Origin of the sequence: Actinomadura kijaniata NBRC 14229 (assembly GCF_001552175.1) — a bacterium.
GTDB lineage: Bacteria > Actinomycetota > Actinomycetes > Streptosporangiales > Streptosporangiaceae > Spirillospora > Spirillospora kijaniata.
This window is the reverse complement of sequence record NZ_BCQR01000075.1, coordinates 1-53593: the sequence shown is the minus strand read 5'-3', so window position 1 is coordinate 53593 and position 53593 is coordinate 1. Positions and strand designations below refer to the sequence as shown.

50 protein-coding genes are annotated in these 53593 nt (G+C 74.9%); 23 read left to right on the top strand and 27 right to left on the bottom strand.

Annotation, left to right across the window (positions count from 1 at the left end; genetic code table 11):
* Positions 1 to 1285 (top strand): serine/threonine-protein kinase (locus tag AKI01S_RS23570; RefSeq protein WP_305790806.1); only part of this gene is annotated, 1285 nt, incomplete at its 5' end.
* 178 nt (positions 1286 to 1463) lie between these two features.
* Here AKI01S_RS23570 and AKI01S_RS23565 read toward each other — a convergent pair.
* Positions 1464 to 4262, bottom strand: a complete 2799-nt coding sequence (locus tag AKI01S_RS23565) for an alpha-L-rhamnosidase (protein WP_067821965.1) — start codon at positions 4260 to 4262, stop codon at positions 1464 to 1466.
* A 127-nt stretch (positions 4263 to 4389) separates the two neighbouring features.
* On the opposite strand from AKI01S_RS23565, the gene AKI01S_RS23560 reads away from it, so the two are divergent.
* The gene (locus tag AKI01S_RS23560) at positions 4390 to 5310 is read left to right on the top strand and encodes an AraC family transcriptional regulator (protein WP_067821963.1); all 921 of its coding nucleotides are present in this window, start codon (positions 4390 to 4392) and stop codon (positions 5308 to 5310) included.
* A 102-nt stretch (positions 5311 to 5412) separates the two neighbouring features.
* On the opposite strand, the gene AKI01S_RS23555 is transcribed toward AKI01S_RS23560, so the two are convergent.
* Complete coding sequence (locus AKI01S_RS23555; RefSeq protein WP_084000136.1) at positions 5413 to 6729, bottom strand: M14 family zinc carboxypeptidase; 1317 nt, start codon at positions 6727 to 6729, stop codon at positions 5413 to 5415.
* 44 nt (positions 6730 to 6773) lie between these two features.
* Here AKI01S_RS23555 and AKI01S_RS23550 point away from each other — a divergent pair, with 44 nt between their 5' ends.
* Entirely contained in the window at positions 6774 to 7388 is a 615-nt protein-coding gene (locus AKI01S_RS23550) for a TetR/AcrR family transcriptional regulator (RefSeq protein ID WP_084000134.1), read from the top strand.
* Between the two features lie 16 nt (positions 7389 to 7404).
* Here the strand turns inward: AKI01S_RS23550 and AKI01S_RS23545 are convergent, their stop codons facing one another.
* The 3 genes from AKI01S_RS23545 to AKI01S_RS23535 all read right to left on the bottom strand — a co-directional run bounded on the left by AKI01S_RS23545 (position 7405) and on the right by AKI01S_RS23535 (position 10909).
* Positions 7405 to 9333 carry an FtsX-like permease family protein gene (locus AKI01S_RS23545; RefSeq protein WP_218009786.1) on the bottom strand — a complete coding sequence of 643 codons (1929 nt, stop codon included), beginning with the start codon at positions 9331 to 9333 and terminating at the stop codon, positions 7405 to 7407.
* 12 nt (positions 9334 to 9345) lie between these two features.
* A complete protein-coding gene (locus AKI01S_RS23540; protein WP_067821947.1) occupies positions 9346 to 10113 on the bottom strand; it encodes an ABC transporter ATP-binding protein in 768 nt (255 codons plus the stop codon).
* Between the two features lie 94 nt (positions 10114 to 10207).
* A complete protein-coding gene (locus AKI01S_RS23535) occupies positions 10208 to 10909 on the bottom strand; it encodes a MerR family transcriptional regulator (RefSeq protein WP_067821945.1) in 702 nt (233 codons plus the stop codon).
* 87 nt (positions 10910 to 10996) lie between these two features.
* On the opposite strand from AKI01S_RS23535, the gene AKI01S_RS23530 reads away from it, so the two are divergent.
* Entirely contained in the window at positions 10997 to 11485 is a 489-nt protein-coding gene (locus AKI01S_RS23530) for a DUF6194 family protein (protein WP_067821943.1), read from the top strand.
* Positions 11486 to 11498: 13 nt separating this feature from the next.
* Here the strand turns inward: AKI01S_RS23530 and AKI01S_RS23525 are convergent, their stop codons facing one another.
* Both AKI01S_RS23525 and AKI01S_RS23520 read right to left on the bottom strand, forming a co-directional pair.
* Positions 11499 to 12182, bottom strand: coding sequence for a GNAT family N-acetyltransferase (locus AKI01S_RS23525; RefSeq protein ID WP_067821940.1), 684 nt, complete (start codon positions 12180 to 12182; stop codon positions 11499 to 11501).
* Positions 12183 to 12232: 50 nt separating this feature from the next.
* Complete coding sequence (locus AKI01S_RS23520; protein WP_218009785.1) at positions 12233 to 13153, bottom strand: PaaX family transcriptional regulator C-terminal domain-containing protein; 921 nt, start codon at positions 13151 to 13153, stop codon at positions 12233 to 12235.
* Between the two features lie 65 nt (positions 13154 to 13218).
* On the opposite strand from AKI01S_RS23520, the gene AKI01S_RS23515 reads away from it, so the two are divergent.
* Both AKI01S_RS23515 and AKI01S_RS23510 read left to right on the top strand, forming a co-directional pair.
* The gene (locus AKI01S_RS23515; RefSeq protein WP_084000132.1) at positions 13219 to 14310 is read left to right on the top strand and encodes an alpha/beta hydrolase family protein; all 1092 of its coding nucleotides are present in this window, start codon (positions 13219 to 13221) and stop codon (positions 14308 to 14310) included.
* 97 nt (positions 14311 to 14407) lie between these two features.
* The gene (locus AKI01S_RS23510; RefSeq protein WP_067821937.1) at positions 14408 to 15667 is read left to right on the top strand and encodes a saccharopine dehydrogenase family protein; all 1260 of its coding nucleotides are present in this window, start codon (positions 14408 to 14410) and stop codon (positions 15665 to 15667) included.
* Here AKI01S_RS23510 and AKI01S_RS23505 read toward each other — a convergent pair.
* Complete coding sequence (locus AKI01S_RS23505; protein WP_218009784.1) at positions 15624 to 15986, bottom strand: hypothetical protein; 363 nt, start codon at positions 15984 to 15986, stop codon at positions 15624 to 15626. The two genes, AKI01S_RS23510 and AKI01S_RS23505, sit on opposite strands and share 44 nt — an antisense overlap.
* Before the next feature lie 233 nt (positions 15987 to 16219).
* Between AKI01S_RS23505 and AKI01S_RS23500 the strand changes: the two genes are divergently transcribed.
* The 4 genes from AKI01S_RS23500 (at position 16220) to AKI01S_RS23485 (ending at position 20134) form a co-directional block, all read left to right on the top strand.
* Positions 16220 to 16615, top strand: coding sequence for a hypothetical protein (locus tag AKI01S_RS23500; protein WP_067821929.1), 396 nt, complete (start codon positions 16220 to 16222; stop codon positions 16613 to 16615).
* A gap of 106 nt (positions 16616 to 16721) precedes the next feature.
* Entirely contained in the window at positions 16722 to 17267 is a 546-nt protein-coding gene (locus tag AKI01S_RS23495; protein ID WP_067821926.1) for a peroxidase-related enzyme, read from the top strand.
* A gap of 85 nt (positions 17268 to 17352) precedes the next feature.
* Positions 17353 to 18669: an amidohydrolase gene (locus AKI01S_RS23490; protein WP_067821922.1), complete on the top strand. Its 1317-nt coding sequence runs from the start codon at positions 17353 to 17355 to the stop codon at positions 18667 to 18669.
* A 283-nt stretch (positions 18670 to 18952) separates the two neighbouring features.
* On the top strand, positions 18953 to 20134 hold the full coding sequence (locus AKI01S_RS23485) for a VldE C-terminal domain-containing protein (RefSeq protein ID WP_067821910.1): 1182 nt from the start codon (positions 18953 to 18955) through the stop codon (positions 20132 to 20134).
* Positions 20135 to 20168: 34 nt separating this feature from the next.
* On the opposite strand, the gene AKI01S_RS23480 is transcribed toward AKI01S_RS23485, so the two are convergent.
* Complete coding sequence (locus AKI01S_RS23480; RefSeq protein ID WP_067821908.1) at positions 20169 to 22157, bottom strand: ATP-binding SpoIIE family protein phosphatase; 1989 nt, start codon at positions 22155 to 22157, stop codon at positions 20169 to 20171.
* Between the two features lie 135 nt (positions 22158 to 22292).
* Positions 22293 to 23162, bottom strand: coding sequence for a spermidine synthase (locus tag AKI01S_RS23475; protein WP_067821906.1), 870 nt, complete (start codon positions 23160 to 23162; stop codon positions 22293 to 22295).
* 118 nt (positions 23163 to 23280) lie between these two features.
* On the opposite strand from AKI01S_RS23475, the gene AKI01S_RS23470 reads away from it, so the two are divergent.
* Complete coding sequence (locus AKI01S_RS23470) at positions 23281 to 24708, top strand: WGR domain-containing protein (protein ID WP_067821900.1); 1428 nt, start codon at positions 23281 to 23283, stop codon at positions 24706 to 24708.
* 105 nt (positions 24709 to 24813) lie between these two features.
* Positions 24814 to 26190 (top strand): M20/M25/M40 family metallo-hydrolase, encoded by a 1377-nt coding sequence (locus AKI01S_RS23465; protein WP_084000130.1) that lies wholly within the window; start codon positions 24814 to 24816, stop codon positions 26188 to 26190.
* A 27-nt stretch (positions 26191 to 26217) separates the two neighbouring features.
* On the opposite strand, the gene AKI01S_RS23460 is transcribed toward AKI01S_RS23465, so the two are convergent.
* On the bottom strand, positions 26218 to 26424 hold the full coding sequence (locus AKI01S_RS23460; protein ID WP_067821897.1) for a DUF5988 family protein: 207 nt from the start codon (positions 26422 to 26424) through the stop codon (positions 26218 to 26220).
* 78 nt (positions 26425 to 26502) lie between these two features.
* The gene (locus AKI01S_RS23455; RefSeq protein ID WP_067821895.1) at positions 26503 to 27408 is read right to left on the bottom strand and encodes a TIGR03620 family F420-dependent LLM class oxidoreductase; all 906 of its coding nucleotides are present in this window, start codon (positions 27406 to 27408) and stop codon (positions 26503 to 26505) included.
* 87 nt (positions 27409 to 27495) lie between these two features.
* Between AKI01S_RS23455 and AKI01S_RS23450 the strand changes: the two genes are divergently transcribed.
* Entirely contained in the window at positions 27496 to 28062 is a 567-nt protein-coding gene (locus AKI01S_RS23450; RefSeq protein WP_067821892.1) for a TetR/AcrR family transcriptional regulator, read from the top strand.
* A 92-nt stretch (positions 28063 to 28154) separates the two neighbouring features.
* Positions 28155 to 29189 carry an MBL fold metallo-hydrolase gene (locus AKI01S_RS23445; protein WP_157420070.1) on the top strand — a complete coding sequence of 345 codons (1035 nt, stop codon included), beginning with the start codon at positions 28155 to 28157 and terminating at the stop codon, positions 29187 to 29189.
* 547 nt (positions 29190 to 29736) lie between these two features.
* On the opposite strand, the gene AKI01S_RS23440 is transcribed toward AKI01S_RS23445, so the two are convergent.
* A complete protein-coding gene (locus tag AKI01S_RS23440) occupies positions 29737 to 30354 on the bottom strand; it encodes a TetR family transcriptional regulator (protein ID WP_067821878.1) in 618 nt (205 codons plus the stop codon).
* An 85-nt stretch (positions 30355 to 30439) separates the two neighbouring features.
* On the opposite strand from AKI01S_RS23440, the gene AKI01S_RS23435 reads away from it, so the two are divergent.
* Entirely contained in the window at positions 30440 to 31207 is a 768-nt protein-coding gene (locus AKI01S_RS23435; RefSeq protein WP_067821875.1) for an SDR family NAD(P)-dependent oxidoreductase, read from the top strand.
* A 22-nt stretch (positions 31208 to 31229) separates the two neighbouring features.
* Here the strand turns inward: AKI01S_RS23435 and AKI01S_RS23430 are convergent, their stop codons facing one another.
* Both AKI01S_RS23430 and AKI01S_RS23425 read right to left on the bottom strand, forming a co-directional pair.
* Entirely contained in the window at positions 31230 to 31469 is a 240-nt protein-coding gene (locus tag AKI01S_RS23430) for a hypothetical protein (protein ID WP_067821872.1), read from the bottom strand.
* Positions 31427 to 31924, bottom strand: a complete 498-nt coding sequence (locus tag AKI01S_RS23425; RefSeq protein ID WP_067821870.1) for a hypothetical protein — start codon at positions 31922 to 31924, stop codon at positions 31427 to 31429. Before AKI01S_RS23425 ends, AKI01S_RS23430 begins: the two co-directional genes overlap by 43 nt.
* Positions 31925 to 32008: 84 nt before the next feature.
* Here AKI01S_RS23425 and AKI01S_RS23420 point away from each other — a divergent pair, with 84 nt between their 5' ends.
* The gene (locus AKI01S_RS23420) at positions 32009 to 32644 is read left to right on the top strand and encodes a pyridoxamine 5'-phosphate oxidase family protein (protein WP_067821869.1); all 636 of its coding nucleotides are present in this window, start codon (positions 32009 to 32011) and stop codon (positions 32642 to 32644) included.
* 67 nt (positions 32645 to 32711) lie between these two features.
* Here the strand turns inward: AKI01S_RS23420 and AKI01S_RS53635 are convergent, their stop codons facing one another.
* On the bottom strand, positions 32712 to 33047 hold the full coding sequence (locus tag AKI01S_RS53635; protein ID WP_245681743.1) for a DUF5302 domain-containing protein: 336 nt from the start codon (positions 33045 to 33047) through the stop codon (positions 32712 to 32714).
* Here AKI01S_RS53635 and AKI01S_RS23410 point away from each other — a divergent pair.
* Positions 33046 to 34434, top strand: coding sequence for a cytochrome P450 (locus AKI01S_RS23410; RefSeq protein ID WP_067821868.1), 1389 nt, complete (start codon positions 33046 to 33048; stop codon positions 34432 to 34434). The genes AKI01S_RS53635 and AKI01S_RS23410 overlap by 2 nt on opposite strands.
* 20 nt (positions 34435 to 34454) lie before the next feature.
* Here AKI01S_RS23410 and AKI01S_RS23405 read toward each other — a convergent pair whose 3' ends face one another.
* The gene (locus AKI01S_RS23405; protein ID WP_245681742.1) at positions 34455 to 35894 is read right to left on the bottom strand and encodes an aminotransferase class I/II-fold pyridoxal phosphate-dependent enzyme; all 1440 of its coding nucleotides are present in this window, start codon (positions 35892 to 35894) and stop codon (positions 34455 to 34457) included.
* A gap of 101 nt (positions 35895 to 35995) precedes the next feature.
* Here AKI01S_RS23405 and AKI01S_RS23400 point away from each other — a divergent pair, with 101 nt between their 5' ends.
* The gene (locus AKI01S_RS23400; RefSeq protein ID WP_067821867.1) at positions 35996 to 36421 is read left to right on the top strand and encodes a DUF2795 domain-containing protein; all 426 of its coding nucleotides are present in this window, start codon (positions 35996 to 35998) and stop codon (positions 36419 to 36421) included.
* Positions 36422 to 36621: 200 nt separating this feature from the next.
* Here the strand turns inward: AKI01S_RS23400 and AKI01S_RS23395 are convergent, their stop codons facing one another.
* From AKI01S_RS23395 to AKI01S_RS23380, 4 genes are all read right to left on the bottom strand, one after another.
* Complete coding sequence (locus tag AKI01S_RS23395) at positions 36622 to 38112, bottom strand: FAD-dependent monooxygenase (RefSeq protein WP_067821865.1); 1491 nt, start codon at positions 38110 to 38112, stop codon at positions 36622 to 36624.
* A 264-nt stretch (positions 38113 to 38376) separates the two neighbouring features.
* Complete coding sequence (locus AKI01S_RS23390; RefSeq protein ID WP_067821862.1) at positions 38377 to 39972, bottom strand: long-chain-fatty-acid--CoA ligase; 1596 nt, start codon at positions 39970 to 39972, stop codon at positions 38377 to 38379.
* 68 nt (positions 39973 to 40040) lie between these two features.
* On the bottom strand, positions 40041 to 40904 hold the full coding sequence (locus tag AKI01S_RS23385) for an SDR family oxidoreductase (RefSeq protein ID WP_067821858.1): 864 nt from the start codon (positions 40902 to 40904) through the stop codon (positions 40041 to 40043).
* Positions 40905 to 40991: 87 nt separating this feature from the next.
* Complete coding sequence (locus tag AKI01S_RS23380; RefSeq protein ID WP_067821855.1) at positions 40992 to 41633, bottom strand: TetR/AcrR family transcriptional regulator; 642 nt, start codon at positions 41631 to 41633, stop codon at positions 40992 to 40994.
* A 91-nt stretch (positions 41634 to 41724) separates the two neighbouring features.
* Here AKI01S_RS23380 and AKI01S_RS23375 point away from each other — a divergent pair, with 91 nt between their 5' ends.
* Positions 41725 to 42918, top strand: coding sequence for an FAD-dependent oxidoreductase (locus AKI01S_RS23375; protein ID WP_067821852.1), 1194 nt, complete (start codon positions 41725 to 41727; stop codon positions 42916 to 42918).
* Here AKI01S_RS23375 and AKI01S_RS23370 read toward each other — a convergent pair.
* The 3 genes from AKI01S_RS23370 to murA form a co-directional block, all read right to left on the bottom strand.
* A complete protein-coding gene (locus AKI01S_RS23370) occupies positions 42866 to 43726 on the bottom strand; it encodes a hypothetical protein (RefSeq protein WP_067821849.1) in 861 nt (286 codons plus the stop codon). The genes AKI01S_RS23375 and AKI01S_RS23370 overlap by 53 nt on opposite strands.
* Positions 43723 to 44265, bottom strand: a complete 543-nt coding sequence (locus AKI01S_RS23365) for an RNA polymerase sigma factor (RefSeq protein WP_245681741.1) — start codon at positions 44263 to 44265, stop codon at positions 43723 to 43725. Before AKI01S_RS23365 ends, AKI01S_RS23370 begins: the two co-directional genes overlap by 4 nt.
* Before the next feature lie 99 nt (positions 44266 to 44364).
* Positions 44365 to 45672: a UDP-N-acetylglucosamine 1-carboxyvinyltransferase gene (murA, locus tag AKI01S_RS23360; RefSeq protein ID WP_067821847.1), complete on the bottom strand. Its 1308-nt coding sequence runs from the start codon at positions 45670 to 45672 to the stop codon at positions 44365 to 44367.
* Between the two features lie 303 nt (positions 45673 to 45975).
* On the opposite strand from murA, the gene AKI01S_RS23355 reads away from it, so the two are divergent.
* Positions 45976 to 47121: a Cmx/CmrA family chloramphenicol efflux MFS transporter gene (locus AKI01S_RS23355; protein WP_067821837.1), complete on the top strand. Its 1146-nt coding sequence runs from the start codon at positions 45976 to 45978 to the stop codon at positions 47119 to 47121.
* 176 nt (positions 47122 to 47297) lie between these two features.
* Here the strand turns inward: AKI01S_RS23355 and AKI01S_RS23350 are convergent, their stop codons facing one another.
* Complete coding sequence (locus tag AKI01S_RS23350) at positions 47298 to 47705, bottom strand: PPOX class F420-dependent oxidoreductase (RefSeq protein ID WP_067821831.1); 408 nt, start codon at positions 47703 to 47705, stop codon at positions 47298 to 47300.
* Positions 47706 to 47776: 71 nt separating this feature from the next.
* Here AKI01S_RS23350 and AKI01S_RS23345 point away from each other — a divergent pair, with 71 nt between their 5' ends.
* Positions 47777 to 48568 carry an MOSC domain-containing protein gene (locus AKI01S_RS23345; protein WP_067821828.1) on the top strand — a complete coding sequence of 264 codons (792 nt, stop codon included), beginning with the start codon at positions 47777 to 47779 and terminating at the stop codon, positions 48566 to 48568.
* A gap of 3 nt (positions 48569 to 48571) precedes the next feature.
* On the opposite strand, the gene AKI01S_RS23340 is transcribed toward AKI01S_RS23345, so the two are convergent.
* Together AKI01S_RS23340 and AKI01S_RS23335 are read right to left on the bottom strand one after the other, a co-directional pair.
* Positions 48572 to 51178 carry a WD40 repeat domain-containing protein gene (locus AKI01S_RS23340; RefSeq protein ID WP_067821825.1) on the bottom strand — a complete coding sequence of 869 codons (2607 nt, stop codon included), beginning with the start codon at positions 51176 to 51178 and terminating at the stop codon, positions 48572 to 48574.
* An 11-nt stretch (positions 51179 to 51189) separates the two neighbouring features.
* The gene (locus AKI01S_RS23335; RefSeq protein WP_067821821.1) at positions 51190 to 51633 is read right to left on the bottom strand and encodes a MerR family transcriptional regulator; all 444 of its coding nucleotides are present in this window, start codon (positions 51631 to 51633) and stop codon (positions 51190 to 51192) included.
* 74 nt (positions 51634 to 51707) lie between these two features.
* On the opposite strand from AKI01S_RS23335, the gene AKI01S_RS23330 reads away from it, so the two are divergent.
* Complete coding sequence (locus tag AKI01S_RS23330; protein ID WP_067821818.1) at positions 51708 to 53246, top strand: FAD-dependent monooxygenase; 1539 nt, start codon at positions 51708 to 51710, stop codon at positions 53244 to 53246.
* Between the two features lie 79 nt (positions 53247 to 53325).
* Positions 53326 to 53593: hypothetical protein (locus AKI01S_RS23325; RefSeq protein WP_067821815.1), on the top strand; the 268-nt coding region annotated here is incomplete at its 3' end.

The window sequence follows — 53593 nt, the reverse complement described above, 5'->3', positions numbered from 1 at the left end:
CCGGGTCGGCGGGCCCCGCACCGCGCGGGTCCTGGACGCCGATCCGGCCGCCGACCCGCCGTGGCTGGCCACCGCCTACGTTCCCGGCCCCTCGCTGCGCGACGCCGTGCGGGAGCGCGGCCCGCTGCCGCCCGCCGAGGTCGCCGTTCTGGGCGCGGGCCTGGCCGAGGGGCTGGCCGCGATCCACGGCGCGGGGATCGCGCACGGCGGCCTCACCCCCGACGACGTGATCCTGGCCGAGGACGGTCCCCTGATCGTGGGCTTCGGCGCGCCCCGCGCGCGGGACGCGGTGGGGAGCCCGCCGTTCCTGTCCCCCGAGCAAGCCGGCGGTGGACCGGCCGGTCCGCCCGGCGACGTGTTCTCCCTGGCCTCGGTGCTGGTGTTCGCGGCCACCGGCCGCGCCCCGTTCGGTACCGGCCCGGACCGCGAGGTCCTCGGCCGCGTCGTCCACGGCGACCCGGACCTGACCGGCCTGCCCGCCCACCTCGCCGAACCGCTCGCCGACTGCCTGGCCAAGGAGCCCGCCGACCGGCCGGTCCCCTCCCGCCTGCTCGGCCGGTTCGCCGTCCGCGCCGGGGCCGGACGGCGGTCCGTCCTGTCGGCGCCCGACGTCGCCGGGCGGCCGCGGCACGTCCGGGCGCACATGGGAGGCCGCGTCGCGGGACAGGCTCAGGTGGTCCTGCCGTGGCTTTCAGGTGAGGCGTCCGGCGCGCGGAAGGTGACCGTCACCCGCTGGCGCGGGCGGGTGGGCGACACCGTCGCCGCGGGCGATCCGCTGCTGGAGGTCTCCACCGGCCGGGACGACGTCGTGATCACCTCGCCGGTCGGCGGCACCCTGTCCCTCGTCCGCTCCCGCGCGGGCGAATCCGTGCGCACCGGTCATGTGATCGCGCTGGTCGGCGCGCCGGGGACCGTTCCACGACGGCCCTCCCCGCTGGAGCGGATCAGCGGGGTGTCCGTCGTGGCCCTCCTCTTCGCGATCGTCGCCCTGACGGCGGCGACCGGGACCTCGCTGTTCGCCGAGGACGCGCGCGGCGCCCGCCCCGGTGACTGCGTCGCCCGCGAGTACCTCGTGAACGGCGACGTGGCCGACGCGCGATGGCTCAAGATGCCGTGCGCGCTCATGGAGGTACGCGCGGCCCTCGGTTCCGGGAGCGGATACAGCGGCTACTACCGGGTGGTCAGCGGCCCCTCCGCCGGGTGCCGTCAGTGGATCGAGGGCTGGTCGTCCCCGGACGTCGCCGACGGCGCCTCACACGCGGTCCTGTGCCTGAGGAAGATCTGAGGCCGGCCGACGCGCGGATCCGCACCGGGGGAACGCATCGGCTTCCGTTCAATGGACGGCTTCGACGCCGTCCACTCCCGACGCGACGGGCATCGTGGTGCCAGGGCGGCCGGGTGGTCGCCGCCCTGGGCCTGGTGGTCCCCGACGGCACGGCCTGGCCCTCCACCGCCCCTCCGTCTCACCGGTCTCGCGCTCGGCCGGGCACTGGGCGGAGCCCCGGCGGGGTCGCGTCGCCGGGAGGGGCGGCGGTGAGGCGGTGGCGTCCGGACACGAGCCGGACGGTCAGGGAGCGGTCGGTGCGGCCGACGACCTCGACGCCGTCGCGGTCGGCGACCGGGACGCCGTCCGCGCGGACGGCGCCGGGTTCGGCGGTCGGGACGACGAGGGTGGCGCGGACGCCGGGCGGGACCGCCGCCTCCACGGCGAGCTCGCCGTCCTCCAGCGACCAGCCGCAGGCGACCTCGCCGCGCGGCGTCCGCTGGGTGGCCCTCGCCCAGGTCAGCAGGCCGCCGACGGCGGGGCGCAGCAGCAGGTCGCCGTAGGCGGTCGAGCCGGGCCGCTGGCCGATGCCCGCGACGCCGCCGTACAGCCATTCGCCGACCGAGCCGAGGCTGTAGTGGTTGAAGGAGTTCATGGCGGGCGACTGGAAGCCGTGCTCCTCGGTCCAGCCGTCCCAGCGCTCCCAGATCGTGGTGGCGCCGTGCCGGATCGAGTAGCCCCAGGACGGATAGGTGTCCTGGTGCAGCAGCGCGTAGGCGAGGTCCGCGCGGCCGTGGTCGGCCAGGACCGGGCACAGCAGGGACACGCCGACGAACCCCGTGGTCAGGTGGTGGCCGCGGGCCTCGATGTCGGCGGCCAGGCGGCCGACGGCGGCGGGCACCGCCTCCGGCGGCAGCAGCCCGAACGCCAGCGCGAGCAGGTAGCCGGTCTGGGTGTCGCCCGCGACGCGGCCCTTCCCGACGTCCACGAACGCCTCGACGAACGCCTCGCGGACCGCCGCGTGCAGCGCCCCGTAGCGTTCGGCGTCCCGGTCGGCGCCCAGCACGCGGGCGGCCGCGGCCACCAGTTCGGCGCTGCGGGCGAAGTAGGCGGTGGCCAGCAGGTCGCGCGGGGTCTCGGCACCGACCTGGAGCCAGTCCCCGTAGTGGTTGCCGACATGGGCGCGCCAGACCAGGCCGGGATTGTGGCGGTGGACGTGGTCCACCCACCGCTTCATGGCGGGGAAGGAACGTTCCAGCACCCGCCGGTCCCCGTACTCCCGGTACAGGTGCCACGGAATGATCACTCCGCCGTCGCCCCAGGCGGGCGCGCCCTCGCGGGTCAGGCACACCTCGGGCACGACGTCGCCGAACGCCCCGTCCGGATGCTGGGCGTCGACCACGTCGCGCATCCAGCGGGCGAAGAACGCGGCGACGTCGGCGTTGCGGCAGGCGGTGGGCAGGAACACCTGCGCGTCGGCGAGCCAGCCGAGCCGCTCGTCGCGCTGGGGGCAGTCGGTGGGGACGGCCACGAGGTTGCCGCGCTGGCCCCAGCGGATGTTGGCGTGCAGGCGGTTGACGGTGGCGTCGGAGCAGGCGAACTCACCGGTCCACGGGGTGTCGTTGTGCAGTACGCGCCCGGTGACGTCGGCGGGGTCCAGGTCGCCGGGGTAGCCGGTGACCTCGACGTACCGGAAGCCGTGGAAGGTGAAACGCGGCTCGAACACCTCCACCGGCCGCCCGGCGGCGACGTAGGTGTCGGTGGCCTCGGCGGTGCGCAGGTTGGCCACGTACAGCTCGCCGTCCTCCAGCATCTCGGCGTGCCGCAGGCGGATCCGCTGGCCGCGCCGCGCGCCCCGGACGGTCAGGCGGACGCGGCCGACCATGTTCTGGCCGAGGTCGACGACGAAGCGGTCCTCCCCGCGGCGCTCCACCGACGTCGCGGGCAGCTCCGCCAGCACCCGGACGGGCCGGTCGGCGGCGGCCTCCAGTACGCCGGTGTCGGTGCCGGTCACGAGGACGGGCGCCCAGGAGGAGTCGTCGTAGCCGGGCGCGTCCCAGCCGGGCAGTTCCTCGCGGGCGTCGACGTACTCGCCCATCAGCAGGTCGGCGTAGCGGATCGGGCCGGGGCGCTCGCGCCAGGAGCCGTCCGACGGCACCCAGCGGCGCGACCCGTCGGGGTGGTCCAGCAGGAGCTGGACGATCAGCTCGGGGGCCTCGCCGTAGTGCAGGGCCTGCCGCCGGGAGTCGAACCCGACGTACCCGCACCACCAGCCGTCGGCCAGGACCGCCGCCACGACGTTGTCGCCCTCGCGCAGCAGGTCCGTCACGTCGTGGGTCTGGTACGGCACGCGCCGGTGGTACTCGGTCCAGCCGGGGGCCAGCTCGGCGTCGCCGACGCGGTGGCCGTTGATCCGCAGCTCGTACAGGCCGCGCGCGCTGACGTAGGCGCGGGCCCGCGCGGGCGGGACGCCGTCCAGGGTGAAGGGGCGGCGCAGGTGCGAGCAGGGCAGCAGGTGCCGGGTCCGCTCGGAGCGGTCCTCGTCGCGCGGCGGGTCCTGGACGGGCGCGGCCCCCGGGTCGCGGGCGATCCAGGCCGCGCGCCAGTCCTCGTCGTGCAGCAGCCCGGTCTCGAACCAGGAGTCGGCGTGCCCGGCGCGTTCGCCCCGGGCGTCCCAGACGGTGACGCGCCAGTGGTAGCGGGTCGCGGACTGGAGCGGCGGCCCGTCGTAGGGCACCAGCAGCGTGTCGGTGGACGGGCGGCGGCCGCTGTCCCAGACCAGGCGGTCGCCGCCGCGCAGGTCGGCCTCGCCGAGCGCCACGGTGATCCGGTAGGCGCTCTGCGCGTCGCCGCGCAGGTCCGAACGCAGCCTCCACGACAGCCGGGGCTCGCGCTCGTCCAGGCCGAGCAGCGTCTCCAGCTGCTCGCAGGTGAGCCCGTAGGGGGTCAGCGCCGCGCCGGTGGCGGGCGCGGGGGGCGTGGTGGGGGTGCTGGTCATCCCTTGACTCCTCCGGCGAGATCGGTCAGTGAGGATCGTGCGTTCGCGCCGCCGGCGCCCGATAGCCCGAAAGGGACCCGCGGTAGCACGGAATTCACCTCGGCCCGGCCGGTTAGGGTGTCCGGGCATGGACGAACCCCCGGTCGGAACCGCCAAGGGCCTGCTGTACTTCACCGACGGATCCCTCGCCCACGCCGGCCACTACCTGCACGAGGGTGACCATCCGGTGCACACCCACAGCTTCGTGGAGATCGCCGTGGTCACCGGCGGCCGGGGCGTGCACCGGTCCCTGGACGGGCGCAGGGAGCTCCAGGTCGGCGAGGTGATCCTGCTGCGCCCGGGCGTCTGGCACGGCTACGAGGGCTGCCGGGGGCTGGACCTGTACAACTGCTGCTTCAGCACCGAGCTGCTCCAGCGGGAGCTGGCCTGGACGCGGGAGGACCCGTTCCTGGGCTACCTGCTGTGGACCGGCCCCAACTCGATGCGGCGCCGGGGGATGCTGACGACCCGGCTGGACGCACGAACGCTCAAGGAGGCCGTCGTTCACCTGGACGCGCTCGACCGCCTCGGCCGGGAACCCGTCGACCGGCACCGCGGCGACATCATCGGCCGACTCACGCTGTTCCTCGGCCATCTCGCCCGGGCGGTCGCCGGGGAGCGCGACCCCGGGCCCGGCCCCGCCCACCCGGCGGTGGTCGAGGCGATACGGCTGCTGGAGGCCCGCCCCGCGCACCGCTGGACCCTCACCGAGCTGGCCGACCGGCTCCACCTGGCGCCCCGCTACCTGGTGCGGCTGTTCAAGTCGGCGACCGGGCTGCCCCCGATGGCCTACCTGGCCCAGCACCGGGTGGAGAGGGCGGCGGCGCTGCTGCTGCACACCGACCGGTCGATCACGCAGATCGGCCGGTCGGTCGGCTGGGCGGACCAGAACCACTTCGCCCGCCGGTTCAAGGCCCACTACGGGCTGCCCGCCTCCACGTACCGGCAGCGCTTCCGCCACCACGCGCCGAACGGGAAGGCGACGATCCGCCGGACCCCGCCCGGCTGATCCTCGCTCCCGGAGCCCCGGGGAAGGCCGACGACGACCGAGGCGTCCACACGCGCGCCGGGGGGGCGCCTCCCGTACGCCCGGTCTGGAAGAGGCCCGCCGTCAGATCCCGGCGGCGAGCAGGATGGCGCCCAGTTGCACCGCGACCAGCCGGCGGATCTCGATCGCCGGGCCCGGGGAGTCGGCCTCGGCCTCGGCCAGCCAGCGGTCGAAGCGCTCGGCGAGCAGGCGGCGCTGGACCCGGACGGCCGGCGCCGCGCCGCCCGCGGCGAGCTCGGCGTCGAGCATGCGCAGGAAGGTCCCGGTCAGGCGGAGCCGGAACAGGTGCACCGCCTGGCGCTGGTCGAACGCCTCGGCGACCGTGGCGGGCCGGTCGGGACCGGCGGGCTCCCCGGCGTGCTCCCCGGCGTGCTCCCCGGCGTGCTCCCCGGCGTGCTCGGTGAGCGTGCGCAACGTCCGCAGCGTGGCCTCGGTGGAGCGGCGGAACGGCGACCGCACGGTCAGCTCGTCCGCGACGGCCTTCAGCGCGGTCTCCAGCAGGTCGGCCAGCTCCCGCCGGGCCGCGGCCCCGGCGGCGGCGATCTCCCGGTGGCCGGTGCCGGTCGGGGTCCGGTCGGCCACCCGTGCGTCGGCCCACATGGGCACCTCGGTCACCAGGTGCAGCGCGCCGAAGCGGGCGGCGTGGTCGGCGCTGCTGGCGCCCGCCCCGAACGCCGCGCCGACCCGCCTCCCGTCGGGGGTGGTGTGGACGCCCGGGACGATCGTCCGGGAGCCGGGCAGTTCCGGTTCGCCGTGGTGCAGCGGCAGTCCCTCCAGGCCGGGCAGTTCGGCCAGGCGGCGGGCGAGGGCCGGGTCGTCGCGGTTGAGGTAGAAGAACGCCCCCTGGTACTCGCCGTTGTGCAGGGAGCAGACCAGGGACGGCTCCACCTCGTCCATCAGCCGCATGAGCGCCGCGGTCTCCGGCAGCGTGCGGTCGAAACGGTAGTCGCCGTCCGACAGCGGGAAGGTCCACTCGACCTGGTCGGCCAGGTCCGGGCGGAAGAAGTGCTCGGCGTAGGCGCGGCGGTCGCCGGGCCTGCCGTACCAGCCCTCGTTGAGCCGCGCGCCGTCCGGGTCGGCGCACGCGACCAGGTGCCAGCGGTGTCCCAGCCTCGCGCGCAGCGCGGCGTCCCGGCACAGCAGGTCGAGCAGCGCGGTGACGGTGAGGAACCCGACCGGCTCGTTGGGGTGCGGTCCGCCGATGACGACCGCGTCCGCCGGGCCGTCCCCGACGGTCGCCACGCGCAGTGGCTCGCCCAGCCGCGAGGTCCCGATCCGCCGTGTCCGGACCAGGCCGGGATGGGCGGCGGCCACCGCGTCGAGCTCGGCGTTCAGGGCGTCCACCGACGGGAAGGCCGCCCGGTCGGGAACCCGGCTCATGTACTCCGCCACTTTCATAATCCCGTTACTGTAATAATCGGATTATGAGAATGACAAGGGCGGAGAGCAGGGAGCGCAACCGCCGCGCCCTGCTGGAGGCGGCGCGCCAGGTCGTCACCCGGGACGGCCACCGCGCCCGGCTGGAGGACATCGCCGAGCGGGCCGGGCTGACCACCGGCGCGGTCTACTCCCTGTTCGGCAGCAAGAACGGCCTGCTGGTCGCGCTGGTCACCGACCGTCTCGGCCCGCACTACGAGGAGGTCGAGCGGGCCGTCCCCGCCGGCCTGGACCTGCCGGCGGCCGTCGACGCCTTCGCCCGCCACTACCGGCGCGTCTGCGACGACCCCGAGGCGCTGCGGCACCTGTCGCTGGAGGTCGGCCTCCAGGACATGGCCCTGCGCGACCCCGACCTGCGGGCCCGGATCGTCGCGTCCGTCCGGGCGCACGAGCAGCGCCTGGCCTCGCTGTTCGCCGGCCGCCCGTACCTCGGGGCCGCGGTGACGCCCCGGCAGGCCCGGCGGCTGGCCACCGCGCTCCGGGCGCTCCTGGCCGGCCTCGGCCAGGGCGTCGTCCTCGGCCTGGCCGAGCAGGCGTCCGAACGGTACTTCGCCGAGACCGCCCGCGCCCTGGTCACCCCGGAGGTGCTCGGGCCGGCCTGACCGCGGGGCCCGCCGCCTACTCGCGGGCGGCGGCCAGCGCGACCGGCGGGACGCGCGTCGCCGCCCGGGTGGTGAGCACGCTGGTCAGCGCGGAGATCGCGAACGCCCCGGCCACCAGCGCGGCGATCAGCCGCCACGGGACGGCGAGGATCTCGGTCCCGGACGGCCCGAACAGGAACCCGCCGAGCGCGGCCGTCGCGACCAGCAGCCCGAGCGAGATCCCGATCAGCGTGACGCCGCACGACTCCAGCAGCGCCGACCGGACGACCTGGCGGCGCGACAGCCCGGTCAGCCGCGCGACGGCGAACTCGCGGCGGCGCTCGGTGCCCGCGATGACCATGGCGTTGATCACGGCGACCACGGCGTAGACCGCCGCCAGCCCCATCAGGACGATCATCACGCCGTCGTTCTGCTCCTGCTGCTCGGCGACCCGCGCGGCCACCCACCGGTCGACCGTCTCGACCTTCCCGACGCGCGCGGCCCGCAGCCGGTCGGCGACCGCCGCCACCGGCGTGCCCGGGGCGACCTTCACGACCGTCTCGGCCCGCGCGGACGCCACCGCCGCGGGGGGCAGCAGGTCGCGCGGGACGAGGAAGGCGTCGGAGTTGTTCTCCATCGTGGCGGGCATCCGCGCGACGACCTTGAGCGTCGTCGTCCGGTCCCCGATGCGGGCGACGGCGCTGCTGCCGCGCCGCACGCCCGTCTCGGCCACCCCCGGCCCCGCCACGACCGCGCGTCCGCGCAGCGCGTCCAGCGACCCGGAGACCGGCCGCCGCCGGTGCGTGCGCTGGTAGGCGTCGGGGTCGATCGCGACGATGCCGGACTGGTAGGTCATGCGGTAGCGCTCGTCGGGCGCCTCCCGGTGGGTGACCGTCAGCGCGATGTCGGCGGTGAGGGCGGTGGACGCCGCCTCCACGCCCGGCACCGACGCGATCCGCTCGGCGTCCGCGCCGGTGGACGTCACGACGAGCTGCCCGAGGATGTCGCGCCGGACGTCCGCGCCCGCCGCGTTCGCCTGGGTGCCGAGCATCGCGGTCAGCCCGACCAGCAGCGCGACCAGCGCGATCATCGGCGCGGCGGTCGCGGCGGCGCGGCGCCTGCCGTCGCGCAGGTTGGCCTGCGCCAGCTCGGCCAGCGGGCCGAACCGGGCCAGCGGCCGCAGCAGGTGCCCGGCGAGCGGGACGACCAGCGGGCTGAGCGCGCTCAGCCCGACCGAGCCGCACAGCGACACGCCCAGCGCGATCATCAGCGCGCCGAGGAAGTCCACCGAGCCCTGCGCCGAGACCATCGCGCCGGTGGCGAGGAGCATCGTGCCGCCCCACAGCCAGCGCCCGAACGTCATGACCCGCGCGGCCCCGCCGATGTCGCGCAGCGCCTCCAGCGGGCGGACCCGCGCGGCCCGCAGCGCCGCCGCCAGCGAGCCGGACAGCGCCATCCCGATCCCGACGCTCACCGAGGCGATCAGCACCCCGTTGTCCCAGACCGGCGCGAACGCGTCGGGCACGAACCCCGTCCCGGTGAGCAGCCAGGTCTGGATCCACATGAACGGGACGCCGAGCGCGATCCCGCCCAGCGAGCCCAGCAGCCCGAGGATCACCGCCTCGGCGAGCAGCAGCGTCATCACCTGGCGGCGGCTGCCGCCGAGCGTGCGCAGCAGCGCCAGGTCGGCGCGGCGCTGCGCGACGGTGAACGCGAACGTCGAGCCCACGATGAACACCGCCAGGAAGCACGACAGCATGACCGTCATGCCCAGCAGCGAGGCCACGCCCTCGTAGGCGTCGCGGATCCGGGCGGCCTCGGCGGCCGGTGTCCCGGCGGGGATCCGTGGCCGGCCCGTGCCGAGCGTGACCATCACCGACGCCTGGACGAGCGCGACCCCGAACGCGACGGTCAGCAGCGCCCCGGCGAACAGCGTCCAGCGCTCGCGGAAGGTGCTCCACGACATCCGCCACACCGCTCAGCCCTCCAGGGTCGCGAGACGGTCGGCGACCTCGCGGGCCGACGCGCCGGCGAGCCGGTCCACCAGGCGCCCGTCGCGCAGGAACACCACGGCGTCGGCGGCCGCGGCGGCGACGGGGTCGTGGGTGACCATGACGACGCACTGGCCCGCGCCGTCCACCATGCGGCGCATCAGGCCGAGCACCGTGCGGGCCGAGCGGGAGTCGAGCGCGCCGGTCGGCTCGTCCGCGAACAGCACCGCCGGGCGGGTGACCATCGCGCGCGCGATCGCGACCCGCTGCTGCTGCCCGCCCGACAGCTCGCGGGGCCGGTGCCGTCCCCGGTCGCCGAGCCCGACGTCCTCGAGCGCCGCCCTGATCTGCTGCCTGCCCACCCTCACCCCGGCCAGGCGCGGCGGCAGCGCGACGTTCTGCTCGGCGGTCAGCGCGCCGACCAGGTTGAAGTTCTGGAACACGAATCCGAGCGCGCGGCGGCGCAGGTCGGTCAGCACGCGCTCGGACGCGTGCGTGATGTCCCGGCCCGCCAGCACGACGCGTCCCTCGGTGACGCGGTCGAGCCCGGCGGCGCAGTGCAGCAGCGTGGACTTGCCCGACCCCGACGGCCCCATCACGGCCGTCCAGGTGCCGGGCGGGAACGCGATGCTCACCCCGTCCAGCGCCCGCACGGCCGTCTCGCCCGACCCGTACCGCTTCGCGACGGACTGCAACTCGACGGCGGGCGGCGCGACGGCGGGGGGCGCGCCCGTCTGGGCACTCGGAAACGTCATACCGTCATCCCACCGGGCCCGGCCCTGCGGCACAGCGAGGCCAGCCACCGGATCGATCTTCGGGTTGTCCCCACCCCGGCCGGGTCGCGGCCGGTCACCGGTCCGGCGCGGCCGGGGCGAGCACGGCGCTGAGCGCGGCGGCTCCGTCGAGCAGGGCCCGGGACCGGGCCGTGATGCCGGCGTCCCTGGCGTCCAGCGCGGAGGCGACGTCCGCCAGCCGCCGGGCGCGCCGCAGCTCCGGCATGAGGGCCTGGAGCGGGGCGATGCGGTAACCGGCCCTGCGCAGCTGGTGGACGATCCGCGCGTCCCGCACCTGGACCGGCGTGTACCGCCGGGTCCCCCGGACGGGGTCGCGGTCGGGGACGACGAGGCCCTCCGCGTCCCAGTGCCGCAGCGTCGAGGGGCGCACGCCGAGGGCGGCGGCGAGCTGGGAGACGCTCATCGCGTCCGAGGCGCGCACGTCCCCGATCGGCTCGCCGGAGATCGCCCGCACGGCCTCCCGGGCCTGCGCCAGCTCGGTGCGTTCGGTGTGGAGCCGGGCGTGCGCCTCGTCGAGCAGGACGAGCACCCGGGCGGCGGGGCCCCGGTGGGCGATCCGGACGATCTCCTTGGCCTCGACCGGCCCCACGCCCGCCGCGAGGGCCCGGTAGGCCAGCGCGGACCGCACGTGGACCTCCCCGTAGACCCGGTGGCCCGCGGCCGTGCGCGCCGCCGGCGGCAGCACGCCGTCGCGTTCGAGGTTGCGCACCTGCTGGACGGAGTACCCGCAACGCCGCGCGACATCGACGGTGCGCATCCCCCGCGAGTTGAGACCTGCCACCCCGAAACCCCTCAGTTCCCGCCCCCAACCCTCCACAACCACTTTAATGTGACGCTGGAACACATGACCATGGACGAGATCATTGGTTTCGTGGCGGACCTCGACGGCGTGCTCACCCTGCGGCCGGGGCCGGGCGACGGCTCGCCGGAGCTCGCCTGGGGCGACGCGTTCTTCTACTACTCGCCGGACGGCGTCGTCCCGACGACGACCCAGCCCTTCGCGACGATCGTGACCAAGGACTACCCCGACGACACGGCGTCCCGCCTGGACCGGCCGGGCGCCTTCCGCGTGAACATCGCCGCCGGGAGGGAGGAGTTCGTCCGGTGGACCGGGCACGAGCCGCGCGACCCGGCCGCCGCCGCGGCCGACCCCGGCGCCGCCGACACCGTGATCGCCCACCCCGTCTACGGCGGCCTGGGCTGGCTCGCGGTGGTGAACCCGGGCCCGCGCACCGGGGAGACGGTCCGCGAGCTGCTGCGGACGGCCTACCGGCTCGCGCGCTCGCGCTACGAGCGCCGCGCGGAGGCGGGCCAGGGGCAGCCCTCCGCCTGACCGGCCCCCGGGCTCAGCGCCAGCGGTGGAACAGGCGCTCGCCGGGCTCGGGGGAGATGCCGAACGGCAGGCTCAGGGGGATGCCCTCGCCCGGCGCGGCGACCTCGAAGCCGAGCCGGGCGTAGTACCGCTCCAGGCCCGAGCCCTCGGGGAAGCCCCCGTAGGCCAGGTGGTAGCCGAGACGGAAGTACAGCTGGAGGCATCGGTGCAGCAGGGCCGCGCCGATGCCCTGGCCGCGGGCGTGCTCGGCGACGGCCACGGCGCGGATCCGCACGACGGCCAGCACGGCGGTGAGCGCCTGCGCGGGCGGGACCCCCCGGTCGACGGCCCGGGCCAGCAGGCCGCCGGGCGGGGCGGCCTGGAGGGCGCCGACGATCCGGCCGGTCCGGTCCTGCGCGACGAGCACCGCCGACAGCCCGGCCAGGGTGCGCAGGGTGTCCCCGTCGGCGGCGCGCGCACCGAGCTCGGCGAGCAGCGCCTCCTGCCCGTGGCGCAGCCCGACCGGCAGGAGCCGCCCCGTGTCGGGGTCGTCGAGCGCGGCGAGCGCCTCGGGGTCGAGCCCGAGCGGTTCCCAGAGCCTCCGGACCTGCTCGCCCTCCCCCTCGGCCATGCCCCGGACGCGGCTTCCGCGGGCGGCGGCCCAGCCGGTGACCAGGCGTTCGGGGGTGATGTTGGGGATGCGGTCCAGCGAAGGCATAGCCGTACAGTACGCGCCCGTCGCGGCCGTCGCGGCCGGTGGGCGCGGGGTCAGCGGCCCGGCCGCGGGCCGGTCGGCGCGCCACCGGTGATCTCCTCGACGACGTCGGCGTACCACCGGAACAGGCGGGGCGCCGGGGCGCGCGGCGGGCGGCGCAGCAGCTCGGCCCAGCACCGGGCGACCAGCTCGCGGGCCCGCGTGCCCGGCCAGGGGGACGGCAGCAGCTCCGGGGGCAGCAGCGGGTCGGGTTCGGTGGCGGCCGTGAACGCGGCCGCCAGCTCCAGGGCGATGGCCACCGTCTCCGGTTCGGACGGGGTGGCGTCCCCGCGCAGCCGGTCCAGGTGGGCCCGGGCGGTCGCGGCCAGCCGCCGGTGGCCCTCGGCCAGGTCGTCCAGCGGCCACAGCCGGGCCGCCAGCCCCACCGGGTCGGAGACACCGCCGACGCGCAGATCGGTGCTGGTCAGATAGGTGACGTGCGCGTCCACGCCGAGCCGGCCGGCCGCGGCGCCGACCAGGTCCTCCCACGCGTTGGCCGCCACGTACAGGCCGCCCTGCAGGGGCGCGCCGCCGAGGTGGACGATCGTCTCGCGCAGGGCGTCGCGGGCGGCGCGCTCGGTCTCGGGAACGGCGAACGCGACCAGGTGCCAGACCCCGTCCCAGGGGGCCTCGCCCCGGTCCTGGGCGTACATCAGCCGCAGGAAGTCCGCCTCGGGCTCCAGCGCGTGGCGGGTGTCGCCGGTGGCGCGCAGCACCGCCCGCCGCCCCCGCCCCTGCTGGACGAACCGGCCGTCGGCGACCAGCCGCCGCACGCACAGCCGCACCTGCTGGTCGCTCATGCCCAACGTCCCGGCGACGGTGTACAGCTCACCGGCGTCCACGGTCCCGTCCTCGCGGACCAGGCTCTCCACCAGCACGCGCGTGGAGATCTCCACGCCCTCGGCCGGTTCCCGCGCCATCCCCTTCGCGTTCATGCGTACGAGTGTAGTACGGTCAAATTGAAAACGATCGTATGAGTAATGAACGAAACGGAGTCGGGATGCGTACTGGCACCCCCATCACGTCCGCCGGGCCCGAGCACGACGCGCGCCGCGCGCGCCGGCGGTGGTTGCGGCGGCGTCGGGTCCGCTGGGCGGTGAGCGTCCTGGCGGCGGCGGTGGTGCTGGTCGTGGCGGCGGCCGGATGGGTGATCCACCAGAACACCTACGAGCTGCGCGAGGAGCGCGTGACCATCACCGGCGGCGCCCAGCCGCTCAAGGGCGTGCTGGCCCTGCCCAAGCGGGGCGGGGGCCCCTTCGGGCTGGTGGTGTTCGTGCACGGGGACGGGCCCGTCGACGCCACGCACGAGACGTTCTACCGGCCGACGTGGGAGGCGTTCGCCCGGGCCGGGTACGCCTCGCTGTCGTGGAACAAGCCCGGTGTGGGCGGCGCCCCCGGCGACTGGCTGGACCAGAGCATGGACGACCGCGCAGCCGAGACCGTCGCGGCGATCCGGTGGGCCGAGCGGCGCCCGGAGGTCGATCCGCGCCGGATCGGGCTGTGGGGCGCCAGCCAGGCGGGCTGGGTCATGCCCAAGGTGGCGGCGCGCCTGCCGGGGCTACGGTTCGTCATCGCCGTCTCCCCCGCGATCAACTGGCTGCGCCAGGGCCGCTACAACCTGCTGGCCGAGCTGAAGGACGCCGGGGCCCCACCCGCCAGGGTCCGCGCCGAGACCGAACGCAGCGACACCACCCTGCGGCTGCTGCGCTCGGGAGCCTCCTACCGGGAGTACAGGGCCGCCGTCGGCGGCCCCGGCGGCATGACCGCCGACCGGTGGCGGTTCGTCACCAGGAACTACACCGCCGACGCCTCACGGGACCTGGCCGCCATGCGCGCCCCGGTGCTGCTCCTGCTGGGAGGACACGACCGCAACGTCGACGTCGCCGACACCGAGGCCGGGTACCGCAGGGCGCTGCGCGCACCCGGCCAACTCCAGGTCCACCGCTATCCCGAGGCCACCCACAGCATGGTGCGCAAGGACCTGGAGGAGTCGGAGTTCAAGCTGACCGTCGTCGCCGTCGCCGCGCCACGGTCCCTGATGGTCCCGGGCTACCTGGACGACCAGCGCCGCTACCTGGGCGCGATCCGCTGACGGCCCCCTCGGCGGGGAACCGCCCGGCCATGCCGGGCGGTCGGGACCGATCTGATCGCATTTCACGTGAGCGAGACCTGTTCGTTGGAGGTAGCAGATGCGGGTGCTGGCGTTGGGCGGAGCGGGCGCGACGGGCGCGGTCGCGGTGCGCGAGGCGGTCCGGCTGCCGCGGGTCTCGCACGTCGTGGTCGCCGACCGCGATCCGGCCGCCGCCGAGGCGGTGGCGCGCCGGTGGGCCGGAGGCCGCGTGCCGCTGCGGCCGCTGCGGGTGGACGTGACCGACGCGGACGCCCTGCGCGCGGCGCTGGCCGACGCCGACGTGGTGCTCAACACCGTCGGGCCCTACCACCGGTTCGGCGCGCGGGTGCTGACGGCGGCGATCGAGACCGGCACCCACTACCTGGACGTCTGCGACGACTGGGAACCGACCCTGCGGATGCTGGAGGCCGACGGCGCCGCCCGCGCGGCCGGGGTGTGCGCCGTGGTCGGCATGGGCGCCAGCCCCGGCGTCAGCAACCTGCTGGCCGCCCGCGCCGCCCGCGACCTGGACGCCGTCCACGACCTCCACACCGCCTGGCCCGTCGACGTCCCGCACGCCGGGCCCGAGGACGAGGCACTGCTGCTGGCCCCCGACGGCCGCCCCAGCGCCGCCGCCGTGCACTGGATGGAGCAGATCAGCGGCACGGTCGCGGTGATCGAGAACGGGTCCCCGGTGCGGCGGCCGCCGCTGCGGCCGGTCACCCTCGCCCTGCCCGGCGGCCGGACCGGCACCGCCTACACCGTGGGCCACCCCGAGCCGGTCACCCTGCACCGCGCGTTCCGGCCCACCGGCGACGCCGCCTGCCTGATGGTCGTCACCCCCGGCACCCTCGCCTACCTGGACGTGCTGCGCCGCGACATCGACGCCGGGCGGCTGACCGACCACACCGCCGCCGCCGACCTCGCCCGTCCCTCCGCGGCCCGCGCCCTCCGCTCCTGGCCGCGCTCGGCCGTGCTCCGGGGCCCCGGGACGCTGCCGCCGTTCTTCGCGGTCGCCACGGGGGTCCGCGACGGCCGCCCGCGCACCGTCCTGGCCCGTTTCGCAGACCTGGCCGACGCGGCGTTCCCGGGGGACATGGCCGAGGCGACCGGCGTCCCCCTGGCCCTGGGACTGGCCCAGGTCCTCGACGGGACCGCCGCCGGACCCGGGGTCCACCCGCCCGAGACCGCCTTCGACCCCGACCGCCTCCTCGCCGAACTGGCACGTCGCCAGGGTCCCGGCGGCGCGGTCGCCGTCGAGCACGCGGCGGCCCCGGCGCGCACCCCGTCCCGGCTCAGGCCCGGCGGCCGTGGTCCAGGCCCGCGCAGGCGGCGGTGACGGCGTCGGGCGGGCAGGCGAACAGCGCCCCCTCGGCCAGCGTGGACGCGTCCGGCGCCGAACCGGCGATCAGCAGCGGGGTGGTGTGCCGCAGCGCGCACGTCGCCCCCATCTCGCGCGCGGTCGGCGGGCCGCCGTCGATCCGCACGTCGACCACGACGTCGACCGGCTCCGTCAGCAGGGGGCAGCGGCCCACCGCGGACAGGCCCACGCAGGGGTGGTGCGCGCCGCCGTGCGGATGGCAGAACGCCACCGCATGCCCCTCGACCGCGAGGAGGGCGCCCACGGTGTAGGCGTCCCCCTCCTTCTCCTCGGTCATCAGGATCCTCATGCGCTCCCCCGCCCTCGGCCGCGGTCCGGGCGTCCAGGGTTCCGGCGGAAGGCCCGCCGCGCCAGGGACCTTCGTCCCGACATGGCCGGGACCGGAACGACGGTGACACCGGCATGACGGCCCGGCGAACAGTGCGCGCCGGGCCTTCCGCCGGAACGATCTTCCGAATCATGATCAGGACCGGCGGTCGTTGGACCGCTCCACCTGAAAGGGGCAGCATCATGCGGAACCTTCTCAAGACCGGCCTCAGGACCGGCCTGGTCGGCGCCGGCATCGCGGCCGCGACCTTCGGTCTCGCCTCCCCCGCGCTGGCCGCCGACCTCTCGGTGAACGTCGGCGACGGCACCATCAGGTACGACGACTCCGCCGACTCGTTCTGCGCCCAGGCCTACAACACCGAGGGCCAGCGCATCGTGGAGGTCAAGCTGGTCCCGGTCGGCCAGTCCGGCCCGAGCCCCACCTGGCAGGACAGGAACAGCTCCTACGGCCACCCTGGCGCCACGTGCCGGAGCCTGGCCACCGCCTACGAGGACACCCGCTACCGCGCCGACGTCCGGACCTACTGGGCCGAGCGGGGCACCTGGGTGAACCGCGGCTCCTTCTACTTCTACAGCTGACCCCCGGCCGCAGGTCCCCGCGCGCCGCACGGCGCGCGGGGATCCTCGCGTTCCGCGAGCGCCCCGGGCGTGGAACACTTCCGGCATCCCCGAGCACGGAGGCCCCATGCCCCACATCGACCTGCCCGAAGGCCTGCCCGGCCTGCTCTCGCTGCTGGCCTACCGCCCCGAGACCGCCGGGCCGCTCAGTCGGCTCGCCGAGGTGCTGCTGCGCGGTCCCGGCCCGCTGGAACGCGGCGAACGCGAGCTGATCGCCGCCTACGTCTCGCACCTCAACGACTGCGCGTTCTGCGCCGGGGCGCACGGCGCGTGCGCGGCGGCCCAGCTCGACGGCGGCGCGGCCGTGGTGGAACGGGTCCGCGCCGACCCGGCGTCGGCGCCCGTGCCGGACCGGCTGAGGGCGCTGCTCGCCGTCGCCGCGGCCGTGCGGGACGGCGGCCGGGCCGTCACCCCGGACCACGTCGCGGCGGCCCGCGCGGCGGGGGCGACCGACACCGAGATCCACGACACCGTCCTGATCGCCGCCGCGTTCTGCATGTACAACCGCTACGTCGACGGCCTGGCCACGCTCACCCCGGAGGATCCGGCCATGTACGAGCAGGCCGCCGCGCGGATCATCGCCCACGGGTACGACGCGCTCCCCGTCCCCTGACCCGGGCGATCCACCACCCCGGCCGCCGCCGCCCGCATCCGGTTGATTACCGTGAGTGATCACAGGGTGATCGACAGGGGGGACCATGGCGGACGCACCGGCCGGCAAGGCCGGCGACCTGCACGCGGAGCTGGACCGGCGGGCCGGGGAGGTCGAGCGGCGGGTCATCGGCTGGCGGCACCACCTGCACCGGTACCCGGAGCTGCCCAACCGGGAGAAGCACACCGCGCAGCTCGTCATCGACCATCTGGAGTCCCTGGGCCTGGACGAGGTCCGCACCGGCGTCGCCGGGTACGGCGTGGTCGGGGTGCTCCGGGGCGGCCTGCCGGGCGAACGGGTGATCGCGCTGCGGGCCGACATGGACGCCCTCCCGGTCCGGGAGACCTCCGGGGTGGACTTCGCCTCCACCGTCGTCGACGACGACTACCCCGGCGGGCCGTTCCCCGTCGCGCACGCCTGCGGGCACGACTGCCACACCGCGATGCTGATGGGCGCCGCCACGGTGCTGGCCGGGGCGCGCGAGCGGCTGCCGGGCACCGTGCTGTTCGTCTTCCAGCCCGCCGAGGAGGGCCCGCCGGTGGACGAGCCGGGCGGGGCCGCGCGGATGGAGGCCGAGGACGCCCTGGCCGACCCCCGGCCCACGATGGTGTACGGCCACCACGTCGTCCCGCTGCCGGCGGGCTGGGTCGGCTACCGGGAGGGCCCCCAGTACGCCGCCTCCCGCATGATCAAGATCGTGGTGACCGGGCACCAGGTCCACGGCTCCACCCCGTGGGAGGGCCGGGACCCGCTGCCGCCCGCCGCCGACATCATCGCGGCGACGGGCCAGCTCTACCGGCAGATCGACGCCCACCAGGCGGTCACCGTGTCCATCGGGCACGTCGAGGACGTGGGCCGCTTCAACATCATCGGCGAGCGGGTCACCCTGTGGGGCACCGCCCGCTGCGCGGACGAGTCCGGCATGGCGGCGGTCCAGCGGCTCGTCACCCGTACCGCCGACCACATCGCCCGCGCCTACGGGTGCGCCGCGCGGGTCGAGTTCCTCCAGCCGGTCCCGCCCGTCCGCAACGCGCCCGCCTGGGTGGAGGCGGCCCTGCCCACGCTGCGGCGGGTCGCCGGGGAGGACCGGACGGTGCGGTCCCAGCCGACCCTCGGCTACGACGACGTCTCGGTGTTCGTCAACAGGTACGGCGGCCTGTACGTGATGCTCGGCGTCCAGGACATCGAGATGGTCGACGGCGTTCCCCGGCCGGTGGAGGGCGGGCGCGGCCTGGTGGTCAACCACGATCCCGCCTTCTACGCCGACGACTCGGCCCTGGTCACCGGCGTCCGCCTGCACGCGCACGTGGCCGCCGACCATCTGGGCGGCGCGCTCGTTCCCCGGACGGACCCCGCGCCCTGAATTCCGCGAATTATCACTCGTTGACAATTTCCGGTCCGCGATTCAGGTTCCCGGAATTCCGGTTCCCCCTTCGGCGCGAAACCGGTCCCCGGGCCGGCCTCCCGGAACGCGGCACCCGGATCCGGCGAGATCAACGGGCGTTCGGTCGCGCCCTGTTCGGCTCTGGCCAGTACGCTCCGGGCTGTCTAGGATTCGGGTTTCCGAAGCGATGATCGGCCAGGGCCGAGACGGAGGGGGTCGGGTGCGCAGGCGCGGGGGTGCCGCAGCGGGTGCCATTCCGGAGGTGTCCGGGGACCAGGGCGGGGGTGTCCTGCGCAATGGCCGGACGGTTCCGGCGGCCATCGCCGGGGCCGTCGTGCTCACCCTCGCCGGGAACGTCGCCGTCCTGACGACGTGGGGCGCCGACGGCGAGCGCGGCCCCGCCAAGGCCGATCCCGGCCATCTGGTGTCGGTGTCGCAGGACGGCCCGCCGCCCGGCTCCGTGGTCCGGCCGCTCGGCAGGCGGCTCACCCCGCACCTGCTGATCGCCGGGCCCCAGTCGCTACCGCCCGCGGCGGTCGAGCGCGCCCGCAAGGTCAAGGGCGTGGCCGGGCTGTCGGTCGTGGACGCCGCCCAGGCGCAGGTCGCCGGGCGCCGCGTCGGGCTGCTGGGGGTGGACCCCTCGTCGTTCCGGGCGTTCGCGCCCCGGCAGACCGCCGAGTCCGACCAGCTGTGGCAGACGGTCGCGACCGGCGGGCTGGCGGTGTCGTTCGAGCTGAGCCGGGACGGGTCGCTGCCGCTGGGCGGCATCGTGCAGGCGGGCCGCACCAGCAACCCCGGCCAGGTCCGCGTCGGCGCCTACGCCTCGATGGGCATCGCCGACATCGACGCGGTGGTCTCCCGCGACCAGGCCCGCGCCCTCGGCATGCCCGCCGGGAACGGACTGGTCGTCAGCGCCCGCAGGACCAGCGCCCGCAAGCTCTCCCAGCAGCTGAAGAAGGTCCTTCCCAAGGGCACGAGAATCGCGGTGCTGACCGGAGAGGACGCGCCCGCCCGGCAGGCCCCGCGCGACCAGCCGCAGGTCACCACCCGTCCCGACGGCCTGCGCGGGCTGCGGTCGCTCATCACCGGCAACACCGTCACCCCGACCATGCGCAACGTCGTCATGGAGATCGACTCGATGTTCGGGCCGTTCCCGGTCATCGGCTGCTTCCGGTCCACCGGCGACCCCCAGGACCACGGCGAGGGCCGCGCCTGCGACTTCATGGAGACCACGACGGGCCGCATGCCGTCGGAGGCGGCCCGGCGCCACGGCGACCAGGTCGCCCAGTTCGCCATCAGCAACGCGCGCCGCCTCCGCATCCACTATGTGATCTGGAAGCAGCACATCTGGAACATCGAGCGGCCCGGCTGGCGGCCCATGGGCGACCGGGGCAGCATCACCCAGAACCACTACGACCACATCCACATCTCGGTGCAGCGCTAGCGGGACGGCGCCGGGCGGGGCTCCGGGGGCGGCGTCAGGGAAGGCGCTGCTCGCACCAGACGGCCTTGCCGCCCGCCGTGCGGCGCACGCCCCAGCGGCGGGCCAGGCGGCTCACCACGTGCAGGCCGCGGCCCGACTCGGCGACGGTCTCCCCCTCGCCGACGGCGCGGACGCGGGGGCGGCCGTCGGAGCCGTCGAACACCTCGCAGACCAGGCCGTCCTCGCGGACCAGCCGCAGGGTGACGCGCCCGCCCGCGTGGCGGATCGCGTTGGTGACCAGCTCGGAGGCCATCAGCACGGTCGACTCGGCCAGCTCGCCGAGGCCCCACCCGGCGAGCGTGCTGCGGATCAGGCCGCGGGCGCGGCGCACGGCGGCCGGGTCGGCGGGCAGGTCCCAGGACACGTGCGCGTCGCCGGGGATGCGGTGCAGGCGGGCCAGCAGCACCGCGATGTCGTCGCGGTGCTGGTCGTCGAACACGCCGTCCAGGGTCGCCTGGCACAGGCCGTCCAGGGTGTCGGCCCCCTTGTCGAAGGTCTCCCGCAGCCGGGCCAGGCCGTCGTCGATGTCGCGGGCGCGGTTCTCCACCAGGCCGTCGGTGTACAGGAACAGCAGCGTGCCGTCCTCGACGGTGAACGCGCGGCTGACGACCGGGCGGCCGTCGCCGATGCCCAGCGGCGGCGCGGGCGGCACGTCCAGGAACTCGGCGGGGCCGCCCGGCGGGGCCAGCAGCGGCGGCAGGTGCCCGGCGCTGGCGATCTCGCACCGGCCGCTGACCGCGTCGTAGACGGCGTAGGCGCAGGTGGCGAAGTGCGGCTCGCGTTCGCCGAGGGTGCGCATCAGCGAGTCCAGGCGCTCCAGGGCCTCGGCGGGCGGCAGGTCCAGCCCGGCCAGGGTGTGGATGGCGGTGCGCAGGCGTCCCATGGTCACGGCGGCGCGCACCCCGTGCCCGGCGACGTCGCCGACGACCAGCGCGACGCGCGCGCCGGGCAGCGCGATCGACTCGTACCAGTCGCCGCCGACCTCGATCAGGCGGCTGCCGGGCAGGTAGCGGTGGTGGACCGACACCGACGACGGCGCCGACAGGCCGGTCGGCAGCAGGCTGCGCTGCAGGGTGAGGGCGGTGGCGCGTTCCCGGCCGTAGCGGCGGGCGCTCTCCACGAACAGCCCGGCGCGGTTGGCGAACTCGGTGCCGATCTCGACGTCGTAGGCGTCGAACGGCCGGTGCCCGGACGTGCGGGTGCACACGAACAGCCCCAGCGTCGCGCCGTCGGCGTCGCGGACCGGCAGCACCAGCATCGACGCGCCCTTGAGCAGCTCGGCGACCGGGGTCCGCCGCCACTCCTCGGCGATGCGCGCGGCGGTCTCGCCGTCCAGGGACAGCAGCACCGGCTCGCCGGTGCGCAGGGCGCGCGTGTGGGGGGCCGGTTCGGGGAACGCCAGGGTCTCCCCCACCGGGAACGTGGCGTCCCACGCCGGGTCGCCGTCGTCGAACGCGGTCGCCATCCGCCGCAGCATGACCGCGTCGCCGGCGCCGTCCGCGTCGGCGTCGATCATGTTCTCCCGCAGCAGCAGCGCGCCGGTGTTGCAGAAGGTGGGGACCAGGACGTTCATCAGCTCGCGGGCCAGCAGCTCCAGGTCGAGGGTCGCGCCGATGCGCGGCAGCGAGTCCTCCATCAGCGCGCGGCGGATCACCGCGGGGTCCAGGAAGCGGTCGGCCAGCGGGACCGGGACGCGGACCACCGCCAGCGCGGCCAGGTCGCCGCCGCGCATCGGGTGCACGGTGACGACGGCGTCGTGGCGGCCCCCGGCGGGGGTCTCCATGGTCAGCATCGCGGTGCGCTCGCGGCCGTGCCGGAGGGCCTCCAGCAGCGGTTCGCGGGCTCCGCCGATCAGGTCGTCCAGCCGCGACCCCGGGAGATCGTCGGCGTCCACGCCGAGCGCCGCCGCCGCGTTGCGGTCGAACTGGAGCACCCTCCCCGACGAATCCGTGCCGAGAATGAGAATTCGGGTGGACGACTCCATCGCTCGATTATGGGACACGGGACGCCCCTCACGAGGGCCGTTCCGGGAAGGGCGTGCACCGAGATCGCGTCGCCGTTGTTTCGGCCTGGCAACAACTGCCGAGGCGTTCCCGGATAATTCGGCGGCTTCCCCTTTTTAGGACTTCCCGAAAACCTGCGGCGGGGGAACCGGCGCGGTGGTGCCGTCGCCCTCGCGGATCGGCGCGGCCCCGGCGGCGAACGCCGCCAGGTCCTCCCCCTCCACCAGCCGGGCCCGGGCGGCGCCGCCCGCCGCCCGCCGGGCCAGCACCTCCACCGGCAGCGGCCGCCGCGAGGCCACGACGATCAGGTTCCCGAAGCGGCGGCCGCGCAGCACGCCGGGGTCGCCGAGCAGCAGCACGTGCCGGAACACCGAGCGCACCGTCGTCACCACCCGCCGCGCGAACGGCAGCCGGAACCCGTCGGCGACGTTCATCAGGTAGACCCCGCCGGGCCGCAGCACCCGCGCGACGTCGCGGGTGAACTCCTCGGTCACCAGCTCCACCGGCACGGCGGCCTCGGCGAACGCGTCCAGCACCACCAGGTCGTCGGCCTCGTCGGGCACCCCGGCCAGCCCGGTCCGGCCGTCGGTGACGCGGATCTTCAGCCCGGCGACGCCCTTCACCGGCAGCTGCTCGCGGACCAGCTGCACCAGGCGGCCGTCCGGCTCCAGCACCACCTGCCGGGAGCCGGGCCGGGTCGCGGCGACGTACCGGGGCAGCGTGCAGGCCGCGCCGCCGATGTGGACGGCGTCGAACGGCTCCCCCTCCAGCCCGAGGCTGTCGACGACGTCGCCCATCAGCCGCATGTACTCGAAGTCCAGGTAGGTGGGGTCGGACAGGTCCACGTACGACTGCGGGACGCCGCCCACGCACAGCACCCAGCCGCCGTCCCGGTCGGCGTCGCGCAGCAGCTCGGCCTCGCCGCCGGCGATCTCGTACCGGTCGGCGCGGGGCTCCGCGCCGCGCCGTGTCCCTCTCCGTGCCATCCCCTCACCTTACGGTCGGCCGGGCCTCTCCCCGGCCGGTCGCGCCCGCCCGCCGTTCTGTCGGTACGCCTCCGTAGGCTCCCGGCCAGACGGAACGGACGTCCACGAGGAGGAGATCATGGCGCGGGAGACCACCTACCTGGAGCTTTCCGAGGACGACGGGGGCGCCCACAAGTTCTACGAGGTCGTGGTCTCCGACACCGACGTGACGATCACCTACGGGCGGATCGGCGCGGCCGGAACGGCCAAGACCTCCTCCTACCCAACCGCCGACAAGGCCCGCGCCGCCGCCAAGAAGAAGATCGACGAGAAGCTGCGCAAGGGGTACGCCCCGGCGGTGCGCGGGGCCCGGCAGGCCCGGCCGATCACCCGGCGGCCGGTGACCAGCGGGCGGTCCACGGCGCGGCAGGCCCCGGTGCTGTGGCGGTTCGCCAGCGGCGCCGCCGCGTTCGGGATCTTCGTGGACAAGCAGCGGGCCTGGGTCGGCAACCAGCGGGGCGACGTCTACACCGTCACCCACGAGGGCGCGGTGACCGGGCACTTCAAGCTGCCCGAGGGCGTCAAGTGCATCGTCGCCGACGACTTCTGGATCTACGCCGGGTGCGACGACGGCCGGGTCTACGACCTGAGCGGCAAGGCCCCGTACGCGGCCTACGAGATCTCCCCCGACGTGGACATCTACTGGCTGGACATCCACGACGGCATGCTGGGCGTGTCGGACGCGGGCGGCCGGGTCACCGCGATCGACCACGAGGACGAGTTCCAGTGGAAGCACGACACCGACGGCCGCGCCGGGTGGATGGTGCGCTGCGACGGCGAGGCGGTCTACCACGGGCACACCAAGGGCGTGGCGCGCTACCGGGACCTGGACGGGCGGCTGGTCTGGCACACGCCGGTGGAGGGCAACGTGCTGTTCGGCTGGCAGGAGCACGACGCGGTCTACGCGGGCACCGCGCGCGACAAGGTCTACCGGCTGGCCAAGGAGGACGGCCGGGTCGAGTCGGTGTACCAGTGCGACGACGCGGTGTTCTCCTGCGCGGCCGCGCCCGACGGCCGGTACGTCTTCGCCGGGGACAACCATTCCTCCGTGTACTGTTTCGACCGAGGCGGCAAACGGCTGTGGAAGCTGGCGACCGGTTGCGGATCGGCGTTCTCGATGCAGTACATTGACGATCGACTGTACCTGGTCACCACCGACGGCTCCCTGGCCTGTATGGACGTCAGCGAGGACGCCATCCGGGCCGCCGAGCGGGGGACCGTCCCGCAGGCGCGGGACGTCAAGATCGAGGCAGGGCTGGCCGCGGTCCGACCGGCGACGACGCTGGAGACCGCGGGGCCGGGCGATCGCGGCGTGGTCGTCGAGTGCTACCAGGACGGTCCGCGGCTTCGGGTGCGCGTGGTGGACGAGGGGTACGACTCCGGTTGGAACCTCCAGTTCCCCAAGGGCATCCGCGAAGCGGGCGCGCGTTACCTCGTCGAGGAGGTCCGCCCGTCGGGGCGCGGCGGTTTCTACCGCGCCTACGGCGAGATCAAGCGCCTGCGCTAGCCGTCACCGCAAAAGATCTTCCATACGGTCCGCGTGTCGCGTTCGCGCGGGACGCTCCCCACCGACCGTATGGAGGGCCCGACACGATCTGCGGAAGGCGACTTCATGACACTGCCCCAGGCGACCGGCACCCAGGCGACCGACCCCCCGCCGGCGGCACGGAGCGTCACGGCGGCACAGGATGTCACGGCGGCGGACGAGGTGGCGGGCATCTGCTCCGACCTGCTCCGCTTCGACACCACCAACGAGGGCGAGGGCCGGGGACAGCCCGAGCGCCCCGCCGCCGAGTACGTCGCGGCGCTGCTGGACGACGCGGGGGTCGAGCCCATCGTCGTCGAGTCGGCCCCCGGCCGGGCCAGCACCCTGGTCCGGATCCCCGGCACCGATCCCGACGCGCCCGCGTTCCTCATCCACGGGCACCTGGACGTGGTGCCCGCCGACCCCGACGAGTGGAGCGTGCACCCGTTCTCCGGGGAGGAGCGCGACGGCTACCTGTGGGGGCGCGGGGCGGTGGACATGAAGGGCACCCTCGCGATGACGCTGGCGACGGTCCGGCAGCGGCTGCGCGAGGGCCGCCGCACCCGCGGGGACCTGGTGCTGGCGTTCCTGGCCGACGAGGAGTGCACCGCCGTCTACGGCTCCAAGTATGTCGTGGACGAGTGCCGGGACTGGTTCACCGGCGTCACCGAGGCGATCAGCGAATCCGGCGGGTTCAGCGTCACCGCCGCGCCCGACACCCGGATCTACCCGATCGCGACCGGCGAGCGCGGGTCGGCGTGGATGCGGCTCACCGCGCGCGGCACCGCCGGGCACGGCTCCAAGCCCGCCCCCGACAACGCCGTCGCCGAACTGTGCCACGCGATCTCCCGGCTGGCCTCCCACCGGTGGCCGGTCCGGCTGACGCCGGGCGTGCGGGCGCTGCTGGACGGCATCGCCGACGCGCTCGGCGAGCCCCTCGACCACGACCGGCTGGACGCCGAGGCCCAGCGGCTCGGCCAGGTCGGCAAGCTGTTCGCGGGCACCATCCGCAACTCCGCCAACCCCACCCGGCTGGACGCCGGGTACAAGGTCAACGTCGTGCCCGGCTCCGCGCAGGCGCAGGTGGACGGCCGGACCCTGCCGGGCCTCGGCGAGGAGTTCTTCGCCACGCTGGACCGGCTGCTCGGCCCGAAGATCACCCGCGAGTTCATCAGCCACGAGGAGGCCATCACCGCCGACCCGGACGGGCCGACCTTCCACGCCCTGGCCGACGCGCTGCGCGCCGAGGATCCCGGCGCCCGGCCGGTGCCGTACGTGATGTCGGGCGGCACCGACGCCAAGGCGTTCGCCCGCCTCGGCATCCGCAGCTTCGGGTTCGCGCCGCTGCTGCTCGGCCCGGAGCTGGACTACCAGGCGATGTTCCACGGCGTGGACGAGCGGGTGCCGGTCGAGGGGCTGCGGTTCGGCACGCGGGTGCTGGACCGCTTCCTCGACACCCGCTGACGCCCGTTCCCGGCGGTCACCGGGCCGTCACTCGGCGACCCTGGTCCGGCGGTCCCACACGAAGACCGGGAGCCTCCCCTCGGGGGTGTCGCGGTGCCGGGAGGTCGCCCGGAAGTGCTCGTAGCCACCCCGGAACGGCAGTTTCACCTCGGCACCGGGCGGGGTGATCCGCACGATCCGCCGCGGCAGCCCCTCCGGCCCGCCTTCCAGGAACGCCTTCAAGGTGGTGTCCATGTGGGGATCGTCACACGCCCCGAGGCGGCACGCCTATGTCCCCGCGGTGGCATCGGACGCACCGCGGGGACAGGTCGCTCAGCGCGGCAGCGCGGCCAGTTCCCGCCACTGGCGGCGCGGCAGGCCGGGCTCGTCGGTGAGCACCTGGAGGCAGACGTGGTCGGCCCCGGCGTCCAGATGCTCGCGGACGCGCGCGGCGATGCGGTCGAGGTCGCCGTAGGCCACGATCGCGTCCACCAGGCGGTCGCTCGGCCCGCCGACCATGTCCTCCTCCCCGAAGCCGAGCCGCTGGAGGCTGCGCCGCTGGTGCGGGGCGGCCTCGGCGTAGAACCCGACGTGCGCGCGGGCCACCTCGCGGGCGCGTCCGAGGTCGGGGTCGAGGACGACGGCCTGCTCCACCCCCAGGAAGGCGTCCGGCCCCATGGCCCGGCGGGCCGAGGCGGTGTGCTCGACGGGGACGAAGTAGGGGTGCGCGCCCCAGGTGCGCTCGGCCGCCAGCTCCAGCATCCTCGGGCCGAGGGCGGCCAGCACGCGGCGGGGCGCCGGGTCGGGCACCGGGCCGTGCCGCGGGACCGCGTCCATCGCGTCCAGGTAGCCGCGCATCGTCGTCACCGCCCTGCCCCGCGCGGGCATCGGGTACCCGTCGAGCTCCATCACCTCGTCGGACACCCGGTGCCCGCCGAGCCCCAGCAGGTAGCGCCCGGGGAACGCCTCGCCGAGGGTGCGTTCGGCGGTGGCGGTGGCGATCGGGTCGCGGAAGGCGATGTTGGCGATCCCGGAGGCGACGGTGAGGCGCCGCGTCGCCGCCAGCAGCAGCCACGCCTGCCCGAAGGTGTCGCGCCCCAGCGCCTCGCCGAACCACAGGGCCCCGTAGCCCAGCTCCTCGATCTCCGCCGCCGCCTCCCGGACCTCGCCGGCCGGGGCCCCGTCGAACGCGAACGTCCAGATCCCCAGCCGGCCGAGGCCGTGCCGCGCGTCGTCCATCACTTCACTCCCTTAAACGGAGAGGTTCTCCGCTTCCGTTCCGGTACGATACGGAGAACTTCTCCGTTTGGCTAGCCGGGATGGGCGATGACGACCGACAGACCCCTGCGGGCCGACGCGCGCCGCAACGCCGAACGCGTCCTGGCCGCCGCCCGCGAGACGTTCGCCGAGCAGGGCCCCGACGCCTCCCTGAACGAGATCGCCCGCCGCGCCGGGGTCGGCCCCGGCACCCTCTACCGGCACTTCCCGAACCGGCGGGCGCTCCAGGCCGCGGTGCTGCGCGACCGCGTCGAGCGGCTGGCCTCGCTCGCCGACGGGCTGCGGGCCGTTCCGCCGGCCGAGGCACTGGAGACGTGGCTGCGCGCCTTCCTCGCGCACGCCCGCACCGATCACGGGCTGGGCGGCGAGGCGCTGCGCCACGAGCCGTCCGGCATGGGCTTCGACTGCCACCAGGTGATCGTCGACACCGCCACCGGGGTGCTGGACCGCGCCCGGCGGGCCGGGGCCGTGCGGCCCGACGCCCACCCCGGCGACCTGCTGCGGATCGTCGCCGGGATCGCGCTGTCGCCTCCCGTCGGGGACGACGACCCGGGCCAGGCCGAACGGCTGCTGGCGCTCACGCTGGACGCGGTGCGCGCCCGCACGGTCAGCTAGGCGGGCTAAGCAAAGGGGCACCCGCCCTGCGGCGGAATCTCCCGATGAAGTAGGTTCTGGCCGGATCTCTCGCGGCACGAAGGGGGCGTACGGTGGCGGTACCGATCATGGAGCAGCCCGCGGACTGGACCGAGCCGGGGGCGCACCCGGTCGCCCCCGGCGTCCACCGCGTTCCCCTGGCGCTGCCGATCCCGTCGCTGCACGCCGTCAACGTCTACGTCATCGAGGACCCGGACGGCCTGGTCGTGGTGGACTCCGGGTGGGCGATGCCCGACAGCCGCAGGGCGCTGTCGGACGCGCTGCGCACGCTGGGCCACCGGCTCGACGACGTGGCGCAGTTCCTGGTCACGCACGCGCACTGGGACCACTACTCGCAGGCGCTCGCGCTGCGCGACGCGTTCGGCACGCGGGTGCGGATCGGGCGCGGCGAGCGGGCGTCGATCGAGGCGTTCGACGTGGCGCGGGGGCTGCACCCGCGCCAGGCCGAGCTGCTGCGCCGCTGCGGCGCCCCGGAACTGGCCGACCGGATCGCGAACGCGGGCGTGGGCACCGAGGACCGGCGGATGCCGCACACCGCCCCCGACGGCTGGCTGGACGACGGGGAGCGGATCGCGCTGACCCGGCGCGGCCTGGACGTGTTCGCCACGCCCGGCCACACGCGCGGCCACATCGTGCTGCGCGACGCCGCCGCCGGGCTGCTGTTCGCGGGCGACCACATCCTGCCGCACATCACGCCGTCGATCGGGCTGGAGACCGAGCCGGAGCCCAAGCCGCTGCGCAGCTACCTGGAATCGCTGCGGCTGGTCCGCGGCATGCCCGACACGCTGCTGCTGCCCGCGCACGGCCCGGTCACCCCCAGCACCCACACCCGCGTCGACGAGCTGCTGCGCCACCACGAGGAACGCCTCGCCGCGGCCGCCGCGCAGGTCCGCGCCGGTCACGCCACCGCCCACGAGGTGGCGCGGGCGATGCCGTGGACGCGCCGCCGCCGCAGCCTGGAGGACCTGGACGACTTCAGCCAGATGCTGGCCGTCCTGGAGATCGAAGCACACCTGGACGTCCTGGCCGACCAGGGCGTACTGGACGCGCACGACGACGGGATCCGCCGCTACGCCCCCAGCGCCTAACCGGCGAGGCCGCCGCCCGGCACGCACAGCGCGAGAAGCGCCGCCAAGGACCCACACGACGCCCCAGCCATGGACGGCGCCCCACCACCGTCCAGGCCGCCCGCCCAGACCCCCGACCCCCGCAGAGCACCGGCCGGATCAACACGGCGCGACGGCGCGCCGACCGGGCCGGTCCTGCCGTGCCGACCGCCTCGCGGAGCGCAGTCGGGGAGTCCTCCACGTAGCCGAGCGGTGCGCCCCGGCCCAACCCCTCACAGAGCGCCGGTCGGGCCAGTCGTGGCGCGGCGGCGCGCTGACCGGGCTGCCCCTGCCGGGTGTCGGCGGCCTCATGGGGCGCGCTCAGAGACCGTTCCAAACGGCCGAGCGGCGCCTTCAGACCCCAACCTCCCGCCGGGCGTCGGCTGGGCCAGCGCGGCGCGGATGACCGGTTGGGGTGCCATCAGCGCGCGATTCGCCGCGTGTTCCGGCGGTCCGGTTCCGTGGGGCCGTCAGGGGTCTTCCCCGGTGCTGGTCGGTGGGGGTGCGCTCGATCAGCGGGTGGCGGGGGTCACAGGGCGGCGGTGAGGGTTCGTATGGCTCGGATGCCCAGGTCGGCGGGGGAGCCGGGGCCTTCGGAGGGGGTGTCGTCGGCCGCCCACGCCTCCAGGGCGACGCGGATCGCGGCGGTCGCGGCGGCGGCCGCCAGCCGCACCTCCAGCGAGCCCGGGTCCCGGTCCATCAGCCCGGCCAGCACGGGGGCCAGGCGTTCCTCGGAGTCCTGGTTGACCTTCAGCCACACCGCGCGCAGCGCCGGGTCGTGCCCGGCGGCCCGCAGCAGGCCGCGCATCCACCGGTAGCGCTCCCGGGTCGCCAGGTCGGGTTCGGCCAGCACCAGCCCGGCGGCCCGCTCCAGCGCCTCCCGCGGCGGCATCCCCGGCGGGGAGCCGGCCAGCAGGTCCCGCCAGCGCAGCGCGCCCACCGACAGCAGCGGCGCGACCGCCTCCTCCTTGGTCGGGAAGTACCGGTAGAAGGTCCGCAGCGCGACCCCGGCCCGGCGGGCGATCTGCTCGGCGGTGACGCCGTCGGCCCCGTGCTCGGTGAACAGCTCGGCCGCCGCGCGGGCGATCTCCGTCTGGGTGGCGGCCTTGCGGCGTTCGGTGAGCGTGCTGCGGGGCTCCTCGGTCACCCCACGATTCTAGGCATAAGAAGCCGGTGTGGCACGTTATGCCATGTAGGCATAGCATGACGCCACAGCGATCGGAGGAACCACCATGAACCGTTTCGAGGGACGTCGCGTCCTGGTCACCGGCGGCGGGTCGGGCATCGGCCGCGCCACCGCGCTGCGCATCCTGGAGGAGGGCGGCCGGGTCGTCGCGTTCGACGTCAACGCCGAGGGCCTGGCGGCCACCGCCGAACGGGCCGGGGCGCACGCCGACCGCCTCACCACCTCGGTGGTGGACATCTCCGACGAGGCGGCCGTGCGCGCCGGGGTCGCGGCGGCGGTGGAGACGCTCGGCGGCCTGGACGTGCTGGTGAACGCGGCGGGCATCCTGCGCTCGGCGCACACCCACCAGACCACCCTGGAGTTCTGGAACCGGGTCCTGGCGGTCAACCTGACCGGCACCTTCCTGATGACCCGCGAGGCGCTGCCCGCGCTGCTGGAGTCCGGCCGCGGCGTGGTGGTGAACTTCAGCTCCACCTCGGCCTCGTTCGCCCACCCCTACATGGCCGCCTACGCCGCGTCCAAGGGCGGCATCCAGTCGTTCACGCACGTGCTGGCCGCCGAGTACGCCGGGCGGGGCCTGCGCGCGGTGGCGGTCGCGCCCGGCTCGATCAGCAGCGACATGACCGACGGCCGCGGTCCGGGCCTGCCCGGGGACGCCGACATGAGCCTGTTCGCGAAGCTGGTCCCGGCGCTCAACCAGGGCGGTTTCGCCCCTCCGGAGACGGTCGCGGGCGTGGTCGCGGCGCTGGCCTCCGACGATGGCGCTTTCGTCACCGGCACCGAGATCCGCGTCGACGGCGGCACCCACTTCTGACCCGGCAGCCGGGTCCGGGGCCTCACGCCTCCCAGTGGGAGGCGTACCAGCGCACCTCCCGCGCGGCCTCGGCCGCCTGGGGGTGGATCTCGGCGAAGTGGCCCACCAGGCCCTCGACGTCCTCCCGCAGCGGTCGCAGCGGCGGGTCGGGCGCCAGGCAGATGACCGGGGGCCGCGGTCCCTCGCGCAGGTAGGCGGCGAGCTTGTGGTGGCCGTCGATCAGGTAGCCGGTCTCGGAGCGCGGCTCGGGCAGCAGCGCCACCAGCGCGGGCTCGTCGGTCCGCAGCCGCTGCCGGTAGCGGTCGACGGCCCCCAGTCGCGGGGCGGCCGCGCGTCGGTGGGGACGAGCGTCAGCAGGGGGTCGTCGTCGAACCCCGGCCACCAGTGGAACTCCCCCTCCACCACGAAGAGGCCGCGGGACCCGAACCGGCGCGTCTCCAGCGCGTACCGGCCGGGCCGCAGCAGCCGCAGGAGGGGGCGCAGCCGGTCGGCGAGGCCGGTGGTGTCCGGGCCGGGGGCCGCCAGCCACTCCCCGAGCGCCTTGACCTCCGAGACAGCCGTGCGCGGGTCGCGGGCGCGGGCCGCGACCGTCTCGGTGCTGCCGCCGACCCCGCCCGCCACGGCGGCGGGGTCCCCGGCCAGCAGCAGCGCGCTCGCGTCGGCCCGGCCGACGACCGCGATCAGCCCCTCCCCGTCGGGCACCTCGGCGTACTCCATGATCGGCATCCTGCCAGGCCGGGCGGAACGCCCGAAAAGCCGCGCCGTAGGGTGAGGGTCCCACCCCCAGGCGGAAGGAACGTGATGACGCGGGCCCCGGAGTTCGTGGAGATCAAGGACGCGGAGGAGCTGCGGGAGCTGCTGGGCGAGGTGATGCCGAGAGCGGCGCAGAAGGAGCGCCCCCGGCTGCACGCGCGGGACCGCGAGTGGCTCGCCGCCTCACCGTTCTGCCTGGTGGCCACCAGCGACGCCGACGGCGACTGCGACGTGTCCCCCAAGGGCGACCCGGCCGGGTTCACGCTGGTGCTGGACGACACCACGATCGCGATCCCCGAACGGCCCGGCAACCGGCGGGCCGACGGGTTCCACAACATCCTCACCAACCCGCACGTCGGGCTGGTCTACCTGATCCCGGGCCGCAACGAGACGCTGCGCATCAACGGCCGCGCCCGGCTGGTGCGCGAGGCCCCGTTCTTCGACCGGATGGTCGTCGAGGGGCACCGGCCGCTGATGGCGATGGTGGTGGAGATCGACGAGATCTTCTTCCACTGCGGCAAGGCGTTCCTGCGGTCGGGGCTGTGGAAGCCGGAGTCCTGGACCGGCGACACCCTGCCCTCGCACGCCCGCCTCATCAAGGAGATCCAGCAGGACCCCATGAGCCTGGAGGAGCTGGAGCGCTACTACGGGGCCACCTACGCCGAGAAGCTCTACAAGGGCTGACCGGGGGCCGGACGCGACGCGGGCGTCGCCGGAACGTTCCGGCGACGCCCGCGTCGTTCCCCGACGGTCAGCCGCTCTTGCGGCGGAACTGGCGCTGGTGGTCGGCGCGGGAGTGCGCTCCGCGCACCTTCGAGCCGTTCCGGCCCGCTCCCTCGCCGTGCTTCTCCGACGTGGCGTCGCGCTTGCGCTCCAACGCCTCCCGGAACTTGCGCTTCACGTCTTCCTCGGAGCCCTCGTGTGCTTCTGGCGAGTCGGCCATGCGGTCCTCCAGCTCTCGGTGGTGCTGTCCCCAGCCTCGCACGTCCGACCGCGCGACACGATCCGGGGCACCCGAGATCACCGCGACGGAAACGGCGATGAAACCGGACAGTAACGCATCGTATCCCCTAAAGTCATCGATCATGGACGCGCAGCCCATGTCGGCCGACCAGTCGCCGCACCACCCCCCGCTGGAGCAGCTCGCCCTCGAACCGCTGCTGATCGACGAGTCCGCCGATCCGGCGCAGACCTACGAACGGCTGCGGTCGCGGTACGGCCCGGTCGTCCCGGTGGACGCGCTCGGCGTCCCGGCCTGGCTGGTCATCGGCTATCCGCAGGTCCTGGAGGTGATGCGGGACCAGCGCGGGATCTGGAGCAAGCGGATCGAGTCCTGGCGGGCCTACGCCGAGGGCCGGGTGCCCGAGGAGTGGCCGCTGATGAGCGTCTCCCGGGGCGGGAGCGTGGTGTACCGCGACGGCGCCGACCTGACGCGGCTGCGCGGCGCCTGGAGCGCGGCGCTGCAGCCGTTCCAGGACCGCACGCGGCCGCAGGCCCGCGCCCTGGAGGCGGCCGTGCACCGCTACGCCGACGACCTGATCACCGCGATGACCGAGGGCGGCCCGGCGGCCGGGCAGACCGACCTGGTCGCGCGGTACAGCCGTCCGCTGCCGCTGATGGCGCTCAACCGGCTGTTCGGGTTCGGCTCCGACCACGGCGAGGAGCTGGTGCTCGACATGTGGAGGATGCTGGACGCCGGGCCGGAGGCCCCCGCGGCGCTCGCGCGGCTGGTCGGCGCGCTCACCGAGAGCTCCGCCGCCAAGCGGGCCACGCCCGGCGAGGACCTGCCCTCCTACATGCTGGCCGCCCAGCCGGACATGACGGTGGAGGAGATGGCCCGCCAGATGATGCTGCTGGTCGCGCTGGTCGGCGACCACACCGCCACGCTCATCGCCAACACCGTCGCCGAGGTGCTGAAGGGCGACACCGGCGCCCGCGCCGGGCTGGCGGGCGGCATGATCCAGGAGGCGGTCAACCGGGCGGCGATCTCCTCCCCGCCGATGTCGAACACGACGCTGCGCTGGGCCCGGGCGGACGTGCGGCTCGGCCGCTACCTGGTCGCGGCCGGGGACCCGGTGATCCTGTCGATCGCGGGCGCGCACACCGACCCGGTGTTCACCGCGGGCCACTCCGCCGACGCGGTCCGGTCGTCGCGCGCCCACCTGGCGTGGAGCGCCGGGCCGCACGGCTGCATGGGCCGCGACCTGGCCACCACGATCACGGTGATCGCGGTGGAGCGGCTGTTCGAGCGGTTCGCCACGCTGCGGCTGGCCGTGCCGCCCGAACACCTGCCGTGGCGGACCTCTCCCCTGATGCGGGGGCTGCGGGCGCTGCCGGTGCACTACGAGCTGTCGGCGGTGCCGCCGCCGGTGCGTCCCGGACCGGCCGCGGCCGCCGCGGTCTCGCCGGAGACCGCGGCGCAGGAGGCGTCCCTGGCCCGCCGGGTGCTGCGCGCGCTGCGGCTGGTGCGCTAGGCGGCGCCTCGGACGGCGCCTCAGACGGCGGGGCGCGCGGCCTCCTCGCGGATGCGGTCCCAGGCGGCGCGGACGTGCCGTTCCTCGGTGGCGGGCCCGCCGACGGCCAGGCGCAGCAGGGCCCGGCCGCCGACCCTGGTGTGGGTGAGGTAGAGGTCGCCGGAGGCGTTGAGGCGTTCCATCAGGGCGAGCGTGGCGGCGTCGGCCTCGTCGTGGGCGAGGCCGGCCCAGCGGGGCCGGAAGCACACCAGGCCGAACGGGTGGTGGTCGCGGACCTCGAACGCGGGGTCGGCGGCGATCCAGGAGGCCAGCGCGTCGGCGAGCCGCGCCCCGGCGCGGATGTGCGCGCGCAACCCCTCGGCCCCGTACCAGCGGATCACCGACCACAGCTTCAGCGCGCGGAACCGGCGCCCCAGCGGGATCTGCCAGTCGCGGTAGTCGATGACGTCGCCGGAGGTGGTGGCCTGGTTGCGCAGGTACTCGGGCAGGATCGACAGCGCCTCGATCATCGGCGCGCGGTCGGCGAGCCACAGCAGGGTGCAGTCGAAGTTGGTGAGCAGCCACTTGTGCGGGTTGGTGGAGTAGGAGTCGGCGTGCTCGGCGAGCCCGTCGTTGATCCACCGGAACTCCGGGCACACGGCCGCGACGCCCGCGTAGGCGGCGTCCACGTGCAGCCACACCCCGTGCCTGCGGCAGACCTCGCCGATCGCGGGGACCGGGTCGACGGCGGTGGTGGAGGTGGTCCCCACGGTGGCGCAGACCATGACGGGCACGGCCCCGGCCGCGGCGTCCTCGGCCAGCAGCGCGTCCAGGTGCGCGGGGTCCATCGCCAGGGTGCCGAGATCGACGTCCACGACCCGGACGTTGGCCGAGCCGATGCCGGTGATCCGGGCGGCCTTCTCCAGCGACGAGTGCGTCTGCGAGCTGACGTAGAGGGTGTGGCGCCGGTCGATCCCGTCGCGCGCCGCCGACCCGCCCGTCCGCTGCACCGCCGCCAGCAGCGCCACCAGGCACGCGCTGGACGCCGAGTCCTGGATGACGCCGTTGCCCCGGAACGCGGCGGGAAGCCCCAGCAGGTCCACCATCCAGTCGGCCACGCGCGTCTCCATCTCGGTGCACGCGGGGCTGGTGGCCCACAGCATCCCCTGCACGCCGAGCCCGGACGACAGCAGGTCGCCCAGGATCGCGGGGCCGCTGGTGTTGGAGGGGAAGTAGGCGAAGAACGAGGGGTGCTGCCAGTGCGTGACGCCCGGCAGGACGATCCGTTCCAGATCGGCCAGCACGCCTTCGAAGCCCTCTCCCCGCTCCGGCGGGCGAGCGGGCAGCGCGTCCTGGACATCACCCGGCTTGACCTGCGACAACACCGGCATCGACTCGATCCGCTCGTGGTAGTCGGCGATCCAGTCGACGACCTGCCTGCCGTACCGGCGGAACTCCTCCGGTGTCATGTGCCCCGCCATGCCGCCTCCCGTCCTCGTCGTCACAAGTGATCGTAAAGTCCGGCCACCCCGTTTAGCGCGTGCCGCGTGGGAACGACTTCCCTCCACAGGGAGGGAAAGACATGACCGACAAGAACAACAAGCACAGCCCGCGCGTCGACGAGCAGATGGGACATGAGACCCAGGGCATGGTCCGCGGCGGCCACTCCACCCACGCCGAGGAGTGGAGGGAGACCGAACCGGTCTCCACCGACACCTCCTGGGACCCGACGGCCCCCGAGGATCCCACGACCCTGACGACCTCCCGGCAGGAGGGCGCGCCGCCCGGCATGAGCGCCGAGGACGTGGAGGAGCGCAGCGCCCTGGCCCGGCTGCTGACGGGGGTCCGCTGGCCCGCGACCCCGAAGGACCTGGTGGCCCACCTGGACCGTCCGGGCGCTCCGGACGGGGCGGTGGCGGCGCTGGAGAACCTTCCCGACCGCGAGTACGAGAACCTCGCCGACGTGGCCGAGGAACTGGGGTACGGCCGGGAGTCCCGCCGCTTCTGACCGGCGGGGAACCCGAGGGCGCGGCGGGGGCGCCATCGATCATGCCGCGGGAGGATGACCGGCGGACCGTTCCGTCCCTCCCCGGCGCCCTCGCCCGACGCTTCGCAGCGCGGTCCGGGTCGCGACGCCCACGAGGCGTCGCGACCCGGACCGCGCCGTCCTGTCCGCTCGGCGGCATCCCGCCCGGAACGAGCGGGAACTCAGTGGTGGACGTGGGCGGCCGGGGGGCCGCACCACATCGTCAGGGCGTCCCTGATCTGGGTGGCGCGGCGGTCGGGGGCCGTCTCGTCGGTGGCCCAGGCGATGTGGCCGTCGGGGCGGACCAGCGCCGAGGTGCGCGTCGCGCCGTCCGCCGACGCGCAGTGGACCCGGTCGGCCCAGCGCTTGGTGGCCAGGTAGGTCACCGCCGGGTCGTTCGCCGCCACGACCAGCACGAACCGGCCGCCGCGCAGCGCCTCGTGCAGGCGGGACGGCTCGCCCATGAGGGGGATGTCGGGGGCCCGGCGGCCCGTGAGGGGGTGCGCGCCGCGCGGGGGCGGGTAGGCGACGCCGATGCCGGAGACCGTCTCGGCCGCGCGGCGCGCGACGGGCGGGACGCGCGTCGCCAGGGCCGCCGCGGCCGTGCGGGCGGCGCGGAGCGGACGCGGACCCAGCATCGCCGCCCTGACCAGGCCGCCGCTGGTGCGCAGGACGGCCCGGCCGACCGGATGGCGTTCGGCGTGGTAGGTGTCCAGCAGGCCGGGCCCGGTGTGGCCGCGCAGGACCGCGGCCAGCTTCCAGCCCAGGTTGGCGGCGTCCTGGAGCCCGGTGTTCATGCCCATGCCCCCGGCGGGCGAGTGCACGTGGGCGGCGTCCCCGGCCAGGAACACCCGGCCCACGCTGTAGCGCGGGACCTGGCGTTCGTCGCTGTGGAAGCGGGAGGTCCAGCGCGGATCGCGCATGCCGTGGTCGGTGCCCAGGGCGCGGCGGACGGTGGCGCGGAGCTCGGCGAAGTCGACCGGGTCGGTGTCGGGGACCTGGTGGTCGCGGTTCCAGGCGATCGCCCGGTACCAGCCGTCGCCGAACGGCGCCAGGAACGCGAAGGCGTCCCCCGACGACCCCACCGTGAGGACCTCGCGGGGCTCGTCGTCCAGGCGGACGTCGGCCAGCATCACCGAGCGGATCGCCGACCGGCCCGGGAACGGCAGCCCCAGCGCCTCCCGGACCCTGCTGCGCACCCCGTCGCATCCGACCAGGTAGTCGGCGCGGCGGCGGTCGGCGGTGCCGTCGGCGAGGCGTGTCTCGACCTCGACGCCGGTCTCGTCCTGCCGCAGTCCGACCACCTCGGCACCCCGGACGATCTCGGCCCCGGCCGCCAGCGCGCGGCTCTCCAGCACCCGTTCGGTCTCGTACTGCGGGGTCACCAGCAGGTAGGGGAAGCGTCCCGGCAGCCGCGACAGGTTCACCCGGGCGGCGCCGAACAGCCGTACCTGCCGCACCTTCTCCCCGGTGGCCAGCAGTTCCTCGGCCATCTCGCGGGCGTCCAGGATCTCCAGGGTGCGGGCGTGCACGGCGAACGCCCGCGTCAGGTCGGACCCGGTCGCGCGCCGCTCCAGGACCGTGACCGGTACGCCGGCGGCGGCCAGGTCCCCGGCCAGCAGCAGCCCGGCCGGTCCCGCGCCGACGATCACGACGTTCCCGGGTGCCGTCATGCCCGCTCCCTTCCCTCGTGCCTCCCCTGCCCGATCCCGCGTTCCCCGAACCCCCCGGCCGAACCTGGCCGGGCACGGCGCGGCCAGGGCCTGTTTCAAGGTGGGCCTCAGCCGCCCACGCGAGCGCGTGACCTGACCCGCGGGCCCGAAGCCGAAGGCGAGGGCCCGCAGGTCAGATCGCGAAGCGATGCCGCGCTCGCCAAGACCTGGTGAGGTGCGAGCCCCCCGGGCGATCGCCGTAGGCCAGGGCTTTTGGAACACGGCCTAGCCCTGGATCCGGCGTTCGCGGCCCGCCCACTCCTTCTCGCGCAGCTGGAACTTCTGGATCTTCCCGGTGGAGGTGCGGGGCAGCTCCGGCACGAACTCGACGCGGTCGGGGGCCTTGAAGTGCGCCAGCCGGTCCCGGACGTGCGCGATGATCTCGGCCTCGGTGGGGGCGTGCCCGTCGCGCGGCACCACGAACGCCTTGGGCCGTTCCCCCCACCGGTCGTCGGGGACGGCGACGACCGCGACCTCCCGGACCGCCGGGTGGGCGTCGATCGCGCTCTCCACCTCCACGGTCGAGATGTTCTCGCCGCCGGAGATGATGATGTCCTTGGCGCGGTCGCGCAGCTCCACGTACCCGTCGGGGTGCCGGACGCCGAGGTCGCCGGAGTGGAACCAGCCGCCCCGGAGCGCATGCGCGGTCGCGGCCTCGTCGTCGAGGTAGCCGGCCATGACGTTGTTGCCGCGCATGACGATCTCGCCGAGGGTGGCGCCGTCGGCGGGCACGTCGTTCATGTCCTCGTCCACCACGCGCAGCCCGTCGGTCTGGAGCATCCCGACGCCCTGCCGCGCCAGCATCCGCGCCCGGTCGGCGGTCGGCAGGCCCTTCCAGCCGGGCTGCGGCTCGCACACCGCGTAGGGGCCGTAGGTCTCGGTCAGCCCGTAGACGTGCACGATCCGCGCGCCCAGCTCCTCCAGCCGCGCCATCGTGGTGGGGCTCGGCGGCGCGGCGGCGGTGGTGATGGTCAGGGGCCGGTCCAGGCGGTGGGCCCGCGACGCGTCGGCGATGGCGCGCAGCACGGGGGGCGCGCCGTTGAGGTGGGTGACGCCCTCGGAGTCGACGAGCTCCCAGATCCGCTCGCCGTCCACCGCGCGCAGGCACACCTGGGTGCCGCCGACCGCGACCAGCGCCCAGGGCGTGCACCAGCCGTTGCAGTGGAACATCGGCAGCGTCCACAGGTACACGCTGTCGGGGGTGTGCCGGGAGTGGACGATCTCGCCGAGCGCGTTGAGGTAGGCGCCCCGGTGCGTGTAGACCACGCCCTTGGGGCGGCCGGTGGTGCCGGAGGTGTAGTTGACGGAGATGGGGGCGTTCTCGTCGGCGGGCTCCCAGGGGAACGCGGTGTCGCCGCCGCGCGCGGCGAACGTCTCGTAGTCGGTGCCGCCGGCCTCCGGGTCGGGGACGACGCCCGGGGCGGCGACGGTCACGATCTCGGTGACGGTGGCCAGGCCGCCCGCCAGCGGCGCGACCGTCGCGTGCAGCCCGGCGTCCACGACCAGGAGCCTCGCCCGCGAGTGGTCGCAGATGTGGCGGACCTCCTCGGGCGAGAGCCGCGTGTTGATCGCCACCAGCACCGCGCCCGCCAGCGGCACGGCGAAGTGGGCGACCAGCAGTTCGGGGATGTTGGGGGCGAGGTAGGCGACGCGGTCGCCGGGCCCGACGCCGGAGGCGCGCAGCGCGCCCGCCAGGCGGGTGACCCGCTCGGCGAGGTCGGCGTAGGTCCAGCGCCGGTCCCCGTGGACGACGGCCGGTTTGCCCGGGAAGACCTCGGCCGACCGCTTCAGGAACGCCAGCGGGCTGAGCGGGCTGAGCATGACGGGACCTCCCGTGCCGTGTCACCTGCGTCCCGGTCAGCATGACACGGGGGGTCACCGTCGCGCCGTCAGCGGAAGTCGTCGACGTGGTCGCGCGCCCATTCGGCGAACGCGCGGGGCGGGCGCCCGGTGACGCGCTCCACGTCGGGCCACGGCTTCTCCAGCGCCGACCAGTCCTGTTCGGCGTAGCCGCTGCCGGTGTCGGGCGATTCCCCGCCGTACTCGACGAATCCGAGCATCAGGTCGGCCGACTCGGCGGCGAACCCGCCCTGCGCCCGCATCAGCTCGCGGGCGCGCTCCCGGTCGACCTCCTCGTAGCGGACCTCCTCCCCCAGCGCGTCGGCGATGGCCGCGACCTGCTCGCGGACGGTGACCGGCGCGGGCCCGGTGAGCGTGTACGCCTTGCCGTGGTGGCCGTCGTCCAGCAGGGCCGCGACGGCGACGGCGGCGATGTCGTCCTCGTGGACGAGCATCATGGGCTCGTCGCCGAACGGGTGGCGGACCACGCGTTCGGCGCGGATCGCCGGGGCCCAGATCTGGAGCATGTTGGTCATGAACCCGCCGGGCCGCACATGGGTCCACTCCAGGCCGGACGCCGCCACGACCTCCTCGACCGGGTTGGTGTGCAGCCCGGCGGTGACCGAGGCCGCCGACAGGTCCACGATCCGCCGCACCCCGGCGTCGCGCGCCATGGCCACGACCTCGCGGGCGGTCTCCTCGACCGGGAACAGGTACATCCGCTCGACGCCCTCGAACGCCGCGCCCAGACCCGCCGGGTCGGCGAGATCGCCGCGCACGACCTCCACGTCCCGCGGGAACCGGGCCCGGGCGGGGTCGCGGGTCAGCGCCCTGACCTCCGCTCCCGCCCGCCGGAGCCGTGCCACCACGTTGCGGCCGACGAACCCCGTCGCACCGGTGACCAGAACCTTCATGACGCCTCCTCGTTGCCGACTCCCCCGACGCTAGAGGCGGTGTAGGTCAGTTCCCGTCCGCGACCGGCGGCGTCCGTCCGATCCCGCCTACCCGGCGTCCCGCGCCCCCGGGGCCGGATCGCCGCCGGCCAGGCCGTGCAGCAGCAGGTCGGTCAGGGTGTCCACGATCTCGTCGTCGGTGGCGCCGGGGCCGTCGTCCCCGGCGGTGAGGACCGCGTAGCCGAACATCGACAGCAGCGCGCCGAACGCCGGGGCCAGCAGCGCGGGGTCGCCGGGCAGCCGGTGGCCGCGCTCGCGCAGCCACTCCAGGTGGTCGCGGAGGACGTCGGTCTCGGCGACCAGGCTGCGCCACAGGTTCCCCGAGCGCGGGTCGTCGGCCATCAGCGCCTGCGTCCGCGCCACCACGACCGGCAGGTGGTCGCGGAAGACGTTCCAGGCGACGGCGAGGTGGTCGCGCAGCTGGGCGCGGTCCGACAGGTCGTGGTCGCGGGAGTGCTCGTGCGCGCGGATCTCGTCGTCGGCCTGCCGCCCCATGTCGGCCATCAGCGCCTGGAGGAGCTCCTCCTTGCCGGCGAAGTGGTCGTAGAACGAGCCGGTCGCGCGCCCGGCGGCGGCCGTGATGTCGGTGATCTTCGTGTTGAGGTAGCCGCGTTCCAGGAACAGCCGACGCGCCGCGTCCTTCAGCGCCGCCTGCGTCTCGGCCGCCCGGGCCTTGCGTACTCCCGCCATCCGTCCCCCTTGACCATCGCGTGCGGACGTCATCATACTGAAGCCAAGTTCGCCGAATAGAGATTCAGTGAATTGTGATTCAGGAGGTTTCATGCGGGTCATCGTGGTGGGTGGCGGGGTCGCCGGGGCGGCGAGCGCGGTCGCGTTGCGGCGGATCGGCGCGGAGGTGACGGTGTACGAGGCGTACGCCGACCCGGGCGGACAGGTGGGGGCGTTCGTGAGCCTGGCGTCCAACGGGCTGCGCGGGCTGGCGGCCCTCGGCGTGCTGGAGGAGGTGCGGGCGGCGGGGTTCGCGGTGCCGCGCCAGCTCATGTGGTCGGGGTCGGGGCGGCTGCTGGGCGACCTGCCGCGCGGGCGACGGTCGGACGACCCGCTGCACAGCGTCACGCTGATGCGGGGCCGCCTGGTGGAGACGCTGCGCGCCGCCGCCGAGCGGGCCGGGGCGCGGATCGTCACCGGGGAACGCCTGGTGGACGCGGTCGCCACGGGGACGGGGGTGCGCGCGGTGTTCGACGGCGGGCGCACCGCCGAGGCGGACCTGCTGGTCGGCGCGGACGGCATCTGGTCAGCGACCCGGCGGATCCTGGACCCGGCCGCTCCCGACCCGGCCTACGCCGGGCTCTACACCGCCTCCGGGGTCGCCCGGGGCGTCGCGGGGGTGGAGCCGGGGACGTTCAACATGGTGTTCGGGCGGGCGGGGGCGTTCCTCGCGATCGGCGTCCCGGACGGGTCGGTGTGGTGGGGCGCCCAGCCCGCCGCCGCGCGGGCCCCCGACCTCGACGCGGTCGGCCCGGACCTGCTGGCGGGCCTGTACCGGGACGAGCCGATGCCGTCGGCGGTGCTGCGCGCCGCGACGGAGACGCACCGGCCGACCCTCCACCACACGATGCCGCCGGTGGAGGTCTGGCGGAACGACCGGATCGTGCTGGTCGGTGACGCCTCCCACCCCGTCGGGGCTGGTCAGGGCGCGTCGATGGCGATCGAGGACGCGACGGTCCTGGCGCACGCCCTGGCCGCGGCGGCGTCCGTTCCCGCCGGTCTGGCCTCCTACGAGGCGGACCGGCGGGAACGGACGGCCAAGCTGGTGAAGATGGCGGCGGCCAACCGGGACGCCAAGACCGCGGGCCCGGTCGCGCGCCGGATCCGGGACGCCGTCATGCCGATGGCGCTGCGGCTCTTCTACGAGAGGGGCACCGCCTGGCTCTACGACTACCGGCTGCCGGAGCTCCCGGTCAGCGCCCGGACGCCACGTGCAGCGTCACGCTCTTGGGCTCCTTTCCGCTGACCGCCTCGTGCACGTACCAGGAGTCGGGCACCCGGTCCTCCTTGAGGACGTGCTCGCCGAAGTCCCAGTCGGCCGACTGCTCGGGCCGCGGGGGCATCTCGGCGTACCCGACGATCCGGACGCCGCGTTCCTTCGCCACCCGGCGCAGCTCGCCGACCTCCGTCCCCTTCACCCGCACCCCGTTCAGGGGCTCGCCGCGCGCCGCCGCGTCCCCGGTGATCTGGTAGCGCTCCCCCGGCCGGGCGGCGCGCCCGAACGTCAGCGTCACCCGGTCGCGCAGGCCGGTGGGGACGCGGACGCCCGGCTGGCACCAGAGGTCGCCGCAGCCGCCCCCGCCGTCCAGCGGCGTGACGCGCGGCCTGGTCCTCGTCTGCTCGTCGTAGGAGAGCATCGTGCCGACCAGGCTGGGCGACACCGGGAGGACCCGCAGGTCGACGTTCAGCCCGTGCGTGGCGAACTGCTTGCGGTACATCTCCGGGTCGGCGTTGGGATCCACGATCCGGACCTCCAGGAACTCGCCGCGCTGGGCGAAGGCGAGGGCCCGCGCGGTGCCCACCCGGGGCGTTCCGGACTCGTCGGTCCGCACGGCCTGCACCCCCACGACGGCCGCGGCCGTCACCGCGACCGTGACGGGGATCCCGACCAGCATCCGGCGCCGCCACCCGGGCCGGGCGGCGGGCCGGGCCGGGACGGACCCGGTGGCCAGGGCGTGCAGGGCCTGTTCCACCTGCTCGTCGGTCACGCGCACGTCGCGGGCCGGGTCGTGGACGGCCAGGGTGTCGCGCAGCCGCTCGATGTCGTTGCTCATGCGAGGCTCTCCTGAGGGGACGCGGGGGCGGGCGTGGCGGCGCCGGGCGGTGTGTCGCCGAGCAGATGTCGCAGGCGTTTGCGCGCCCGGTGCAGCCGCATCGCCGCCGCGGTCCGGGAGCATCCGGCCGCCTCGGCGGCGCTCTTCAGGTCCAGGCCCTCCCAGCACACGAGCATCACCAGCTCGCGTTCGCGCTCGCCGAGCCCGGCCAGGGCCGCCAGCGCCGTCTGCCGGGCGGCGACGGTGGCGGCGTGGTCGCCCTCGCCGTCGCGCCGCCCCAGGTCGTCGGCCAGGGCGTCCAGCAGGCCGTCGCGCCGCCGGTCCCTGCGGACCAGGTTCAGCGTGACGTTGCGGGCCGTGGCGTACAGCCACGGCCGCGGGTCGTCGTCGGGCAGGCGGTCCCGGCGTTCCCAGGCGATCCGGAACGTCTCGGCCGCCACGTCCGCGGCGTCGGCGGGTCCGACCCGCCGCCACGCGTACCGCAGCACCGCCTCGTAGTGATCCCGGAACATCCGGGTGAAACCGTCGTCGTCGTTCAAGCGCTGTCTCCCGTCAGCACAGCGGCACCATTCACCTGTTAGGTGTCGGCGACGACGCCGGTTTCACTCCGGACGGGAGATTTCTCGCGGAACCCGCCGTCAGAGCTCGACGCTGCGCAGGTTCAGGCCCAGGGCCCGGAACTGCTCGACGGGGCGGTGGTAGCCGCGTTCGATGTGGTGGACGCCGCGCAGCGTCGACGGGCCCTCGGCGACGGCCGCCGCCAGCACCGCCGAGAACCCGGCGCGGATGTCGGGCATGGTCACGTCGCCGCCGCGCAGCTTGGTCACGCCCCGCACGACCGCCGAGTGCCGCGCGCCGGTGTCGTGGTAGCGGCAGGCCGGGCCGCCCAGGCAGGTGTCGTACACCTCGATCTCGGCGCCCATGCCCTTCAGCGCCGGAACGTAGGCCAGCCGGTTCTCGTACACCGTCTCGTGCAGCACCGACATGCCGTCGGCCTGCGTGAACAGCACCATCAGCGGGGTCTGCCAGTCGGTGGCGAACCCGGGGTGGGTGTCGGTCTGCACCGCCGCCGGGCGCAGCCCGTGCGGCGCCGACGCCATGATCCAGTCGTCGGTGATCTCGAACCGGGCGCCCATCCGCGCCAGCGTGGTGATCGGGGTGACCAGACGGTCCTGCGCGCAGCCGTGCACCCGGACCTCACCGCCGGTGACCAGGCCCGCGACCAGGTAGGAGAACGCCTCGATGCGGTCGCCGCCGAGACGGGTCGGGGCGCCGCCGAGCCGTTCCACGCCCTCCACCACGATGCGGCGGTCGGGGCTGAAGGAGATCCGCGCGCCCATCCGCTGGAGGAACAGCGCCAGCTCGATGATCTCCGGCTCGGTGGCGGCGTTGCGGATCACGGTCTGGCCCTGCGCCAGCACCGCCGCCAGCAGCACCGTCTCGGTCGCGCCGACGCTCGGGTAGGGCAGCTCGATACGGGTGCCGACCAGGCGTTCGGCGCGGGCGTGGATGCCGTCCTCGGCGATGATCACCTCGGCGCCGAAGCGGCGCAGCGCCTCCACGTGGAAGTCCACCGGCCGCCGCCCGATCGGGTCGCCGCCGACCAGCGGCACGAACGCCTCGCCCGCCCGGTGCAGCAGCGGTCCCAGCATCAGGATCGGGATGCGGTTCAGGCCGGTGAACGCCTTGTCGACGCTGGGGTCGGTCACCGGCCCCGGCACGATCGTGATCTCCTCGCCGGAGCGCTCCACCGTCATCCCGACGTGTTCGATCATGGCGGCGGTGATGCCGACCTCGCCGACGTCGGGCGCGTTGCGGATGGTGCTCGGCGCGTCGCCGAGCATGGCGGCCACCATGTGCTTGCTGACCGCGTTCTTGGCCCCCCGCACGGTCACGTCGCCACGCAGCGGGCCGGACGGCTCGATCTCCCACAGCTTCTCGGTCACCCGTGCAGCCTATGGGCCGCTCCGCCCATCACCAACCCGGTCACCGTGGTTTCACCCGTTCGCCGCGTTCCTGCTACCGTGATCGATCATGTCCGGTCCCGAGGCGTCCAGAGCCTGACCGCCGGCCCGCCGGCGGTCCCTCCGCCGTGCCCGCCGGCCGCTCTCCGCGCGGCCGTGCCCCCTCTTCTGAAGGCGTTCCGGACGATTCCCGTCAGCGGTCGTTGACCGCGCCCCTTCAGCCCTGACGCGCCGCCGCGCCCTCCCCTGCCCTTTTTCCGGCATCCCTCGACGGGAGTGTTCGTCATGCCGTTCGTCATCTATGTCCTGGGGCTGGCGGTGTTCGCCCTGGGCACCTCCGAGTTCATGCTGTCGGGTCTGCTCCCGGCCATCGCCGCCGACCTCCGCGTGTCCATCCCGCACGCGGGGCTGCTGACCTCGTCGTTCGCCGTCGGCATGGTCGTCGGCGCGCCCGTGCTGGCGGCCGCGACCCGCCGGCTGCCGCGCCGCAGCGCCCTGCTGTGGTTCCTGGTGGTCTTCGCCCTCTGCCATGTCGTCGGGGCCCTGACCGGCGACTTCACCGTCCTGCTGGCCACCCGCGTGGTGAGCGCGCTGGCCATGGCGGGCTTCTGGGCGGTGGCGTCCGGGACGGCGGTCGCGATGGTCGCCCCCGGCGCCCGCGCCCGCGTGATGGCCGTGCTGGTCGGCGGCACCAGCCTGGCCTGCGTCGCCGGGGTGCCCGCCGGGGCGGTCCTCGGCCAGGTGTGGGGCTGGCGGGCCGCGTTCTGGGCGGTCGCGGTCCTGACCCTGCTGTCGGTCGCGGCGATCGCGGCGCTGCTGCCCGCCCGCGACGCCGCGCCCGCCGACGCGGGCCTGCGCGCCGAGCTGCGGGACCTGACGCGCCCGCCGCTGCTGCTGTCCTACACGGTGAACGCGCTGGTGCAGGGCGCGACGTTCTGCACCTTCACCTACCTGGCGCCGCTGGTCACCGAGACCGCCGGGCTGGCCGAGGGCTGGGTGCCGGTGCTGCTGGTGCTGTTCGGCGGCGGCGCGACCCTGGGGATCACGATCGGCGGGCGTGTCACCGACGCCCGTCCCCGGACCGTGCTGGTCTGCGGGGCGGTGGCGCTGACCGGGGGCTGGGCGCTGCTGGCGCTGACCGCCGGGAACCCGGCCGCCCTGGTCGCGCTGGTCTTTGTCCAGGGGATGCTGGCGTTCGGCCTGGCGCCCGCGCTGACCTCCCGCACGTTCGCCCTGGCCGCCGGGGCCCCCACGCTGGCCGGCGGGTTCGTGACGGCGGCGTTCAACGTGGGCAACACCCTGGGCCCGTGGCTGGGCGGCCTGACCATCGACGCGGGCTGGGGCTTCCGCTCCCCGGTCTGGGTCAGCATCGCGCTGATGCTGGGGGCCCTGGCCGCCATCGCCGCCGCCCGCGAGGTCGGCCGCGTCTGACCGCGCGCCGCGATCACGTCCCGCACGGCGCCGGCCACCGGCTCGGGCCGTTCGGCGTGCGCGTACCGGTGGGAGGCGCACGCCGCCCTCCACGCGGCACGGCCTCCGCCGTCGCCGCGTGGAGGGCACGGAGCCCGGTCCTGGTCCCGAGCGGCCGGGCCGCGGTCAGGCCGCGGTCAGGCCGCGGTGCCGACCACCCGGTGCGGCGTCAGCCGGATCACGATCCGGACGGCGTCCGGCGGCAGGTCCAGGTACTCCTGGCCCGCGCCCGGCCCCTCGTAGCGTTCGGCCAGCTCGACGGCGAGCCGCCGTCCCTCGTCCTCGGTCACGGTGGCGGTGCCGCGCACCTCGACGTACCGCAGCGGGTCGCCCATGTCGAACACGGTCAGGCTGGCCCGGGGGTCCCGCCGCAGGTTGCGGTCCTTGCGCCGGCCCGCCTGCGAGGAGACAAGCAGGTCGTCGCCGTCCCGCCCGACCCACACGACCGAGGTCTGCGGGCCGCCGTCGGGGTTCACGGTGGCGAGCACCGCCGGGTTCACGCCGTCAATGAGCTTCCGCGCCGAGGCGCCGAGTTCGATCGTCACCCGGTGAGCGTAACGACCCGATCCGCGGTTTTCACCCGCGCGGATGATCTCCGGCGGTGGACAATCGGATCATGAGTACTGTGACGGCGCTGTACCGCTACCCCGTCAAGTCGATGCTGGGGGAACGGCTCGACACGGCGGACCTGACCACGACCGGCCTGCGGGGCGACCGGGCGTGGGCGCTGCTGGACCGGACGACCGCCAAGGTCGCCAGCGCGAAGAACCCCCGGCTGTGGCGCGCCCTGCTCCAGGCCCGCGCCTCCCTGGACGGCGCCGCCGTGCGCATCACCCTGCCCGACGGCACCCTCGTCTCCGGCGACGAGGAGCTCTCGCGCTGGCTGGGCAGGCCCGTCACCCTCGCCGACACGCCCCCCGACGGCGCGGAGCTGGACCGCGCCGTCCCCGAGGAGGTCCTGGCCGAGGGCGTCAGCGCCGACGTGGCCGTCGAGCAGATCACGATCGGGGCGGGAGCGCCGCCCGGCGCGTTCGTGGACTTCGCCCCCGTCCACCTGATCGGCACCGCCACCCTGCGCGCCACTGGCGCCGAGGCCGTCCGCTACCGCCCCAACCTCGTCGTCGACACCGGCGCCGCGTACGAGGAGAACGCCTGGGTGGGCCGCACGCTGCGGATCGGCACCGCGGTGCTGCGCGTCATCGCCCCGACCCCGCGCTGCGCGGTCCCGACCCTCGAACACGGCGACCTGCCCCGCTCCCCCGACGCGCTGCGCGTCCCGGCCCGGGAGAACCTGGTCGAGCCCCTGCCGGGCATGGGCGACCGCGCCTGCGCCGGAGCCTACGCGCAGGTCGTCCGGCCGGGCCGGATCTCGGTGGGAGACCGGGCGACGTTCGAGACGGACCGCTGACCGTCACCAGGTCTCGTGGTCGATCCCGGTCGTGACGATCCGCAGCGCGCTGAACGCCGCGTACGGCCGGTCGTGCGAGCTCATCCCGCCGTACAGCGGCATCGGCACCTTCGGGAGCAGGTCCAGCACCGCGTCGATCCGCCCCTGCCCGGCCGCCCTCCGGAGCAGCTCCACGGTCGGTCCCTGCCGCTGCGCCGGGGGGATCCGGGCGATCTCCGCGTACCTGCGGGCGAGGTCATCGTCGACCGGCTCCTCCGGTTCCGCGACCGCGAGGCCGTTGCGTTCGGCCCAGGCGCGCAGCAGCTCCGTCTGCCCGTATCGCCGCAGCAGGCGCATCACCGCCTGGTCACCGAACCAGCCCTCCGCGTCGCGCAGGACGCGTTCGGCGAGGTCGGCCCTGCCCGTGCGCAACGCGTAAGCGACGAACGGGACACCGGCGCCGTCACCGGGGTCGCCGGTGCCCTCGTCCAGCAGGGCCCGCGCCTCGTCCTCCCGCCCGCACTCCAGCAGCGCCCACACGATCGGCAGGCGCCGGCCCCCGGCGCCGTGGTGCTCGCGCGCCTTCTCGAACCACCGGTCCGCGCGTTCCCGGTCGCCCAGCGCCGCGTACGCCCCGCCCACGGCGGCACCGGCGCGGGCCTGGTCGCCCCACTCCATCGCGTACCACACCGGCCCGTTCCACCGCTCCTCGCAGGCCGTCTCGTGATCGGCGAAGAGCGAGCGCGCGTCGTCCCGTAGCCCCGCGGCCGCCAGGACCATGGCGGCCTCGGCCGCCACGAACGGGCGGCGACCTTCCGGGGACGCCCCGACCAGCACGCGCACGCCGTCCGGCTCGCCGCGCCGGGCCCGGATGAGGGCCGCCTCGCGCAGGGCCTCGCCGGACCACGGGAGGCGGTCCACGCCGAGCTCCACGACCGCTTCGAGAAAGGCCCGGAACAGGTCGTCCACCGTGGCCGGGCCGGGCGGGGGCCACCGCTCGGGCTCCGGCGCCCGGACGGTACGGCCCCGGAACGGCTCCAGGTCCTCGCGCAGCGGGCCGTCGACCCGTTCCGCCGCCGTGGGCGCGTCGGGGAAGACGTCCAGCCGTCCCCAGTGGACCGGCCACGCGTAGCGGCGGTCCACCGCCCACGTCAGCGCGGCGGCCAGGTCCGCCTCCCGTCCGGAAGGGGCGATCGCGACGCCCTCCGGGAACGCGACGGCCCAGGTCTCCTCGTCGAGCGCGAACGTGGGATTGGGCCCCCGCCCCATCCAGTCGCCGAGGTCATCGCCGTCAACGAACAGCGGGCGCGGCGCGGCGGGCTGTCGCAGCAGCGTGAAGTCGCCGACGGCCTCGCCGGTGTCCGCGCGCAGGAAGCGCAGCACGGTCGGCCCCACCGCCACCAGGACGTCGTCGGCGCCCCAGTGCAGCCCGGTGGCCTTCTCCGGGGCGTCGAACGCGCGCAGCCGCTCCGCGCGCTCGTCGCTCAGCGACCAGACCTCGATCCGGCCGTCGGCGGTGAGGCACGCGGCGCGGTCGCCGTCCGGCGCCCAGGCCCAGGTCCCGACCACCAGCTCGCCGCCCGGCGCCCGGACCGCCACGTCGAGGTCGTAGCGGTGGCGGCCGGTCCGGTCCACGATCCCGACGCGCGGGCGTTCGACCCCGTAACCCGCGGGGACGACGACGGCGAGCCGGTTCCCCCAGGACAGGTGGACGGTCTGGGACGACACATCGGAACACCCGGGGCCGGTGGCGATGTCCCGGCCGGTCGCCGCGTCCGCGATCACCAGCTCGCCGTCGCGGTGGTAGGCCAGCACGGTCTCGTCCCGGCTCCACGCGGCGGACGGCCACGAGCGCGTCTCGTCGCCCTGGACGATCCAGACGATCTCCCCAGAGGCGACGTCGATCGAACAGGCCCTCCCGTCGTGCAGGCCGCCGTACAGCCGCTTCCCGTCCCGGGACCAGACGGGCCGCTCCAGGACGAAACCCTTCCCCTCCACCACCGGCACCGTCGTGGTCTCCAGGCTGGAGAACTCCACGATCGAGCCATGGGTCGCCGAGCCCTCGTCCATGACGTACGCGCGCAGCCCGTCGGGAGAGACCGCGAACGGGTCGGGGCGGCCGTTGTAGGTGAGGCGGACGGTCGCGATCGGCTCGGTGCCGGCGCCGAAGGGGTGCCACACGCCCACGTTGCTGGCCCGGTACTCCACCGCCAGCCGGGTCTCGTCGGCCGACCACTGGATCGTCCCGCCGTACCAGGGCCAGCCGATCCCGCCCACGATCCCGTCGACGACGTTCACGCAGCGGCCGGTGGCGACCTCCCAGATCGCCAGGGTGGCCCCGGCCTCGTAGTCGTCGCCACCGAAGTCACCGACCGCGAGGTAGCGGCCGGACGGGCTGAGCGCCTGCGAGGTGATCTCGACGCGGTGCACGTCGGGATGGCGCAGCACGGCCCCGCACTCACGGATCCGCCCGGTCGCGGCCCGGTGCGCCTCGGTGACGCCGTGGGCGCGCTCCAGCTCCCGCAGCGCGGCCCGCAACGGAGGCAGGTCGCGCACGGGCTCGAACGCGGACCAGTCCTGTGCGTCCAGGGCGTCCAGGACGGCGCGCTCCGTCAACTCGGTGATCTTCATGGCCGACGATGCTAGGAGGCGTCACCGACACCCGTCCGGCCGAGCGCGTGATCGACGGCTTGGACGAGTTCGGCGCGCAGGTGGGGGCACTCGCGCACCGGGTCGGCCCGCGGGCAGGTCAGCAGGTGCTCCAGGAGCCGCTGGGCGTTCCGCAGGTCGGCGATCCGGCTCTTGATCGTCTCGATCGAGGAGGTCAGCACCTCCCGGCCCGAGGGCTGGTCGGCGGCCGGATCCTCGCCGACCAGAACGGCGGTGTCGGCCAGGCTGACCAGTCCGCGATGGTGCAGACACCGGATGAGCGCGAGCCGACACAGCTCGGCGTGGCCGTAGTAGCGCACGTTCCCCCGGCGTTCGGCGGCGGGAAGCAGGCCCAGATCGTCGTAGTAACGCAGCGTTGACACCGGCACGCCGAAGCAGCGGGCGACCTGGCTGATCGAGTAGCGCTCGTCCGTCATGGCCCCATGTTGCGCTCAAGCCGACTTGAGCGTGCAGGGTGAACGTCGATCCGCAACCGACAAGGGAGCAAACGATGCGCACTCACGCTGTGCCGGTGCTGGTGGTGGGCGGCGGGCCGGTCGGGTTGTCGACGGGACTGTTCCTCGCGCACTGGGGCGTCCGGCCCCTGGTCGTCGAGAAGCGGGACTCGATCTCGGCGGTGCCGCGGGCGAACACGAGCCTGCGCACGCTGGAGGTGTTCCGTTCGATCGGCCTCGGGGCGGCGCTGGAAGAGGCCGGCTGGGAAGGCGGCCCGCCGATGCGGATCCTGTTCCGGGACCGTGGACTCGGCGTCACCCTGCACCAGGCGGAGCTGCCGGACCGGTACTCCAGGATCCTGGAGACGTGCAGCCCGGTGGACCCCCGCCTCACGCTGACGCACGACCGGATCCAACGGCTGACCTCTGCCGAGCTGCGCCGCCGCGGCGGCGAGATCCGCTTCGGCGCGCGCATGGTCGACCTCACCCCGGAAGCCGACCACGTGCGCGTACGGATCGCCGACACCGCCACCGGCGAAGAGTGGGAGGTCACGGCCGACTACGTCATCGGCGCGGACGGGGCGAACAGCGACGTGCGCGAACGGCTGGGCATCACCATGCCCGACCGGGAGGTCCTCACCCGCCTCAACACCGCGTTCTTCCGCGCCGACCTCGGCCCCGTGCTGCGCGAGTGGGGGACCCACATGTGCTTCGCGCGCAACGAGCGGGTCTACGCCACGCTGATGTCGAAGAACGGCCGCGACCAGTGGTCCTCCCACATCCTCGACTACCCGGGCAAGCCGGACCATCTGGCCGACCTGACCGAGGACAGGACCATCGCCCTGCTGCGGGCCGCGATCGGCGACGAGACGATCCCGATCGAGCTGCACGCCGTCAACGCCTGGGAGGCCGCCCTCGGCACGGCGTCGTCCTTCCGGCGGGGCCGGGTCTTCCTGGCCGGTGACGCGGCCCACGTGCAGAGCTCGGCCGGCGGGCTCGGCATGAACACCGGCATCCAGGACGGCCACAACCTCGCCTGGAAGATCGCCGCAGTCCTGCGCGGCCGGTTCACTCCGGCGCTCCTGGACACCTACGAGCCCGAACGCCGCGCCGCCGTCCGGGCGTCCCACGCCCTCTCACGCGGAATGCACCAGGGCTACCAGTCTCCGGAGGGCGACCCGAGCACCCTGTACGACGAGATCGCCGTCGACTACCTGCGCGGCATGATGTTCTACGCCTACCCACCGCATGACGACACCGAGCCCGACATCACGGCCGACGCGATCCGCCCCGGCCACCGCTTCCCGCACCGCTGGGCGCGTTCCACCGGAACCGGCGAGATCTCCACCCTGGACCTGGCCGCCGCACGCTGGACACTGTTCACCGAACCGGACGACCACCGATGGCGGACGACAGCCGCCTCCCTCGGCATCGACCTGCACGTCCATCCCCTCAACGACGTGAACGACGCCGCGCTGGTGAGGCCCGACGGTTTCGTTGCCTGGCACGGCACCACGGAGGAATCCCTCCGACACGCGCTCCACGGCCTGGGACTACGGACCACCCCCGAGCCCACCAGAACGGTCCTGGACTGAGGCGGTGAACGCCTGGACGATGTGTCCCATGCGTCGTGCGATGTCCAACGGTCGACACTCTGGGCGGTGATGAGGCTTGTTGCTGATCGTCTGGACCGGGCTGGGAATCGTCCTCGTACCCCTGCTGATGGGGGCCGGGATCGCCGGAGCGATCACGCTGGAGGGGCTGTTCGGCCCCATCGGCGCGACGGCCGGGCTGGTGATCGGCACCGTTCTTCTCATCGCCGTGGGCCGGGCCGTGAACAGATACGGCAACGAGCACACGCTGTACGGCATTCCGGTCCAGCACTGGGCGTGGATCCAAGGGTTCTTCGCGGTGTTCAGCGTGGTACTCATGCTGATCGCCT

Excerpts from the sequence above, each read along its gene's own strand:
- AKI01S_RS23545 (WP_218009786.1), bottom strand. The coding sequence starts at position 9,333 with ATGTCGTGGAGCACCTTCCGCGAGCGCTGGACGCTGTTCGCCGGGGCG.
- AKI01S_RS23530 (WP_067821943.1), top strand. The coding sequence starts at position 10,997 with ATGACCATGGACGAGATCATTGGTTTCGTGGCGGACCTCGACGGCGTG.
- AKI01S_RS23475 (WP_067821906.1), bottom strand. The coding sequence starts at position 23,162 with ATGGCACGGAGAGGGACACGGCGCGGCGCGGAGCCCCGCGCCGACCGG.
- AKI01S_RS23565 (WP_067821965.1), bottom strand. The coding sequence starts at position 4,262 with ATGACCAGCACCCCCACCACGCCCCCCGCGCCCGCCACCGGCGCGGCG.
- AKI01S_RS23380 (WP_067821855.1), bottom strand. The coding sequence starts at position 41,633 with ATGGCGGGAGTACGCAAGGCCCGGGCGGCCGAGACGCAGGCGGCGCTG.
- AKI01S_RS23525 (WP_067821940.1), bottom strand. The coding sequence starts at position 12,182 with ATGCCTTCGCTGGACCGCATCCCCAACATCACCCCCGAACGCCTGGTC.
- AKI01S_RS23510 (WP_067821937.1), top strand. The coding sequence starts at position 14,408 with ATGCGGGTGCTGGCGTTGGGCGGAGCGGGCGCGACGGGCGCGGTCGCG.
- AKI01S_RS23340 (WP_067821825.1), bottom strand. The coding sequence starts at position 51,178 with ATGAAGATCACCGAGTTGACGGAGCGCGCCGTCCTGGACGCCCTGGAC.
- AKI01S_RS23345 (WP_067821828.1), top strand. The coding sequence starts at position 47,777 with ATGAGTACTGTGACGGCGCTGTACCGCTACCCCGTCAAGTCGATGCTG.
- AKI01S_RS23555 (WP_084000136.1), bottom strand. The coding sequence starts at position 6,729 with ATGAGCCGGGTTCCCGACCGGGCGGCCTTCCCGTCGGTGGACGCCCTG.
- AKI01S_RS23515 (WP_084000132.1), top strand. The coding sequence starts at position 13,219 with ATGCGTACTGGCACCCCCATCACGTCCGCCGGGCCCGAGCACGACGCG.
- AKI01S_RS23495 (WP_067821926.1), top strand. The coding sequence starts at position 16,722 with ATGCCCCACATCGACCTGCCCGAAGGCCTGCCCGGCCTGCTCTCGCTG.
- AKI01S_RS23500 (WP_067821929.1), top strand. The coding sequence starts at position 16,220 with ATGCGGAACCTTCTCAAGACCGGCCTCAGGACCGGCCTGGTCGGCGCC.
- AKI01S_RS23460 (WP_067821897.1), bottom strand. The coding sequence starts at position 26,424 with ATGGACACCACCTTGAAGGCGTTCCTGGAAGGCGGGCCGGAGGGGCTG.
- AKI01S_RS23480 (WP_067821908.1), bottom strand. The coding sequence starts at position 22,157 with ATGGAGTCGTCCACCCGAATTCTCATTCTCGGCACGGATTCGTCGGGG.
- AKI01S_RS23420 (WP_067821869.1), top strand. The coding sequence starts at position 32,009 with ATGACGCGGGCCCCGGAGTTCGTGGAGATCAAGGACGCGGAGGAGCTG.
- AKI01S_RS23425 (WP_067821870.1), bottom strand. The coding sequence starts at position 31,924 with ATGGAGTACGCCGAGGTGCCCGACGGGGAGGGGCTGATCGCGGTCGTC.
- AKI01S_RS23450 (WP_067821892.1), top strand. The coding sequence starts at position 27,496 with ATGACGACCGACAGACCCCTGCGGGCCGACGCGCGCCGCAACGCCGAA.
- AKI01S_RS23435 (WP_067821875.1), top strand. The coding sequence starts at position 30,440 with ATGAACCGTTTCGAGGGACGTCGCGTCCTGGTCACCGGCGGCGGGTCG.
- AKI01S_RS23520 (WP_218009785.1), bottom strand. The coding sequence starts at position 13,153 with ATGAACGCGAAGGGGATGGCGCGGGAACCGGCCGAGGGCGTGGAGATC.
- AKI01S_RS23465 (WP_084000130.1), top strand. The coding sequence starts at position 24,814 with ATGACACTGCCCCAGGCGACCGGCACCCAGGCGACCGACCCCCCGCCG.
- AKI01S_RS53635 (WP_245681743.1), bottom strand. The coding sequence starts at position 33,047 with ATGATCGATGACTTTAGGGGATACGATGCGTTACTGTCCGGTTTCATC.
- AKI01S_RS23370 (WP_067821849.1), bottom strand. The coding sequence starts at position 43,726 with ATGAGCAACGACATCGAGCGGCTGCGCGACACCCTGGCCGTCCACGAC.
- AKI01S_RS23550 (WP_084000134.1), top strand. The coding sequence starts at position 6,774 with ATGAGAATGACAAGGGCGGAGAGCAGGGAGCGCAACCGCCGCGCCCTG.
- AKI01S_RS23560 (WP_067821963.1), top strand. The coding sequence starts at position 4,390 with ATGGACGAACCCCCGGTCGGAACCGCCAAGGGCCTGCTGTACTTCACC.
- AKI01S_RS23470 (WP_067821900.1), top strand. The coding sequence starts at position 23,281 with ATGGCGCGGGAGACCACCTACCTGGAGCTTTCCGAGGACGACGGGGGC.
- AKI01S_RS23540 (WP_067821947.1), bottom strand. The coding sequence starts at position 10,113 with ATGACGTTTCCGAGTGCCCAGACGGGCGCGCCCCCCGCCGTCGCGCCG.
- AKI01S_RS23490 (WP_067821922.1), top strand. The coding sequence starts at position 17,353 with ATGGCGGACGCACCGGCCGGCAAGGCCGGCGACCTGCACGCGGAGCTG.
- AKI01S_RS23505 (WP_218009784.1), bottom strand. The coding sequence starts at position 15,986 with ATGACCGAGGAGAAGGAGGGGGACGCCTACACCGTGGGCGCCCTCCTC.
- AKI01S_RS23400 (WP_067821867.1), top strand. The coding sequence starts at position 35,996 with ATGACCGACAAGAACAACAAGCACAGCCCGCGCGTCGACGAGCAGATG.
- AKI01S_RS23390 (WP_067821862.1), bottom strand. The coding sequence starts at position 39,972 with ATGCTCAGCCCGCTCAGCCCGCTGGCGTTCCTGAAGCGGTCGGCCGAG.
- AKI01S_RS23385 (WP_067821858.1), bottom strand. The coding sequence starts at position 40,904 with ATGAAGGTTCTGGTCACCGGTGCGACGGGGTTCGTCGGCCGCAACGTG.
- AKI01S_RS23405 (WP_245681742.1), bottom strand. The coding sequence starts at position 35,894 with ATGGCGGGGCACATGACACCGGAGGAGTTCCGCCGGTACGGCAGGCAG.
- AKI01S_RS23410 (WP_067821868.1), top strand. The coding sequence starts at position 33,046 with ATGGACGCGCAGCCCATGTCGGCCGACCAGTCGCCGCACCACCCCCCG.
- AKI01S_RS23375 (WP_067821852.1), top strand. The coding sequence starts at position 41,725 with ATGCGGGTCATCGTGGTGGGTGGCGGGGTCGCCGGGGCGGCGAGCGCG.
- AKI01S_RS23355 (WP_067821837.1), top strand. The coding sequence starts at position 45,976 with ATGCCGTTCGTCATCTATGTCCTGGGGCTGGCGGTGTTCGCCCTGGGC.
- AKI01S_RS23330 (WP_067821818.1), top strand. The coding sequence starts at position 51,708 with ATGCGCACTCACGCTGTGCCGGTGCTGGTGGTGGGCGGCGGGCCGGTC.
- AKI01S_RS23455 (WP_067821895.1), bottom strand. The coding sequence starts at position 27,408 with ATGGACGACGCGCGGCACGGCCTCGGCCGGCTGGGGATCTGGACGTTC.
- AKI01S_RS23335 (WP_067821821.1), bottom strand. The coding sequence starts at position 51,633 with ATGACGGACGAGCGCTACTCGATCAGCCAGGTCGCCCGCTGCTTCGGC.
- AKI01S_RS23535 (WP_067821945.1), bottom strand. The coding sequence starts at position 10,909 with ATGCGCACCGTCGATGTCGCGCGGCGTTGCGGGTACTCCGTCCAGCAG.
- AKI01S_RS23395 (WP_067821865.1), bottom strand. The coding sequence starts at position 38,112 with ATGACGGCACCCGGGAACGTCGTGATCGTCGGCGCGGGACCGGCCGGG.